Source organism: Sphaerisporangium album (genome assembly GCF_003323745.1).
Lineage (GTDB): Bacteria > Actinomycetota > Actinomycetes > Streptosporangiales > Streptosporangiaceae > Sphaerisporangium > Sphaerisporangium album.
The window spans coordinates 53,621-108,806 of sequence record NZ_QOIL01000003.1; the positions used below are offsets into that span (position 1 = coordinate 53,621).

At 69.5% G+C, this 55,186-nt stretch carries 65 protein-coding genes and 1 tRNA gene (2 of these 66 cut by a window edge); 50 read left to right on the forward strand and 16 right to left on the reverse strand.

The window, feature by feature from the left end:
* The 15 genes from DQ384_RS05380 to DQ384_RS05450 form a co-directional block, all read left to right on the forward strand.
* Positions 1-385: the end of an ADP-ribosyltransferase gene (locus tag DQ384_RS05380; RefSeq protein WP_114027592.1), read on the forward strand. 389 nt of this gene lie to the left of the window's left edge; only the last 385 of its 774 coding nucleotides appear in the window; its start codon lies off the left edge, out of view; the stop codon is at positions 383-385.
* A gap of 308 nt (positions 386-693) precedes the next feature.
* The gene (locus tag DQ384_RS41005) at positions 694-4,044 is read left to right on the forward strand and encodes a hypothetical protein (RefSeq protein WP_181871043.1); all 3,351 of its coding nucleotides are present in this window, start codon (positions 694-696) and stop codon (positions 4,042-4,044) included.
* 22 nt (positions 4,045-4,066) lie between these two features.
* Positions 4,067-4,411, forward strand: a complete 345-nt coding sequence (locus DQ384_RS05390) for a DUF2190 family protein (RefSeq protein ID WP_114027593.1) — start codon at positions 4,067-4,069, stop codon at positions 4,409-4,411.
* 106 nt (positions 4,412-4,517) lie between these two features.
* Positions 4,518-5,672 (forward strand): phage major capsid protein, encoded by a 1,155-nt coding sequence (locus DQ384_RS05395; protein ID WP_114027594.1) that lies wholly within the window; start codon positions 4,518-4,520, stop codon positions 5,670-5,672.
* Positions 5,673-5,675: 3 nt separating this feature from the next.
* Positions 5,676-6,011: a hypothetical protein gene (locus tag DQ384_RS05400; RefSeq protein WP_114027595.1), complete on the forward strand. Its 336-nt coding sequence runs from the start codon at positions 5,676-5,678 to the stop codon at positions 6,009-6,011.
* Positions 5,998-6,309 carry a hypothetical protein gene (locus tag DQ384_RS05405; protein ID WP_114027596.1) on the forward strand — a complete coding sequence of 104 codons (312 nt, stop codon included), beginning with the start codon at positions 5,998-6,000 and terminating at the stop codon, positions 6,307-6,309. Before DQ384_RS05400 ends, DQ384_RS05405 begins: the two co-directional genes overlap by 14 nt.
* A gap of 13 nt (positions 6,310-6,322) precedes the next feature.
* Positions 6,323-6,688, forward strand: coding sequence for a hypothetical protein (locus DQ384_RS05410; RefSeq protein ID WP_114027597.1), 366 nt, complete (start codon positions 6,323-6,325; stop codon positions 6,686-6,688).
* Positions 6,689-6,706: 18 nt separating this feature from the next.
* Complete coding sequence (locus tag DQ384_RS05415; RefSeq protein ID WP_147268654.1) at positions 6,707-7,144, forward strand: DUF6093 family protein; 438 nt, start codon at positions 6,707-6,709, stop codon at positions 7,142-7,144.
* On the forward strand, positions 7,144-7,575 hold the full coding sequence (locus DQ384_RS05420; protein WP_114027599.1) for an HK97 gp10 family phage protein: 432 nt from the start codon (positions 7,144-7,146) through the stop codon (positions 7,573-7,575). Before DQ384_RS05415 ends, DQ384_RS05420 begins: the two co-directional genes overlap by 1 nt.
* Positions 7,575-8,015 (forward strand): hypothetical protein, encoded by a 441-nt coding sequence (locus tag DQ384_RS05425; RefSeq protein ID WP_114027600.1) that lies wholly within the window; start codon positions 7,575-7,577, stop codon positions 8,013-8,015. The genes DQ384_RS05420 and DQ384_RS05425 overlap by 1 nt, the downstream gene beginning before the upstream one ends.
* A 69-nt stretch (positions 8,016-8,084) precedes the next feature.
* The gene (locus DQ384_RS05430) at positions 8,085-8,414 is read left to right on the forward strand and encodes a hypothetical protein (protein WP_147268655.1); all 330 of its coding nucleotides are present in this window, start codon (positions 8,085-8,087) and stop codon (positions 8,412-8,414) included.
* On the forward strand, positions 8,414-8,650 hold the full coding sequence (locus DQ384_RS05435) for a hypothetical protein (protein WP_114027602.1): 237 nt from the start codon (positions 8,414-8,416) through the stop codon (positions 8,648-8,650). Before DQ384_RS05430 ends, DQ384_RS05435 begins: the two co-directional genes overlap by 1 nt.
* 2 nt (positions 8,651-8,652) lie before the next feature.
* Complete coding sequence (locus DQ384_RS05440; protein WP_114027603.1) at positions 8,653-9,144, forward strand: phage tail tube protein; 492 nt, start codon at positions 8,653-8,655, stop codon at positions 9,142-9,144.
* A complete protein-coding gene (locus DQ384_RS05445; RefSeq protein ID WP_114027604.1) occupies positions 9,144-9,680 on the forward strand; it encodes a hypothetical protein in 537 nt (178 codons plus the stop codon). Before DQ384_RS05440 ends, DQ384_RS05445 begins: the two co-directional genes overlap by 1 nt.
* A gap of 104 nt (positions 9,681-9,784) precedes the next feature.
* Positions 9,785-10,051: a hypothetical protein gene (locus DQ384_RS05450; RefSeq protein WP_114027605.1), complete on the forward strand. Its 267-nt coding sequence runs from the start codon at positions 9,785-9,787 to the stop codon at positions 10,049-10,051.
* Here DQ384_RS05450 and DQ384_RS05455 read toward each other — a convergent pair.
* Positions 10,044-10,232: a hypothetical protein gene (locus tag DQ384_RS05455; RefSeq protein WP_114027606.1), complete on the reverse strand. Its 189-nt coding sequence runs from the start codon at positions 10,230-10,232 to the stop codon at positions 10,044-10,046. The two genes, DQ384_RS05450 and DQ384_RS05455, sit on opposite strands and share 8 nt — an antisense overlap.
* A 526-nt stretch (positions 10,233-10,758) precedes the next feature.
* On the opposite strand from DQ384_RS05455, the gene DQ384_RS05460 reads away from it, so the two are divergent.
* From DQ384_RS05460 to DQ384_RS40280, 16 genes are all read left to right on the forward strand, one after another.
* Positions 10,759-15,942 carry a hypothetical protein gene (locus DQ384_RS05460; RefSeq protein WP_147268656.1) on the forward strand — a complete coding sequence of 1,728 codons (5,184 nt, stop codon included), beginning with the start codon at positions 10,759-10,761 and terminating at the stop codon, positions 15,940-15,942.
* 57 nt (positions 15,943-15,999) lie between these two features.
* Complete coding sequence (locus DQ384_RS05465) at positions 16,000-16,185, forward strand: hypothetical protein (RefSeq protein ID WP_114027608.1); 186 nt, start codon at positions 16,000-16,002, stop codon at positions 16,183-16,185.
* A 12-nt stretch (positions 16,186-16,197) separates the two neighbouring features.
* Positions 16,198-16,665, forward strand: coding sequence for a hypothetical protein (locus DQ384_RS05470; protein ID WP_114027609.1), 468 nt, complete (start codon positions 16,198-16,200; stop codon positions 16,663-16,665).
* A gap of 65 nt (positions 16,666-16,730) precedes the next feature.
* Positions 16,731-17,204 (forward strand): hypothetical protein, encoded by a 474-nt coding sequence (locus tag DQ384_RS05475; RefSeq protein ID WP_114027610.1) that lies wholly within the window; start codon positions 16,731-16,733, stop codon positions 17,202-17,204.
* 4 nt (positions 17,205-17,208) lie between these two features.
* Positions 17,209-17,877 (forward strand): hypothetical protein, encoded by a 669-nt coding sequence (locus tag DQ384_RS05480; RefSeq protein WP_114027611.1) that lies wholly within the window; start codon positions 17,209-17,211, stop codon positions 17,875-17,877.
* Positions 17,878-17,888: 11 nt separating this feature from the next.
* Complete coding sequence (locus tag DQ384_RS05485) at positions 17,889-18,881, forward strand: phage tail family protein (RefSeq protein ID WP_114027612.1); 993 nt, start codon at positions 17,889-17,891, stop codon at positions 18,879-18,881.
* A 36-nt stretch (positions 18,882-18,917) separates the two neighbouring features.
* Positions 18,918-20,069, forward strand: a complete 1,152-nt coding sequence (locus DQ384_RS05490; RefSeq protein ID WP_114027613.1) for a hypothetical protein — start codon at positions 18,918-18,920, stop codon at positions 20,067-20,069.
* Positions 20,059-20,793: a hypothetical protein gene (locus DQ384_RS05495; protein ID WP_147268657.1), complete on the forward strand. Its 735-nt coding sequence runs from the start codon at positions 20,059-20,061 to the stop codon at positions 20,791-20,793. Before DQ384_RS05490 ends, DQ384_RS05495 begins: the two co-directional genes overlap by 11 nt.
* A 10-nt stretch (positions 20,794-20,803) precedes the next feature.
* Entirely contained in the window at positions 20,804-21,514 is a 711-nt protein-coding gene (locus tag DQ384_RS05500) for a hypothetical protein (RefSeq protein ID WP_114027615.1), read from the forward strand.
* Between the two features lie 184 nt (positions 21,515-21,698).
* Entirely contained in the window at positions 21,699-22,043 is a 345-nt protein-coding gene (locus DQ384_RS05505) for a hypothetical protein (protein ID WP_114027616.1), read from the forward strand.
* Positions 22,033-22,236, forward strand: coding sequence for a DUF7620 family protein (locus DQ384_RS05510; RefSeq protein WP_114027617.1), 204 nt, complete (start codon positions 22,033-22,035; stop codon positions 22,234-22,236). Before DQ384_RS05505 ends, DQ384_RS05510 begins: the two co-directional genes overlap by 11 nt.
* Positions 22,229-22,555, forward strand: a complete 327-nt coding sequence (locus DQ384_RS05515) for a putative phage holin (RefSeq protein ID WP_147268658.1) — start codon at positions 22,229-22,231, stop codon at positions 22,553-22,555. Before DQ384_RS05510 ends, DQ384_RS05515 begins: the two co-directional genes overlap by 8 nt.
* Positions 22,545-23,390 (forward strand): peptidoglycan recognition protein family protein, encoded by an 846-nt coding sequence (locus DQ384_RS05520; RefSeq protein WP_114027619.1) that lies wholly within the window; start codon positions 22,545-22,547, stop codon positions 23,388-23,390. Before DQ384_RS05515 ends, DQ384_RS05520 begins: the two co-directional genes overlap by 11 nt.
* Positions 23,391-23,742: 352 nt before the next feature.
* The gene (locus tag DQ384_RS05525) at positions 23,743-24,084 is read left to right on the forward strand and encodes a hypothetical protein (protein WP_245966264.1); all 342 of its coding nucleotides are present in this window, start codon (positions 23,743-23,745) and stop codon (positions 24,082-24,084) included.
* Between the two features lie 462 nt (positions 24,085-24,546).
* A tRNA-Asn gene (locus DQ384_RS05530) sits at positions 24,547-24,620 on the forward strand.
* Between the two features lie 498 nt (positions 24,621-25,118).
* Positions 25,119-25,544, forward strand: a complete 426-nt coding sequence (locus DQ384_RS40280) for a hypothetical protein (protein ID WP_147268659.1) — start codon at positions 25,119-25,121, stop codon at positions 25,542-25,544.
* Between the two features lie 179 nt (positions 25,545-25,723).
* Here DQ384_RS40280 and DQ384_RS05535 read toward each other — a convergent pair whose 3' ends face one another.
* Positions 25,724-25,903 (reverse strand): hypothetical protein, encoded by a 180-nt coding sequence (locus tag DQ384_RS05535; RefSeq protein ID WP_114027620.1) that lies wholly within the window; start codon positions 25,901-25,903, stop codon positions 25,724-25,726.
* 332 nt (positions 25,904-26,235) lie between these two features.
* Entirely contained in the window at positions 26,236-26,421 is a 186-nt protein-coding gene (locus DQ384_RS05540) for a transposase (RefSeq protein WP_114027621.1), read from the reverse strand.
* Positions 26,422-26,500: 79 nt separating this feature from the next.
* Between DQ384_RS05540 and DQ384_RS05545 the strand changes: the two genes are divergently transcribed.
* From DQ384_RS05545 to DQ384_RS05555, 3 genes are all read left to right on the forward strand, one after another.
* Positions 26,501-27,166 carry an HNH endonuclease family protein gene (locus DQ384_RS05545; RefSeq protein ID WP_114027622.1) on the forward strand — a complete coding sequence of 222 codons (666 nt, stop codon included), beginning with the start codon at positions 26,501-26,503 and terminating at the stop codon, positions 27,164-27,166.
* Positions 27,167-27,210: 44 nt separating this feature from the next.
* A complete protein-coding gene (locus DQ384_RS05550) occupies positions 27,211-27,438 on the forward strand; it encodes a hypothetical protein (RefSeq protein WP_181871044.1) in 228 nt (75 codons plus the stop codon).
* Between the two features lie 353 nt (positions 27,439-27,791).
* Positions 27,792-28,319, forward strand: coding sequence for a hypothetical protein (locus DQ384_RS05555; protein WP_147268660.1), 528 nt, complete (start codon positions 27,792-27,794; stop codon positions 28,317-28,319).
* 57 nt (positions 28,320-28,376) lie between these two features.
* Here DQ384_RS05555 and DQ384_RS05560 read toward each other — a convergent pair whose 3' ends face one another.
* Positions 28,377-28,907 carry a hypothetical protein gene (locus DQ384_RS05560; RefSeq protein WP_114027625.1) on the reverse strand — a complete coding sequence of 177 codons (531 nt, stop codon included), beginning with the start codon at positions 28,905-28,907 and terminating at the stop codon, positions 28,377-28,379.
* 153 nt (positions 28,908-29,060) lie between these two features.
* On the opposite strand from DQ384_RS05560, the gene DQ384_RS05565 reads away from it, so the two are divergent.
* From DQ384_RS05565 to DQ384_RS41010, 7 genes are all read left to right on the forward strand, one after another.
* Positions 29,061-29,276: a hypothetical protein gene (locus DQ384_RS05565; RefSeq protein ID WP_114027626.1), complete on the forward strand. Its 216-nt coding sequence runs from the start codon at positions 29,061-29,063 to the stop codon at positions 29,274-29,276.
* On the forward strand, positions 29,260-29,781 hold the full coding sequence (locus DQ384_RS05570; protein WP_114027627.1) for a DUF6879 family protein: 522 nt from the start codon (positions 29,260-29,262) through the stop codon (positions 29,779-29,781). Before DQ384_RS05565 ends, DQ384_RS05570 begins: the two co-directional genes overlap by 17 nt.
* Before the next feature lie 15 nt (positions 29,782-29,796).
* On the forward strand, positions 29,797-30,633 hold the full coding sequence (locus DQ384_RS05575; protein ID WP_281274010.1) for a helix-turn-helix domain-containing protein: 837 nt from the start codon (positions 29,797-29,799) through the stop codon (positions 30,631-30,633).
* Positions 30,634-30,761: 128 nt separating this feature from the next.
* Positions 30,762-31,091, forward strand: a complete 330-nt coding sequence (locus DQ384_RS05580) for a hypothetical protein (protein WP_147268661.1) — start codon at positions 30,762-30,764, stop codon at positions 31,089-31,091.
* On the forward strand, positions 31,088-31,372 hold the full coding sequence (locus DQ384_RS05585; protein ID WP_147268662.1) for a hypothetical protein: 285 nt from the start codon (positions 31,088-31,090) through the stop codon (positions 31,370-31,372). Before DQ384_RS05580 ends, DQ384_RS05585 begins: the two co-directional genes overlap by 4 nt.
* Before the next feature lie 59 nt (positions 31,373-31,431).
* Positions 31,432-31,746, forward strand: a complete 315-nt coding sequence (locus DQ384_RS05590; RefSeq protein ID WP_114027630.1) for a hypothetical protein — start codon at positions 31,432-31,434, stop codon at positions 31,744-31,746.
* 248 nt (positions 31,747-31,994) lie between these two features.
* Positions 31,995-32,159, forward strand: a complete 165-nt coding sequence (locus tag DQ384_RS41010) for a hypothetical protein (RefSeq protein ID WP_181871045.1) — start codon at positions 31,995-31,997, stop codon at positions 32,157-32,159.
* Positions 32,160-32,371: 212 nt separating this feature from the next.
* Here DQ384_RS41010 and DQ384_RS05595 read toward each other — a convergent pair whose 3' ends face one another.
* The 8 genes from DQ384_RS05595 to DQ384_RS05630 all read right to left on the reverse strand — a co-directional run bounded on the left by DQ384_RS05595 (position 32,372) and on the right by DQ384_RS05630 (position 41,288).
* Positions 32,372-34,603 carry a DNA translocase FtsK gene (locus DQ384_RS05595; protein WP_342769368.1) on the reverse strand — a complete coding sequence of 744 codons (2,232 nt, stop codon included), beginning with the start codon at positions 34,601-34,603 and terminating at the stop codon, positions 32,372-32,374.
* A 145-nt stretch (positions 34,604-34,748) separates the two neighbouring features.
* Positions 34,749-34,991, reverse strand: a complete 243-nt coding sequence (locus tag DQ384_RS05600; protein ID WP_114027632.1) for a hypothetical protein — start codon at positions 34,989-34,991, stop codon at positions 34,749-34,751.
* Between the two features lie 208 nt (positions 34,992-35,199).
* Positions 35,200-37,500: a sulfite exporter TauE/SafE family protein gene (locus DQ384_RS05605; RefSeq protein ID WP_114027633.1), complete on the reverse strand. Its 2,301-nt coding sequence runs from the start codon at positions 37,498-37,500 to the stop codon at positions 35,200-35,202.
* Entirely contained in the window at positions 37,500-37,886 is a 387-nt protein-coding gene (locus tag DQ384_RS05610; RefSeq protein ID WP_114027634.1) for a hypothetical protein, read from the reverse strand. Before DQ384_RS05610 ends, DQ384_RS05605 begins: the two co-directional genes overlap by 1 nt.
* 4 nt (positions 37,887-37,890) lie before the next feature.
* Positions 37,891-38,313 carry a hypothetical protein gene (locus tag DQ384_RS05615; protein ID WP_114027635.1) on the reverse strand — a complete coding sequence of 141 codons (423 nt, stop codon included), beginning with the start codon at positions 38,311-38,313 and terminating at the stop codon, positions 37,891-37,893.
* Between the two features lie 3 nt (positions 38,314-38,316).
* Positions 38,317-40,185 carry a hypothetical protein gene (locus DQ384_RS41015; protein ID WP_181871046.1) on the reverse strand — a complete coding sequence of 623 codons (1,869 nt, stop codon included), beginning with the start codon at positions 40,183-40,185 and terminating at the stop codon, positions 38,317-38,319.
* Between the two features lie 129 nt (positions 40,186-40,314).
* Positions 40,315-40,593, reverse strand: a complete 279-nt coding sequence (locus tag DQ384_RS05625; RefSeq protein ID WP_114027636.1) for a hypothetical protein — start codon at positions 40,591-40,593, stop codon at positions 40,315-40,317.
* Positions 40,594-40,859: 266 nt separating this feature from the next.
* Positions 40,860-41,288, reverse strand: a complete 429-nt coding sequence (locus DQ384_RS05630) for an ATP-binding protein (protein ID WP_114027637.1) — start codon at positions 41,286-41,288, stop codon at positions 40,860-40,862.
* A gap of 255 nt (positions 41,289-41,543) precedes the next feature.
* On the opposite strand from DQ384_RS05630, the gene DQ384_RS05635 reads away from it, so the two are divergent.
* Positions 41,544-41,819 carry a GntR family transcriptional regulator gene (locus DQ384_RS05635; RefSeq protein WP_114027638.1) on the forward strand — a complete coding sequence of 92 codons (276 nt, stop codon included), beginning with the start codon at positions 41,544-41,546 and terminating at the stop codon, positions 41,817-41,819.
* A 2-nt stretch (positions 41,820-41,821) separates the two neighbouring features.
* On the opposite strand, the gene DQ384_RS05640 is transcribed toward DQ384_RS05635, so the two are convergent.
* Positions 41,822-42,004, reverse strand: a complete 183-nt coding sequence (locus tag DQ384_RS05640; protein WP_147268663.1) for a hypothetical protein — start codon at positions 42,002-42,004, stop codon at positions 41,822-41,824.
* Between the two features lie 170 nt (positions 42,005-42,174).
* Between DQ384_RS05640 and DQ384_RS05645 the strand changes: the two genes are divergently transcribed.
* A complete protein-coding gene (locus DQ384_RS05645; RefSeq protein ID WP_114027640.1) occupies positions 42,175-43,008 on the forward strand; it encodes a helix-turn-helix domain-containing protein in 834 nt (277 codons plus the stop codon).
* Positions 43,009-43,020: 12 nt separating this feature from the next.
* Positions 43,021-43,218: a DUF397 domain-containing protein gene (locus tag DQ384_RS05650; protein ID WP_114027641.1), complete on the forward strand. Its 198-nt coding sequence runs from the start codon at positions 43,021-43,023 to the stop codon at positions 43,216-43,218.
* A gap of 531 nt (positions 43,219-43,749) precedes the next feature.
* Here DQ384_RS05650 and DQ384_RS05655 read toward each other — a convergent pair.
* A complete protein-coding gene (locus tag DQ384_RS05655; RefSeq protein WP_220182793.1) occupies positions 43,750-44,565 on the reverse strand; it encodes an MFS transporter in 816 nt (271 codons plus the stop codon).
* A 160-nt stretch (positions 44,566-44,725) separates the two neighbouring features.
* Complete coding sequence (locus DQ384_RS05660; RefSeq protein ID WP_245966265.1) at positions 44,726-47,050, reverse strand: amylo-alpha-1,6-glucosidase; 2,325 nt, start codon at positions 47,048-47,050, stop codon at positions 44,726-44,728.
* Positions 47,051-47,211: 161 nt separating this feature from the next.
* Between DQ384_RS05660 and DQ384_RS05665 the strand changes: the two genes are divergently transcribed.
* The 4 genes from DQ384_RS05665 (at position 47,212) to DQ384_RS05680 (ending at position 51,670) form a co-directional block, all read left to right on the forward strand.
* Complete coding sequence (locus DQ384_RS05665) at positions 47,212-48,330, forward strand: substrate-binding domain-containing protein (protein WP_114027642.1); 1,119 nt, start codon at positions 47,212-47,214, stop codon at positions 48,328-48,330.
* A gap of 49 nt (positions 48,331-48,379) precedes the next feature.
* The gene (locus tag DQ384_RS05670) at positions 48,380-49,633 is read left to right on the forward strand and encodes a sugar ABC transporter substrate-binding protein (protein WP_245966266.1); all 1,254 of its coding nucleotides are present in this window, start codon (positions 48,380-48,382) and stop codon (positions 49,631-49,633) included.
* Between the two features lie 83 nt (positions 49,634-49,716).
* Complete coding sequence (locus DQ384_RS05675) at positions 49,717-50,796, forward strand: carbohydrate ABC transporter permease (protein ID WP_245966267.1); 1,080 nt, start codon at positions 49,717-49,719, stop codon at positions 50,794-50,796.
* Position 50,797: 1 nt separating this feature from the next.
* A complete protein-coding gene (locus tag DQ384_RS05680) occupies positions 50,798-51,670 on the forward strand; it encodes a carbohydrate ABC transporter permease (RefSeq protein ID WP_114027643.1) in 873 nt (290 codons plus the stop codon).
* A gap of 87 nt (positions 51,671-51,757) precedes the next feature.
* On the opposite strand, the gene DQ384_RS05685 is transcribed toward DQ384_RS05680, so the two are convergent.
* A complete protein-coding gene (locus tag DQ384_RS05685) occupies positions 51,758-53,197 on the reverse strand; it encodes a WGR domain-containing protein (protein ID WP_114027644.1) in 1,440 nt (479 codons plus the stop codon).
* A gap of 211 nt (positions 53,198-53,408) precedes the next feature.
* Between DQ384_RS05685 and DQ384_RS05690 the strand changes: the two genes are divergently transcribed.
* Complete coding sequence (locus tag DQ384_RS05690) at positions 53,409-53,981, forward strand: hemerythrin domain-containing protein (RefSeq protein WP_181871047.1); 573 nt, start codon at positions 53,409-53,411, stop codon at positions 53,979-53,981.
* Between the two features lie 472 nt (positions 53,982-54,453).
* Positions 54,454-55,186, forward strand: the 5' portion of a protein-coding gene (locus DQ384_RS05700; protein WP_114027646.1) for a LysR substrate-binding domain-containing protein. Its footprint extends 218 nt past the window's final position; 733 of the gene's 951 nt are visible here — the first part of the coding sequence; the start codon lies at positions 54,454-54,456; its stop codon lies beyond the right edge, outside the window.

The window sequence follows — 55,186 nt, forward strand, 5'->3', positions numbered from 1 at the left end:
CAAGGCCGACGTCTCCTTCACCGACGCCGATCTCGAACGGGCACGGAAAGCCTCCACCGCGCTGAAGTCAGCGATCAAGAAGGCGCCGCCGCTGGTCGAGCCGATGACGGTGTATCGGGGGTTCGGCGCCAACCAGTTCGGCGACCTCGAGCCGGGCCAGGTGCTGTCGGACAAGGGCTTCGTGAGCACGAGCATCACCCCCGACGTCGGCGCCGTCGGCAAGGCCACCAAGCAGGCGACAGCCGAGATCACGCTGCCCGAGGGGACCAAGGCCGCCGCTGGGTCCGCGCGGGAGCTGGTGCTGCCGCCCGGCAGCAAGTTCCGCGTCCTCGACGTCTCCGACCGCAGCGGCGTCCCTCATGTCCGGATGGAGCTGATCTTGTGAGTGACAGATTCGTCTGGCAGGCGGACGAACTTCTCCCCGCCGGCGGGGAGAAGGTGAACGAAGCCGGGTCGCAGGCGCTCGGCCGCCAGCTGCTGACGGAGGCCACGGCCAGCCTCGGTGAGATCCGGGAGAGCCAGGCCGCCAAGGGCCGGTTCCGGGCCGTGCTCATCCGCGAGGGCTGGGGAAGCTCCGGGTACTACAGCGCGGCCCTGCTCAAGCGGGACGGGCCCCGGGTATGGGGCGCCGGCACGCAGATGTTTCTAGATCACCCCTCGCTCACCGAGGCCGAGGACCGGCCCGAGCGGTCGGTGCGCGACCTGGCCTCGGTCACCGTGACCGACCCCGTGTGGGACGAGCGCCTCAAGGGCCTGGTGGCCGAAGTCCAGGTCTTCCCCCAGTGGCGTGATTTGCTGAACGAAGAGTTCGCACGCTCGATCGGTCTGTCGATCCGGGCCACGGGCACGGTCGAGTACGGCGAGGCCGAAGGCCGCCAGGGGCCCCTGGTGACGACCCTGGAAGAGGGCCTCGCGGTCGACTGGGTGACCAAGGCCGGGGCCGGCGGCCGGGTGCTGGAGCTGATCGAGTCGGCGCGCGGCGCGCTCACCGAGGGCCGCCACTCGGCGCCGAACTGGGATGAGGACAAGCATCCGCGGGCGTCCGACGGGCGGTTCGGGCACACGGCGGGCGACCACTCCGGTGGAGGCGACTCCGGCGGTGGGCACGCGCGTGGTGGCTCCTCCGGGGGGAGCGCCGGAGGGCATCAGGGGTCCAGAAGCGGGACGAGCAGTTCGGGCTCCACGGGGGGCCGCTCAAGCGGCGATGGTTCGTCGACCGACAGCAGGACCAGCGACCGCAAGACCGGGACACGCACCTCTGAGATCAAGGCCAAGGGCGGCCGAGTCAAGGTCGCCTACAACGAAGAGGACGGCAGTGCCACTGTTGACCTTGCAGGGTCTACAGCGCACTTCGATAACGCGGAATTCCGTTCATTCGCCCAGTCGATTGGGGCGCTCGAATACACCCCGCACGTTCCGAACTCTGACAACAGATTCCCGGTGGGCACCGACCGGCCCATATTGCCGTTCGGCATGGGGGATCAGCCTCCGCTGGGCATGGTGACACGGACCAGTAAGACGGGTTTCGAGGTCCGCCTCCGCCCTCGCCCCAGCGCATCTGCCGATGAGTACTCCTCGCAGCCTCGTTTCTCCCTGGACAGCAAAGAGGCGACGGACATCGCCGCCGCCTTGAGTAAGCCGGAGAAAGACATTGAAGCGGAGAGGAAGCAGGCTGCTGCTGCCAAGCGGGCTGAGAACATTCGCGCGGGGCGCACCGATCCAGAAGCTGCCAAGCGCCGCGCTACTGGAAAGCAGCCCTCGGTCGGCGACTCCGACGAGCACAGCATGCCCCACACGATCGCCTCCCGGGCATTCAAATCTCCCGGAGGGAAAATCACCGTCCACCGCGAGGAGGGCGACGATTACACCCATGTCTCCGCCGAGGGCGGGCGCTCCGTCGCTTTCACCGCCGATGAGTTACGGGCGCTGAACGTAGCTGTCGGTACCGAGGAAGACGATAGCGAAGGTGGTGTCCTCGTCGACGAGCGCGGATTCCTCTTCGGCCGCGTCACCCCGGCAGGACGGAATCGCTACAACGTCGAAATTGACGGACAACCGGCGTTCACGCTGAGTGGCGGTGATGCTGAGCGTATCGACGACAACGCCCATCTTCTGTCCCAGGCGAGGCGGTTCGACACTACCGCCGGGAAGATCGACCTCTACCCGGTGGGAGACAACAAAGTCGGCGTCCGGCACTTAGGCAATGACGGCCGTCCTGTCGAGAAGGTCTTCAACGAACGCTCACAGCGCAACATCGCTCACGGGCTGAATGCCCTCAACGAGGGCTTCGACGATGAGGATCCTGACCCGAACGCCCCAATGGAGGGTCTCACCCGGACCGTCGCCAAGACGAACAACGGCGACGTCGAGCTTGAGCTCAAGGGCCCCTGGGGCGAGAAGGACAGCCGCCTGTGGATGCTCCCTACCAAGGGCGATGACTGGGGCCTGGTCATCGACGGACCGCTCATGGACGACTTCGTGAGGTCTTGGAGTTCTGTGGTCAACGAGGCTCACATGATGCCTCGCCGTGCCGGGCTCGCGTCCCTGCAGGAGGGGGTCTCCGACAAAGCGTGGTCGGAGTTCTCACAGGCGGACTACACGATCGAGCAGTGGCGCAAGGCGTGCCTGATCGGCCCCGGCGAAGCCTCTGACAGCAAGGGCGACTATTCGCTGCCGGTCCGGGAGCCGGACGGCACGCTGAACCGGGCGGCCGCCCACGCGGCGGCCGGGCGGATCGGCCAGGTCAAGACCTCCCCGGAGGCTAAGAAGACCGCCGCGAAGAAGCTGGTCTCCCTGTACAAGGAGCTGGAGGAGGACCCGCCCGAGTCCCTGGCCACCCTGGCCGGCGACGAGAGTGATGGGGACGGCGGGAAGCCGGCGTTCCTGAAGGCCAAGGAAGCAGCGTCCGGGGCGACCATCGGCGCCTACCTGGAATCCCAGCTGCACCTGGCGTTCACCCAGCTCACCGACGGGATGTACGGGGATGGCCGTCTCACCCGGGACGAGCGCATCGCCCTGTCGTCCGCGATCGGCGATGCGCTGAAGGCGTTCACCGCTCGGGTGGAGGCCGACGCCCCGCAGGTGTTCAAGCGCGGCCGGTACGACCCGCCCAGCGACGTCGCCGCCACCGCCATGTCCGAGGCCGACGGCATGACCGCCGGTGACCTCGCCCAGGCCCTCACCAAGGCCGTGAAGTCCGCCTACGGCGGCAAGGACATCTGGGTCTGGGTGCGCGACAACACCGACGAGTGGGTCGTGTTCTCCGTCGAGCCCGAGGGCAGCGATTCCGGGCTGTACCAGCAGACCTACACCGTCGACCCCGCAGCCCACGCAGTCACGCTCACCGGCGACCCGACCGAGGTGACCGCCACGACGACCTACACGGCCGTCCCCAACCCCACCGCGCCGCCGCCCAAGGCGGTCGTGGAAACCGCTCCGGGCACCGAGCCCACCCCCACCAAGAAGATCAAGGAGAGCGAGATGCCCGAGCTCACCGATGAGCAGGCGCAGCAGCTGGCCGAAGCCGCCACTCTGAGCACCAAGCTGGAAGAGGCCATGGGCCTGCTCGGCACGGCCACCACCCAGATCCAGTCCCTGAACGGGCAGGTCCAGTCCCTCACCGAGCGGGCCGACGCCGCGGACGCGCGCGCGGACGCCTCCGACGCCGAGGCCCGGCGGCTGCGGAACGACAAGGCGGCGCGCGCTGCGGTGGCCGAGGCGCTGAAGGAGAGCACGCTGCCGGCGCGGTCCCACGCCCGGGTCACTGAGGCGGTGTGCCGCACCCTTCCCACGCTCGAGGGCGGCGAGCTGGACACTGCGGCGCTGGCCGAGTCCATCACCGCGGCGACCGACGCCGAAGGCAGCTACGCGGCGGGGCTGCTGGAGGACAGCGGCGCCGGCCGGGTCTGGGGCCTGGGCGAGTCCCGCGAGCCCGAGCCTGTCTCGCAGATCGCCCCGGCGCAGCTCGACAAGCTGACGGCGCTCTACGAGGCGCGCGGCCTGACCCCCGAAGCGGCCCGCCTCGCAGCGGCCGGCCGCCCCTGAGCTCTGAAAGGAAACCACCTCGATGGCGACCAACATTCTGTTCGAGCAGGGCGACCAGCTCGATGTCGTCTGCTCCGCGCCGGCCACCCCCGAGTCCGGCCAGCCGGTCCTGGTGGGCCAGCTCCCCGGCGTCGCGCTCACCGACGAGCGCGCGGACGGCAAGACCACGGTCAAGTTCAACGGGGTCGCCGAGCTCGACGTCAAGGGCGAGACGACCACCAACGCCGCCGTCAGCGCCGGCGACATCCTCTACTACGACTCGGGTGTGATCAACCGCGACAGCACCAACGGCGTGCGGTTCGGCTACGCCCTGGCCCCTGTCAACAGCGGCGCCACCAACAAGATCCCCGTGAAGATCGGCTATTGACCTCGCCGTTGATCAGCTAAGGCTGAGCACATTTCGGATTATCGCGCTGCATCAAGCGCATTTCCTACCCGCCTGAGGCGGGGTTCTCCACGTTCAAGGAGATTTGATGACCGCTACCCTGTTCGAATCCGGCGTCACTCGACTGGACGCCGAGAACGCCGCCATCCAGGAGATGTTCGGGGGGATGCGACGGGTTTCCACCGGTGCCCGGCGCAACACCGATCAGTTCACCGAGCGTCTGGTGCAGTTCGAGACGTTCATGGACGGTATCCGGACCGGCCGTCGCCGGCTGGCGCACTTCGCCGAGGCGATGTCCAGCTCGGACTTCCCGCTGCTGTTCGACGTCTCCCTCGACCGCCAGCTCTACGCCGCGTACGCGGCGATCACGCCGACCTGGCAGAACTACGCCCGGGCCTCGACCGTGAACAACTTCCTGAAGGTCCAGCGGTACGCGACCAGCGGTATCCGCGGCCTGCTGCAGAAGGTCGGCGAGCTCGCCGAGTTCGAGCGACGCTCCCAGACCGAGACCATGTACGAGTACAGCGTGCACAAGTACGAGGCCGGGTTCGCGGTCTCGTGGGAAACCATGATGAACGACGACCTGGGGGCGTTCCTGCGGCTGCCCCAGGACCTGGCGCAGTCCGCCGTCGACAGCGAAGAGGCGTTCGTCACCCAGTTGTTCTGCGACGCCAGCGGCCCGCACGCCTCGCACTACACCGTCGGCAACGCCAACATCATCACCGGGAACCCCGGGCTGGACCGCGACAGCCTGCAGGCGGCCATCACCCAGCTGATGCAGCGGAAGGACGAGAGGGGTAACCCGATCGTCGTCAAGGGCGTGCGCCTGGTCGTGGGCACCGGCCTGGCGCTGACCGCGCAGGAGATCATCAACACGACCGAGTACCGCGTGGTGGACGCGAATGGCAACGTCCGGGTGATCCAGGGCAACGGCGTCGCGTCGAACCTCGGCATCGACGTCAACTACTGGATCGACAGCATCGCTACCACGGCCAACGCCAGCACCTCCTGGTGGATCTTCGCCGACCCCAACGGTGTGCGGCCAGCGCTGGAGTTCGGCCGGCTCAGGGGCCACGAGGCGCCGGCCTTGTACGAGAAGATCCCGGACATGCGGCGCATCGGCGGCGGCGAGGAGCCCTACAGCTTCGACACCGAGTCGGCGGAAAAGAAGGTCAGGCACGTTTACGGCGGAACTTTCGTCGACGCGCGCATGACCCTGGCGAGCAACGGCACGGGCTCCTGACCGGTGGCTCTCCCTCCGGATCTCGACCTCGACGGACGCGACAAACCGATCCAGCGCGAGCAGAGGCTCATGGCGGCCATGTGCCGCATGCTCGGCGAGATCGGCGACCAGCTCACCCTGATCCTGGACCGGCTCCCGGCGGCCCCTCAGCAGCCGGGAGCCGACTGCCGCGCGGTGGAGCTCCGGGAGCCGGTCATTCCGCCAGCCGCCCCCGCCCCCGCTCCGACGGCGGCCGCCGAGCCGCAGCCCGCGGCCAGGGCACGGCCGCGTAAGACCCCCGCCAAGGCCACCCGCGCCCGGGCGGCCGTCAAGAAGGAGGAGCCCGATGCCAACGGGTAGGAGGAGGGCCGCCTACTACGGCGACAAGCCTCAGGAGATCACCATCCTGACCGGCACCGCGACACTCGATTTCCCCTCCATCGCCGCTGGGACCACCGCCGAGCTGACCATCACGGTGACCGGCGCCGTGGTGGGCAACCCGGTGGCGCTCGCCCCGCCGGCGACGCTCACCGCCGGGCTGATCGCCTCGGGCCGAGTGACCGCCGCCAACACCGTGACCGTGCGGATGGCCAACGTCACCTCCGGCGCGATCGACCCCGCCTCGGCCACGTGGGGCGCCGCAGTCATCCAGACCTGACCCGGGGCCCGCCATGGCGATCGATTTCGAGACCGACGTCGGCGCCGTCCGGCTGCTCATCCCCGACGTCGACACCGAGAACATGTTCTTCATCGACCCGGCGATCGAGGCGTTCCTCCGGATGAGCGGCGGCAACGTCCGCCTGGCCACCGCCCAAGCCCTGGACGTCATCGCCTCATCCGAGGCGATGATCTCCAAGAAGCTCACGATCGACGGCCGCTCCACCGATGGCCCGGCCGTGGCCGCCGAACTGCGCGCCCGCGCGACCGAGCTGCGCCGCCAGGTCGACGCCGGCGAGGGCGACGACACGATCGGGTTCGACGTGCTCGACTTCGACCCCTGGCGTGGCTACCGCGGCTACAACCCCGATCTGTTCTAGCCGGGGGAGGTGGCCCAGGTGCCGCTCGGAGGGCACACCCCGATCCATCCCCGCTGGTCGCAGCACCACCGGCCGGTGGCCATCGGCACTCAGACCGGACGGTGCCGTATCACTCGGCGCACCGGCAGCACCGGCACCCTGGACGATAACCTGGTCTGGCACCCCGGGACGACCCGCATCACGATCTACGCCGGGACCTGCCACATCGCGCCGCCCGCACCCGTCACGTACACGACCCCCGGCGAGCGCCGCACCGGCACCACCGACTACCAGGTTGCGATCGCCTGGGACGCCCCCGAGATCCTCGACGGCGACGACGTCGAGGTCCTGGACGCCGAAGACCCCGAACTGGTCGGCCGGCACCTGCGGGTGACCGGCCCGCTCGGCGACGGCGGCACCCAGCAGTGGGAGCGGCTGCTGACCTGCGTGCAGGACACAACCAGCCGGGAGCGGTGATGGCGGAGTTCGAGTACGACGAGGTCATCCTCCACATCAAGCGGATCGAGAAGGCCACCGCCGAGGTGCTGGTCAAGAGCCACCTGACCGTGGAGAAGACCGGGCACAACACCGTCGCCTACGCCCAGAACCTGGCGCCCGTCGACACCGGCAACCTACGCGCCTCGATCGGCGTGGACTTCGACGACGACGGCCTGGGGTTCGAGGCCGGCCCGACAGCCGAGTACGGCGATACGGTCGAGTACGGCGGGCGGCCGCACGTGATCAGGCCCCGGGAGAAGAAGGCCTTGTCCTGGCCGGATGCCGAGCACCCGGTGAAGAAGGTCAACCACCCGGGGACGGCGCCGCAGCCGTACATGCGGCCCGGGTTCGACCGAGCGACGCGCGAGTTCGACACGGCGATCGACGCGATCGTGCGGGACGCGTTCTGATGGCGGTCAGCGCCGCGGCGCCGGCCGCGCCGCACACCGCTGCCTTCACTACCGCGCTGGTCGCCGAGGATCTCGCCGTCGACGTCGGCGTCGCCCCTGAGGGGGCTGGCTGGCAGGGCGAGCCCGGCCAATCGGCCTTCGTGCCGTACATCGTCCTGTTTCCCTCGCCGGGCAGCACCGACGGCGACCTCGGCGACCCCAACGCCTATCTCGACTATGAGACGCAGGCCACGGTCGTCGGTGCGACCGCCGGCCAGGTCGAGCAGGTCATGGACAAGGTCAAGGCCGCGCTGGTCGGCCGACAGCTCGCGGTGGCCGGCCGCAATTCCTACCGCGTGCAGCTCGGCGAGGGCGGCCGGCCGATCACGCGCGACGACACCGTGCAGCCGCCGGAGTACTACGCCAGCGCGCTGTTCAGGCTGCGCACCGGCCCCGCCTGATCCCCAACCTCTACTCAGCCCGGCACCCGTTCGTGCACGGGCTCTGACGCATGCCTGGAGGAGCCCCTCGTGGCGACATACGCCATCCAGAGTCCGAGCCCGAATGGAGTGGCGCTCAGCTTCCGCTCCGCGGCCTCGGGCGACAAGATCAGCGGCCTTCGCGCCAAGCCCGGCCGCATCCTCGTCAACAACGCCTCGGGCGGGTCGGTGAACCTCACCTTTTCGCCGCCCGGCAGCACCGGCTACGGCGTCACCAACCCGACCAAGGTCGTGCCCTGCGCCGCCGGCGCGATCACCGAGATCACGCTGCTGCTGGAGTACCGGGACGCCACCGACGGGTACAACATCGCGCTCGCCTGGTCGGCGACGAGCAGCGTGACCTGGGCGGCGGTCCGCTGATGGCGCGCCGCATGATCCCGGTCCGCAACAAGGAGACCGGCGTCACCGCGCTGGTGTCCGAGCGTGCCTGGCCGCTGTTCGCCGCATCCCACGAGCGGCTCGACCAGGACAACTCCGCCGACGCGGCCCCGGATGACCCCGGCGCGCCGCCGGCCTCGGAGGCGTCTTCGCCTGCTCCGCAGGCCACCACCCACAAGCCCCAGCGCCGCGGTGCGGCCTCTGACAGCAAGGAGTAGCCATGCCGGTCGGTGCAGACCTTCTCGGCGACGGCAACGTCAAGGTGACCTTCGTCCTGACGATCGCCGACATCGACAACCCCACCGCCGGTGAGCTGAACGCCGGTGTGGACCTGCAGGAGCACATCACCAAGCAGGGCCTGGACATCCAGCCCGACCAGGCGTCGGTGGACAACACCGCGCTCGCGTCGCGTACCGAGACCGAGGACGCCGGCACGGTGTCCTACAAGATCGAGGTCACCGCCAAGCGGAAGCAGGTCGCGCTCCAGGACATCGCCTGGAACACCCTGACCGACGGCCAGCTGGGTTACCTCGCGGTGCGACGGAATCTGCCGCACGAGACGGCCTGGGCCGCCGGGCAGGACGCCGAGGTGCACCCGGTGCGCTGCGGCCGCCCGAACATGCAGCCGCCTGAGCTGAACACCGCCCAGCAGTTCAAGAGCAAGCTGTTCAACCACTCAGAGTCCGCGCCGGCGGCTGTGGTGGCAGCCTGATGGAACTGAAGATCGACGACATTCTCGGGCAGATTCAGCTGCCGCAGAAGTCCGTTCCCTTGTGCCTGCGCGCCGACCTGCAGGCCCGTTTCGACAGCCTCGAGCGGGAGCTGCGCGCGGCCCAGCGCGCTCCTGAGCAGGACTCCCTGGCCGGTATGGGCGCGGCCGCGCGGGAGATCGCCACCCAGATCGAGGCGACCCGCGCGGAGATGCAGCGGCACACCGTGGAGTTCCGGCTCCAGGCTCTGCCGCAGAAGCAGTGGTCGGACCTGCTGAAGAAGCACCCGCCGCGTAAGGGCAACAAGGACGACGACATGGCCGATTACAACGTCGGGACCTTTCCGGTCGCGGCGCTGGCGGCGTGCTCGGTGTCGCCCGAGATGACCGAGGAGGACGCCGGGCGGCTGGTTGACGCGATCACCAACGGCCAGTGGGCCCGGCTGAACATGGCGCTCGGCGAGCTGAACAACGGCGGTGCGGAGGTCCCTTTCTCCGCCGCCGCATCCGCGCTGGCGGGCGGCACGCAGACGAGTTAGCGCTGGCTGCCTACTACCGGGTCCCGCGCTCGCGGCTGCTGGGCCGGGAGCCGGTAGAGACGACTACCTATCACTACGACCGGAGCGGGCGTCTCACCCACACGGTGACCGTCCGCGAGCCGGAGTGGCTGGAGGACGACCTGGCCTGGGCCCTGGCTTGGAAGCATGAGCAGGACTGCAAGTGCCCCGGGTGCAAGCTGCCGCTGGATGAGACGACCGACCCGGCCAACAACGGCCTGTATGAGGTTCCGCTGCCAGTGCGGTGCTTCGCGTGCACGCCGCTGGCCAAGGCGCACGCCGACTATGCCGAGTCCGACCCGGGGCTGCTGCTCCATGCCGAGCGCGTCGACGATGACCCGCCCGTTATCTGATCTTCCACTCCATGGGGTCGCCGTCGTCCACCAGGTAGGTGACCGAGGTGGGGCGGGTGCCCTTGCGTACCTCGTAGGGGATCCATCCGCGGACGCACTGGCCGGGCCGGACGCGCCGGTCTCGCGGGTAGAGGGGGACGGAGAAGTGGTCGGCGGACCAGGAGGTCGCTGACTCGACCACGGTGCCGTTTTTGTAGGTGAGCGTCCAGGGGCCCCATCCGATGCTGATGGGGGTGGCTGTGACGATGGTCTTAAAGCAGCGGCGGACTTCAAGGCCGGCGTACTCGTAGCCCGCCCGGTCCGGTGGTACGAGTGCGGGAAGTGGCTGTTTGAATGCGAGGGCTGCGGCTGTGCCGGTGGAATCGGCGTCGGAGGCGTCGAGGTTTTTCCCGATGGTCGAGGGTGCGCTGCCGTTGGCTTGTGCTGCTTTTTCAGCAGGGGCGGTAACTGTGACGGTGACCGTCGGGGTTGCCTGTTTCGCTGCGCTACCACAGCCCGCCACCAGGCAGAGCGCGCCTGCTAACACCACGAGTCCAGACGTACGCATTCGAGCTCCTATACGGTGATCGGCCCCCGATCCACAGGCGATGATGGCACGCATCACCTGCGGCCGGTCGGTGAATAGTTCCAATCCGTTATGACCCGGCTAGGTCTGTTGATCTTGATGTTTCGGGCTCAAGTGATTTGGCCGTGAGGGGTGACCCTCGTTGGCTGATCGCACATTGACGACCAGGCTTCGTCTGGACGTAAGCCAGTTCGTTGCCGGCGAGTCGAAGGCCAAGGGGTCTCTTAATGATCTGAACAGGCAGTTCGCGCAGACGGCCGGTGCGGCGGAGGGCTTTCGTAAGAGGTTGGAAGGGGCGTTCAAGCGCCTTCCGGACATCAAGATCAACGCCGATTCACTGCCGGCCGAGGTCAAGATCGCCGAGCTGCGGGGCAAGCTCCAGGCCCTCGCCGATCAGAAGATCGGCGTCGACGTCGACCCGAGCGCGGCCTTGGTGCAGATGGCCGCCATCCAGGCCGAGCTGGAGTCCATCCAGAACGACACCTCCTTCGAGATCCGCGCCGATATCGGCAAGGCCTTGGCGGACCTGGAGTCGGTGGTCCGCGAGGCCCAGCGCCTGGACGAGACCGTCGTGCAGGTGCCGGTGGAGGTCGAGGTCCGGGGTGGGGCGTTCGCCGAGCGGCTGCGGGCTCAGGTCGATGCGGCCGCCCGGTCTCTGCCGAAGATTCCACTGAATGCCGACTCCAGCGCGGCGCAGCGGCAGATCGCCGATCTGCGGGTGCGATTGGAGACGCTGGGTAGCAAGCGGGTCGGCATCGATATCGACGCGGCCGGCGCGCTGGCGGAGGTGCGCGCCATCCAGGCCGAGCTCGGCCGGGTCGACGGCGAGTCGGCGACCATCGACATCCGTGCGGACGCCGCTGCGGCCGCGGCCGCCCTGGCGGCGGTCAGCGCCGAGGTGTCGCGGCTTGACGGACGGACCGCCAACGCGCGGGTGAACGTGGACGTCGCCGGCGCGCTGGCGAGCTTGCGGATGGTGGCCGCCGCGATCGCCGGCCTGGCCGCGGTACCTGCGCTGTCATCGCTGGCGTTCGGTGCGGCCGGTCTGGGTGCCGCGTTCGGTGCGGCCGGTGCGGGAGCCGCCGGGTTCGCCGCTGTTGCGGTGCCGAGCCTGGGCCGGGTCAACGAGGCCCTGACGGAGCAGGAGAACGCCTCCCGCTCGGCCGGCGGGGCAGGCAAGAGCCTGGCCGCCTCGCAAGCCGAGGCCGCGGCGCGGGCGCTGCAGCTGGCCGAGGCCCAGAACCGGGTCCGCGACGCGGCCACCGCGGTCGCGCAGGCCAAGCGCGCTCTGAAGGGGGCGATCGACGACGTCACGCGCGCCCAGGAAGACGAGGCGCGCGCTGCCGACGACCTGGCTCGCACGGCTGAGGACGGGGCTCGCCGTCACGCCGAGGCGTTGCGGCAGGTCCAGGATGCAGAGCGCGCGGTCGGTGATGCCCAGCGTGACGTCCTGCGCGCCCAGCAAGATCTCAATGAGGCGCGCCGTCAAGCGGTCCGCGATGCCGAGGACCTGTCCAACAGGTTGACCGACACCCAGCTCGATCAGCGTCAGGCGGTCCTGGACCTGGAGCAGGCGCAGGCCCAGCTGAACGCGACCCTGAGGGATCCGCGTGCGACGGCTCGTGACAAGGAGCGGGCCCAGCTTGGTTACGACCGGGCGGTGCAGCGGCTCAAGGAGCTCGAGCTTCAGCTGCAACGGGTCCAGGCCGAGCAGGCCGAGTCAGACACGAAGGGCGTCGAGGGCAGCGGCAGGGTACAGAACGCAAAAGACGCCCTTGAGGTGGCAAACCGCCGCCTTGAGCAGTCAGAGCGCAATCTGGCTGATGCGCGGGCAAACGTCGCACGGGTGGATGAAGAGAACGCCCGGCGGGTCGGGGACGCCCAGCGGCAGGTCGCCGACGCACATCGCCGCGTCGCCGACGCCCAGGCCAAGGTCGTCGACGCCCAGGAACGGCTGGTCAAGAGCCACCGCGAAGCCGAGATGGCGGCCCGCCGCCTGAAACTGGAGCAGTTGCAGGCCAAGGCCGCCATGGAGCAGAGCGGCGGCGCCGCCGGTGGGGCCATCACCAAAATGTCCCAGCTGTCCAAGGCCGAGCGCGACCTGGCCAAGGACATCACCGCTTTCAAGAAGAGCTACGAAGAGTGGCAGAAGAGCCTGCAGCCGGACGTCTTCCCGGTGATCTCCAAGGGGCTCGACCTGGTCGGCTCGGCCCTGCCCAAGCTCGACCCCCTGGTCCGAGGCGCGGCGACCGGGTTCAGCCTCCTGGAATACCACGCAGAAACCGCGCTGGCCAACCCGTTCTGGGACAGGTTCATCGCCCGGCTCTCCTTGGAGATTCCCGGCGCGATCGACGATTTCGGCGTCGCAGCCCTCAACGTAGGTCAAGGCGCGGCCGGCATGATCCAGGCATTCCTCCCCTACGCCGGAGACCTGCGTGACTGGGTCGTCGACATCACCCGGCGATTCGCCGACTGGGGCACCAACCTGGAGAACAGCCCCGGTTTCAAGGCGTTCATCGCCTACGCCCAAGAGAACCTTCCCAAGGTCCAGACGATCTTCGAGAACATCGGCATCGCCGTCGGTAAGATCCTCCAGGCGGCGGCCGCGCCCGGGCAGGGGGCGCTCGACTTCCTCGTCGGCCTGAGCGACAAGCTGGCCGCCATGTCGCCGGAACAGATTCAGGCGATCGCTGGCGGGGTCGGCGCGATCTTCGCGGCGGCCAAGCTCGGTACGACGATCAAGCTCGGCGGATTCCTGCTCCTCGCGGACCTTCTGTCCAAGATGTCGCCCGGCCAGATCCAGGCCGCCGCGCTGGCCATCGCCGGTGTCATGCTCGCGGTCAAGGGCTATCAGACCGTCACCGGGGTGATCGGCTTCTTCCAGGGCTTGCGCGGCGAAGTCGGCAAGGCCGGCGACGCGGCGGGCACGGCCCGTGGAAAGTTCTCCGGCCTCGGGGATGTCCTCAAGGGCGCCGGCATGGCGACAGCGATCACCGGGCTAGCTCTCGGTGTGGGCATGCTGGACAGCGAGCTGTCCGGGCTGAACGTGAACTTGCCCAACTTCACTCGGCACTTGGGGGACTTCGTCAACGGGGGCAAGCCCGCCGCCGACGTCGTAGACCAGTTGCAGGGGAAATTCAGTCTCCTCGATGGGCGAGGACTTGAGGGCATCGGCGACGTCGTCCAGCGGATGTCCTCGGAGCACTGGTGGGACGAGCTCGACACCCAGATCGGCGGATTCGCCAACAGGCTGGGCGGCGAGGTCGGAGTATCCCTCGACCACGGCGCGAAGCGGGTCGAGAACCTCGACCAGGCCCTGGCGAACATGGTGGCGTCCGGCCAGTCACAGGAGGCCGCGAAGCTTTTCGCCGGGATCACCAAGCAGGCGCAGGACGCCGGGACACCCCTGTCCAAACTGCGTGATCTTTTCCCGCAGTACACCGACGTCGTGAGTAAGTCCGTGCAGCCCACCGACGCTGCTGCTGGCGCCATCGATGGCGCGAATAAGAAGCTCAGCGATTTCTCCACCTCGCTGGGGCTCTTCTCTCAGAACACCGATGCAGCGCGCGCTCTGCAAGAGCTGAAGGGGGACTACGACCAGGTCAAGGAGGCGATCGACCGCGCCAACGGGAAACTCGACCTGAACAAGGCCAAGACCGACGCCGAGCGGGACGCGATCATCCGGGCGCGCGATCAGTTCTCCGGGTACATCGGCAAGGTCGACGAAGCAGCGCGCAAGCAGGCCGATCTCGCGAGAAACACCGGCGACGCGGCGGGGGCGGCTGACCGGTCGAAGGAAGCCATCCTGCGTCAGCTGCCGAAACTCTTCGAGTTGGCCGGCAAGTCCAAGGACGCCAAGGACCAGGTCTACAACCTGGCCAAGCAGTACGGAATCAGCAAGGAGCAGGCCGACAAGGCGACCAAGTCCGCCAAGGACCTGCGGGACATGATCGCGCAGCTCAGATCCAAGGAACTCACGATCTTCGTGAAGACCGAGTACCAGGACGACCTGAGCAGGCAGGCCCTGCGCGACGCCAACAACGCCAACAAGACGGTCAAGAACAAGGCCGACGGCGGCATCGTCCGGTTCGGCGACGGCGGGGTCGCGCACTTCGCCGGCGGCGCGGAGAACCATGTCGCCGAGATCGCCCAACCCGGGACGATCCGCGTGTGGAATGAACCGGAAACGCAGGGCGAAGGCTACATTCCGCTCGCGCAGTCCAAGAGGCAGCGCAGCACCCAGATCCTCGGGGTGATCGCCGACGAGTTCGGCTACCAGCTGCTGCCGAAGAAGCTCGCGATCGTGGCGGCGGCCAACGGCCTGGTGGCCGGCGCGTCGACGCCGGTGATGTCCACCGGTTCGGCGACCGGCGGGCTGCGGGTGACCATCGACAACCTGGGCGCTATGACCGCGGGCCTGGACCAGGTGAGCAGCGGTCTCAACGAGAGGCTCGCCGGGGCGACGGGCCTGCTGTCGGCGACGATCGGGGAAACCGGCACGCTGACCCGGACGATCTCCTCGGCGGGGCAGGCCGCCGGAAAGGTCGCCACCGCCACCGGGCAAGCGGCCAGCACCACCACGTCCGGCACGGCCAAGCTCACCACGGCGATCAGCAGTCTCACCAAGGCGATCACCAGCCTGACCGCCGCAGTGTCCAAGGCCGGTTCGCTGGCCAGCAACGGCGGAGGGACGAGCATCAAGGCCCCCGCCAAGAAGACCACCACCACGACCACGAGGAAGACCACCAAGACCAGCACGAAGCCGCCGCCGCGCACCGACCCGAACGACGTCACCTACGACCGCGGGCCGAAGCCGAAGAAGCCCAGCAACACTGGCCACCTGTCCGCCGAGCTGAAACCCAAGCCCAAGCCCACCAACCAGATCGACGGGTACTCGGGCGGCGACTCGGGGTCGATCGTGGGTGCAGCCGCGTACGCCGGGGCGCTGGCCGGGGTGGGTGGCGCGGCGGGTCTGATCGGGCAGTCGGCCGGGCGGGCGTTCGGCTCGGTGGTCGCCGCGTCTGCGGCGCAGGTGTCTCGGTCGCTGCCTCTGAACGGCACGGGGTCGGGCGGCACCCAGCCGCGCCGGTCAGCGCAGCGGTCGGCGCCGCAGATGGGCGGCGGCGGGGCGTACTACTCCGGCGTGGCCGCGGCCCCGGCCGGGTCGGAGATGGGCCCCCGCGGCGCCAACCTGGCACGTGATGCTGCCGGCGCGAGCGCGCCGCAGCAGGGTCCGGCGCTGCTCGTGGAGAACTACTTCGAGTCGCCTCGCGGCTCGGTGCGGGAGACAGCTGAGGAGCTGTCCTATCTGGGTCGCCGCGGGTGAGCTGCGGTGGCCCAGCCGCGTTCCGCCATCTCACTGCTCACGGAGGCATGCATTCGAATGTCCGAAATCGATCTCGACGAGACCGCCTGGGATGAGTCGTGCGGGCTGACCTACGCCGAGTGGCTGCAGGCCAAGAACGTGCGGCCGATCCGTCACGGCCAGTCGATCAGCGAGACCACCCCGCAGGGCCACGTGATCACCCGGCACGCCGACGGCCGCCAGGACGTCACCGTCAATCTCTGATGAGGAGGCCTGGTGGCTGGTCTTGACCGCGATGGCACGTTCGTCGACACCGTCTTGAAGGGGTGGAACGGTGGCCACGTCCTGAATCTGGCTGGGGTGTCGCTCCGGCTCGCCCTCTACACCAGCGCCCTAAGCGCGAACTTCTCGCAGGTCAACCCCGTCTACAACGTCGCGCCTCTCAATGTCGGCGAGGTCGTGGGGCCGGGATATGACCCGGGTGGGAAACCGCTGACGCAGGTGATCGCCGAGTCCGGCACCGCCCCGGGGACGATCAAGTTCACCGCGTCGCCGCTTGCGTGGCCGTCGGCTTCGTTCATCGCGCGCGGCTATCTGATCTACATCTCCAGCATGGCGAACAAGGCGTTCCAGGTGCGCTGCTTCGGGGTTGACCTGCCCGTTCAGGACGGGACGTTCACGCTCAACTTCCACGTCAACGGCATCTGGTCCGTGCCTTTGGTCGGGCCCGTCGTGGCGCTTTGACCTCCGTCCCAGCACCGTCCCGCCCTCGGCATCCTGCCGGGGGTTTCGCATGTAGAGGGGGCCTCGTGGCCAAGTCGGGCTACAGCATCACCACCGGCAGCACGGTCAGCCTGACCGCTCTTACGCCGCGCAGCGTGCTGGGCGTCAAGGCGGGCGCCCAGTTCGGCGCGGACTTGAAGAAGTTCCGGATCGGCTTCGAGGGCACCCTGCCGACGGCGGCCGTGGTGCTGGTCGAGGTGTGCGCCGCGACGTTCATCACCAACGCGCCGAGCTCTGCTTCCACCACGGTCAATGTCAACCAGGCGTACGGCCGGCTGCCGGGTACCGGGTTCTCGGCCGCCAAGGCGTGGACGAGCGAGCCGACCATACTTACGCCACTGGAGGAGTATCCGATCACCCCGTTCGCAGGGCTGCTGCCGTACGACTTTCCGCTCGGTGACACCCCCGACTCTGCACTCGGTGAGGGGTTCGTCATCCGGGTCACCTCCCCAGCAGGGCCCCTGAACTGCCGCGCCTCGGCCTGGTTCGAGCGGTGCTAGGCAAGTGACCACCCTCCGTAATTCCTTCGACGGAGGCGTCGATGGCTCGGTGATCACTGTGGCGGGGTCGGGAGGGGCCAGCGGGGACCCGCTCGGCTACGTCAGCGGGTCCGTCGTCTACTCCTCCACTCACGCCCACTCCGGGACGCTGAGCGCCAAGCTCCCGGCCGCCGGGTTCCGGTCGGTGGGGCATGAGCTCCCGGCGCCGGCCTTCTGGATCCGGTTCTATGCCTGGTTGCAGGGGCACTACACCGGGTCGCTGGTGCGGCTGTGGACCGGTCTGGACGCCTCGGGGACCTACAGCGGCGGCATCAATACCCGAGCGGACGGCACCCTGGACCTGATCTGCGGTGGCGCCACAGTCAATCTCTCCGGGACGGTCCCGCTGAACGCGTGGGTGCGCCTGGAGGGCTTCTGGTCGACCACCGGCGGGGCTGAGTTGCGCCGCTACAACAGTCCCGAGAGTCTCACCGTTTCGGGCTCCGTGACCACGGCGGCCAACCTGGCGGGATCTGTCTCCACGCAGGAGGTGGTCCGGGTTTCGGTCGCCACGGACGCGTACCTGGACGACTTCGATGTGAGCTCGGACGGGTGGATCGGGCCCACGAACATCGACATGCCGCCACGTCCCGTGTTTCTGCGGTCTGCCGTCCACAGGGCGGCGTCCTGGTAGGGAGGTAGCTGGTGGCTCGTCTCGGCCGCGGCATCCCGGTCCGGCAGGTCGTCCGCCGGCCGCCGCTCGTCAGCTACGACGCTGAGGCTGCTCTCCCGCCGTTCGAGACACCGTTTCGGTATCCGCGTGACCAGCAGTTCACCAGCGGGCCGTTCGTCACGCCGTTCATCTATCCACCGATGCAGGTCAGCGCGCCGCACATCCCCGGGTCGCTGATCACGAGAGACGGCGAGATCGAGTGGAACGGCATGCTGTGGTCGCCGTCCAACCAGTACCGCCCATCGCCGAAGCTGACCGGCTGGGACAGCATCAAGCTCAGCAACGGCAACGTGGAGCGCGGCTCGCGGCATGGCGCGTGGCCTGGGCGCAAGCTCGCCGGCCAGCGCATCGTCAACGCCACCGTCCAGCTCAACGACGACTCGCCGACGTTCCAGGACTCGCTGGACGCGATGATCAACTCGTGGGCGCCGCCGGACGGTGCCGAGGAGTACCCGCTTGCGATCCGGACCCGTGGCAAGGTGCTGATCGCCTTCGGCGCGATCATCCAGGCCGACGCGCCACCGGACCTGTTCGGTATCGGCGTCTCCAACATCCTCATCCAGTGGGCCTGCAGCGACCCCAGGCGGTTCGGCACCGACTTCAACGCCGTACGCCTGGACCTTGCCGGTGGCACGCTGACCAACCCCGGCAACGCCCCCGCGAGCCCGCGGTTCCGCTTCCACGGCCCCGTCACCACCCCGCGCATCCAGCTCGCTGACCGGATCCTGGCGTTCAACGTCGCGATCGGCACCGGCGAGCGGCTCGACGTCGACACCGCCAACGGCGACCTGGGCGTGTACAACACTCCCGGCACGGTGCAGCTCGCCGACTACGTCCGCCTCGACGCCTTCAGCGTCCCCGTCGAGCGGCTCACCCTCCCTGGTGGCACCTGGCCGATCCAGTACATCCCCGACGCCGGCGGGGCCGGCGGGTTCGACGTCTTCTGGCGCAGCACGTGGTGGTAGTCCGCCCCGGCTTGGACTGGGAGACGGGGGCGAGGCGTGGCCGTCCCCTACCGGTACCTGATCTGCGACTTGCTGACCGACCGCGAGGTCGCCGACGTCGAGTTCGACAACGTCACCTACGACCATCGGATCAACATGCCGGGTGTTTTCACCGGCAAACTGGAGCTCGCGGACCTGCGGCTGTCGAAGTTGTGGAACCGCGTCATGCCGCGGGACACCGGCGACCGGTCCAGCGGCGTCGGCCGGCACATCATCCACGTCATCCGCGGCGATGACCTGTGGGGGTCGTACTGGCTGTGGTACGGCAAAGTGTCTCAACAGGGCGGCCAGGCCCCCGTGGCCGACGTCAAGGGCATGAGCCTGGACGGGTTCATGCAACAGGTCGAGATCCAGGCGGACCTGTCCTACATCGGCCTGGATCAAATCGAGATCGCCCGCCAGCTCGTCGGGCACATGCAATCCGACCCGCGAGCGGACCTGGGCATCCTGCTCCCGGCCGGGGACACCGGCGTGTTGCAGGACCTGATCATCGCCGCCACCGACAACGCCCGCTACGGGCAGAAGCTGCAGGAACTCGCCAACGCGCAGAACGGCTTCCAGTACCGGATCAACACCCGCATCGCCGGACGCGCGCGCGTGCGGGAGCTGGTGTACGGCTACCCGACGCTCGGGAAGGTCAACACACGCCACGATTACTCCCAGCCGGGCAACGTGCTGTCCTGGTCTGAAGAGGTGGACGCGACCCGGGGCGGTACCCGGTGGCGCGCCCAGGGCGCCTCGACGTCCAACGATCTGTCGCTTGCATCGGGGCCGCTGGTATCGCAGGTCGCCGAGGCGACCGAGCACCTGAACGACGGCTGGCCCCGGATCGACCGCACAGCGTCCTACCCCGACGTCCGTGACCTGCCCACCCTCAACGCGTTCGCGCAGTTCTGGGCCGCGACCGCGCCCGGGGTGACCCGGGTCTACACCACCACGGTGCAACTGCCGGACAACCCGACACTCACCCCGCACGATCTCGGCGACACTGCCGCCTTGCGTCTGGTCAACGAACGCTATCCCGAGGTCGACGGCGTGGCCTCGTTCGTCCGTGACTGGCCGGTCGTCGGGCTCGAGGTGCGCCCACCGCGGCGCGACAACGATGTCGAGGAGGCCACGCTGATCTACGGGGGCAGCAATGGCGGTTAGCTACCCGATGGACTTGCCCGACCGGGTGCAGGTGCTGGAACGGATGCTGCAGCTGCTGATGGCGGCCGCACAGACCCGCCCGGCGCTGGATCAGATCAGCGGAGGCAAGCTTCAGATCGGCGCCGATGGCGGTCCGCGGATCGTCCTGGCCATCGGCGAGGACGGTCTCCCGGAGCTGCGGTTCTACCCCGACAGCGGGACCAGCTACGCGCGGATCGTCGCAGGCAGCGACGGTGGGGCGACCGGGATCGGCATGATCGGCGAAGCGGGGACGGCAGGCAACAAGTTCCAAGTGCTGCACCGGGCCGACACCTACCAGGTACTGCACATGGGTGCGGTCGCTGACCAGGCTGACGGCGGCATGCTGCAGCTCGGCGTCGACTTCGCCGCCTCAGGGTACTTCGGCACGGCCGACCAGTTTCAGAACTACTGGTACCACCAGGCCGACAGAACATCGCTCGTGGGCCGGTTCGCGAACAACAGCGCGAACTCGTACTGGGGCATGATCGTCGGTGGTGTGACGGTCGGCTCGGGCGGGTCCGGCGGGATCGTCACCTACGGGCCGACGATGGCGAGCACGATGCGGCCGGTGGCTTGCGTCCGCGACGGCGCCGCCACCCCCAACTTCACCTGGTGCGTCACCGCCAGCTCGACGACCGGGTTCACTGTGAGCTGGAGCAACAGCACCGGCAAAGAGATCGATTACTGCAGCTTCCGCACATGAGGAGGTGGCAGTGGCCGAGGAGTGGACCATCGCCGAGGTACGGCTTAGCCCTGCCACGCAGTACGAGGTCGGGCCCGACCGCACGCTCCAGGAGGTCGCGGCGGACCGGTGGGACATCGACCTGGACACTCCGCAGGGCCGGATCACTCATTTCTTGCCGGTGTCCACCGTGGCGTGGCGGATCGCCGAGTACGGCCTGGACCCGGCCGACCCTCAGCATGTGGCGCAGGCGCTCGACATGGCGTTGCACGAGCCGCACATCCCCCCGCCCGACCAACCGCCTCCGCAGGCCTCGGCAGTGGTGGTGTGGACGCCCCAGGGCGTGGTGGAACAGCCGACGCCGGCCGCGCAGCCGCAGGCGACGGCGACCGCGGCCGGGAACGCGGAGATGACGCTGATGACCGCAGCGTCGCTCGATGACGCCCGCCAGGCGCATCTGGCCAGGATCGAGGCGGCCAAGGAGCGGGTGCGGGTGGTGTCGCCCGTCCCGCGGGCGTCTACGGCCCGTGCTGGGCTGCGACGAACTGCGCCGGCCGCGCCGTGTCCGCTGGAGTGGATGCGAGGCCACGCGGCGTCCTGTCTCGATGTCGAGGACGTCGAGGCGAAGCGGAAGCTGGTCGAGCAGGCACGGGCCGCGTACGCGGCGCACCACGCTGCTCCCAGCGCGCCATCTGATCAGCCGTCGGCTGTGGACGAAGTCCCGGTTCTGAGAGACGGCTGAGTGTGGGCCTGGCGATCGGCTCGTCGGCACTCGATCGGGTGGTGAGCCGGGCTTCGCGGTCGGCGGGGCCGTGCCGACCGTACCGCCTGGCTGGCATGGCGTCCCGCAAGCAGGCATTTCGCATCGACGTGCCGCTGCGCGGGCTCCGCCTGGCGGGTGGCACCTGACCTGGAAAGTAGGCCGAGTGGACCTGGCGACCATCCCGTGGGCTCAGGGATCGTTGGTCGGCATCACCTTGGCGGTGATCTTCGCCACCGTCGGCCTGGTCCTCAAGGGCGTCCTGGTCCACCGGTCGGTCGTGGACGATGTCCGCGCAGACCGGGACGCCCGGATCGCCGAGGCCAACGAGGACGCCGAGGAGTGGCGCCGGTTATGGGAAGCGGAGCGGGAGGCCCACGAGGTGACCCGACGCGCCCACGACGAAGAGCGCCGCGCCGAGCTGCGCGCCGCGGCCGAGGGCACGCAGCTCGCCGCGGCGCTCCTGCAGACGATTCAGACACGCCAGATCGAGGCGGGCCATGACACGTGACGAGCAGCGGCCAGACCTGGACCAGGCGGCGCGTCTGGTCGCTGAATCCCGGCGCCGCGCCGAACAGGACGCTCGCGAAGCACGCGAGCGGGCCCGTAGCAAGTACTCGCTGGCCGCGATGTTGCGCCGCCTGCGTGAAGAGAACGGGTTCGAAGCGATCATGAACGACGCGTTCGGGGGTAGGCGTGACTGACGCGATGTACGCCGTGGGCACCGTGCTGGTGGTGCTGTCGGCGGTTCTGGCCGATGCCTGCGTGGCCGCGCAGATGCTGCTGGCCCGCTGGTGGCGGACATCCCAGGGGATCCACGTGTTCGTCTTCCAGGCGGCGCTCGGGCTGTGCCTGTCGCTGTGGGCGCTACGCCTGATCGTCCCCGACGGCGATTGGTTCCTGTTCGCTCGCACCGCCTCGTTCGCCGCGATCCCCGTGGTGCTCGCCTGGCGGCTGAGCATCATCATCCGCACCTGGCGGCAGGCGCGCCGGCAGCGAAAGGACGCCCAATATGGCCATTGATCTGGTGACCCGCAAGGAATGGGGCGCCCGTGCGCCACGCGGGTCGTACTCGACGGTGCGATCCACCCGCGGGGTGAAGGTCCACTACACCGGCGGCCGGGTCGACCCGCGCCTAGCCGAGGACCACGACCGGTGCGTCGCCGCGGTGAAGGCCGTCCAGAACATGCACATGGATGGCAACGGCTGGCTGGACATCGCCTACTCGATGGTGGCCTGCCCGCACCGCAAGGTGTTCGTCGGACGCGGCCCGGGTCATCTGACCGCCGCCAACGGCCCCGGCCTGAACACCGGCCATTACTCGGTGCTGGGCCTGGTCGGTAACTCCGGGCTGGTCGTGCCCTCCGACGGGATGCTGCACGGCATCCTCGACGCGATCGAGTACCTGCGCGATGAGGGCGGCGCCGGCCGGGAGATCAAGGGCCACCGCGACGGCTACGCCACCGACTGCCCTGGCGGGCAGCTGTACTCCTGGGTGCGCAAGGGCGCGCCGCGGCCGGGCGCCAACAGCACGCCGGCGAAGTCCAAGCCCGAGCCGGCCCCGAAGCCGATCGAGATCGTGTGGGAGGGGGACGTGCCGCGCTGGCCGGGGCGGGTCCTGACCTACACCAAGGGCAAGCCCTACATGCAAGGCGAGGACGTCCGCGTCTGGCAGGCCAAACTGCAGAAGCGCGGCTGGTCGATCGACGTCGACGGCCTGTTCGGCGAGGAGTCGACCGCGGTGTGCCGCAACTACCAGCAGGCCACCGGGCTGATGAAGAGCGGCTCGGGCCAGGTCGACGAGGACACCTGGAACATGTCGTGGTCCTGGCGGCCGCCGACCCCGGCGAAAAGCTGAGCTCGTCAACTTCCGTCAGCATCCGTCAACCCTCGACCAGCCCAACGCGGCTGGTTCTTCTGCTTTCCGACCCAGATCAGGAGAACAATGTCTCAGCCCACCACCCGCGCCAAGTTCCGCTGCCAGAGCGTCGAGCGGTTCACCCCCGAGCACACCCAGGGCACGCGCACCTACCGGTTCACCGCCCAGTACGACCCCAGCATGCCGGAGGACCAGCGGTACGCCCGGTACACCCGTCCGGCGAGATGCGAATCGCGGTCGACAACCCCAGCGTGTTCTTCGAGCCCGGCAAGGACTACTACTTCGACATCACGCCGGTGCTTGCCGAGACCCCGGTGCCCGTCGAGACCTGATGGACCCGCTGCTCGACCTGACGCGGCTGCTGATGGTGCGCCGCGCGGAGCTCCTGCAGGAGCAAGAACCCGATCATCCCGCCGTGGCGGCGGGCGTCCCCAAGGAGGGGCACATGAGTGACGCCAACAAGAAGGCCATCCGCACCGCCATCCAGACCGGTATCGGTGTCGCCGCGGCGCTGCCGATGATCGTCGCCGCTTCAGGGGTCCCCGCGGCGCTGCCGTGGGTCGCGGGTGCTCTCGCGGTCGCGGGTGGTGTGGCCCGGGTGATGGCGCTGCCGGTGGTTCAGGCGCTGCTGCCGTCGTGGCTGCGCACGGACTCCAGCGCCTCTCGGCGATAGGACAGCTCGCGCAGACGGCCCGCGTTCTCTTCGTCCAGGGAGGGAGCGCGGGCCGTCTCGCGCGTAGCCTGGGCTTCGTCCAGGCTCAACGGCGCTCTGTCGCCCAACCCGGAACTCCGGATCGAGCACTACGCGGAGGCTCCTCGCCCGGCTCAGTGAGCCTCCAGAGTCTGAGCAGTCTCTCGGAAGACGAATTGAACTGCTCAAACTCCGCCACGCGAGGCGTCTCGCTGTACGCTCGGGAACGTCCCCAGATACGGGGATGCCGCCCGCAACTGAGCCATCGAGGGGTCTGGGATGGCTCAGCGGCGGGCACCACGGCGCTTAACCCGTCCTCTGGCGGGAGAGGTGCCAGACCGCCGCACTCCGGTGCGGCTCGAAGTGCCCGCTGTTCCCCTGGAATGCGGGCCTCAGCGGCAAGAGGTCCAGGGGATCTCTTCCAGGAGACTGGATAGCTGGGGCGCTTTCGTCGTCTAGTGGCCTGAGGACGCCGCCCAGTTGAGGCGGAAACGCCGGTTCGAATCCGGTCGAAAGCGCAACGAAGGGGACCTGATCCCCTGCTCGTACGGGGCCGAGTCGCCTTCGGGCCGCTCGGCCCCGCTTCAACTCTTTCCGAATTGGAAACAGTTGACCCTGACCTGCGGCGATGATGGTTACTCGAAACCAGCTTGAAAGAAATCCTTTCGGGTTGCCCGGAGAACAAACCCTTCATAACTCGCCATACCGGGAGGAAGTGAGCGACCACGTGGCGGCGCCTGGTCGGCGTGGGCTGCTCGTGAGCGAGGGACGCATGCGAGCGGCGCAGTGGGTCGCCGCCCGACGCGGCGAGATCGGCTTGACCCAGCAGCGACCAGCGCCCCCGTCCGCCTCCCCCGTCGTGGTGGAACGACTGAAACTTCCTCTCCCCGGGGATACGAGAGCGCCCTCCGCCCTTTGGTCTTCGGACCCAGGGCGGAGGGCGCTTCTTTGTGTTCACGGCAAAGCTCTCGCGATCCGGGGCGGCCGCCGTAGCCAGGGCCACTACTGTCCGCGCCATGGAGACTGAGAACGTGCCCCTGTGGTCGGAGAAGCGGCTGGAAACGGCCCGGTGGCGCCTTGTGACCATCCATGCTGACCCGCGGGACGGTCCGCATCGAGCCGGCGCCGAGCCTGCGATCCGCGAAGCTCTTGTACAAGCCGCCGCAGAGGGCCTGCACACGGTGCTGGCCCTCGACCCCGGGGGGCCTATCACGGCGTACACGGTGGGGGATGCAGCCGAACTGGTGGCGATGCTCGACGAAGCCGGCGGCCCGTTCGCCTACTCGATGGAGCGGCAAGCGATGGTGGCTTGTGATCGCGGCGGGCTGGTTGCGCCGCCAGTCGTAGCGCACATCACGATCGATTTGGCTTCGGCGGGCCCTGATGTTCCAGGGCTTCTGCCTCCTGATGGAGCGTCCAGATCAGCAGCAGTTCAAGGGTGAGGTCCGGGTCCAACTGGTCGTCGCGCATGGTGGTGCCTCCTGATAGGGGACGCACCGAACAGGCGTTAGGTTGCAGCTGTCCTGGCATGGTCCGGCCCTGAAGCACGGCGCCCGCCTCCTGTGCGCAGGCAGGGGGCGGGCGCCGTGGTGTTGCTATGCCTTGGCGACCTGGGTGCGGCTCAGATGGACAGGAAGTCAAGGAGAGCGGGGATGGAGCCGATCACCACCGCCATGGCCAGCACGACCCCGACGATCCGCGTTGGGGCGGCGATGGAGGTGCGGCGGATGGCGTAGGCGGTGGCTGCGAGCGCGGCGATGATGACACCGGCCCCGCAGAGTGCAAGGGACAGGTTGGACATGGTGGACTCCGGATGGTTGAACGTTGTGGCCGAGCATGGTCCGATTCCGCCCGAATTACTACGGATAGTAGTGGTCCGTAAGCGGACGGCTATCGGCAGATGAACTCTAACGGCTGCCCAACCCGCGCGCAGCCGTCACTAGCGAGATGGTCATCTCGCAATCATGACGCCGGGTTTCAACTACCTACGGAGAGTGTTGGCGTAGACGCGCTAGGGTCACATGTCAGCAGGGGACTCGTGGCCGAGCCAACTGCGTGGGCAGGGGCCCCGGGGTAGTAGCCAGGACCCCTGCCCTATCGTTTGGGCCCGCCGCGTGAGGGCGCTTCGTCCGCTCACATCTTCCGCGCCGGCAGCGAAACGACCTCCACCAAGTCCGCCAGGTCCACGTGCCGAGCGACGTCGGCCACCGACCGGGCGTAGGCCACCAGGAACCCGTACTGCCGGATCCGCAGCACCTGCCGGCCGTTCAGTACAATCCGATCGATCGTGAAATGCCCCGATCCGACCCACACTGACACGCAGCAAGGGTAAGTATCCGCAGGTCAAGGGATAGCAAAGCGCCAGTAGATCCCGCGCGCGACACTGTACCGATGGGGCATGCCTTTCACACCCCCGCGGCGTACCGCCGCCCTGCTGTACCTCACCGTCGTCCTCTTGGCCGGCTCGGCCGCCGCGCCGGCGTCCGCATCCCCGCCCTCCCTGCCGGAGCCGTCCCCGGCCGCGACCGCGCAAGTAGAGCTCGCCGAACTGGCCGTAGACGAACCGCACGCGATGACCGGGTACTCCCGGGCGAAGTTCCCGCACTGGGCCGAGCAGGGCGGGGCGTGCTCCACCCGCGAGGTTGTCCTCGAGCGCGACGGCGCCGGCGTCCAGCGCGACGCCGAATGCCGGGCGGTCTCCGGGACCTGGCACAGCGAGTACGACGGCAAGACGCTCACCGCCGCTGCCCAGGTCGACATCGACCACATGGTGCCGCTTGCGAACGCCTGGCGCTCCGGCGCCGACGCCTGGTCCACGGCCAAACGCCGCGACTTCGCCAACGACCTGACCAACCCGCAACTCATCGCCGTATCCGCCGCGAGCAACCGAGCCAAAGGCGACCAGAACCCGGCCGACTGGAAGCCGCCGCTGCGCTCCTACTGGTGCACATACGCCCGCGCCTGGACAGACGTGAAGTACCGCTACGGCCTAGCCGTCACCGCCGCGGAGAAGACCGCGCTCGACCAGATGCTCGACACCTGCCCCGGCCGCCAGCACCCATGAGCGACCGGCGCGAGACACCAGTCGTCGCCGGCCCGGGCGGAGTGATGACCGACGAGGTCGGCGTCATCACCGGCGACCTCGTCGTGGCCACCGACACCGAAGGCGACCGGGCCACCATCACCGTCCAGTACGCCAGCGCGGAAGAGTGGTACACCGTCACCGGCAGCCCGCTGACGGTCGTCGGCCGCGACGGGCAATGGGTGCATGCCGCCGTGGTGCGCGCCGCCGCCGCGGGTCTGCCCGCGGGGCTCGAGGAGATGGACGTGGAGTAGAGCCAGAGATTGGAAACGGCGCCCCGCACCTCCCCCTCCGAGGGCGGGGCGCCGTCGTCATGCGCGGGCGCGCCCGAGGCTGCCTACGCAGCCGAGCTGGCGCGCCGTGGTGAGCGGCCTGAGCTACCTGCGACCTGAGGAAGGCATTCCGCAACGACGAATAGCCGGGGTTACCAACACGATGGCCGCGACCGCATGTGACTGATGGTCGAACGCGGTCAGGGACGGTGCGCCCGGCGGGCAGTGCCTCGCCATCATCGGCCGAGATGCAGCCACACGCGACGGCGGATAACCCCCGTCTCGGCGTGTTGGTGCCCTACGATCAACCCTCACCCGATCGCAGGGAGTTCCGCATGCCAACAGCAGATACCGCCCCGTCCTGGACAGATTCCTTATCGGCCCTCGCTACCGGGGCAGCGTTCCTGGTCGCAGCCGCCGCCTTGGTGGTGGCGATCTACGGCATCAGACTACAGCGCGCCGCGCTCGCAGCGGCGAACAAAGCCGTCGAGGAGGCACGGCGATCGGCCGAGGCTTCCGAGGAATCCGCGCAAGCCGCCCAGCGTTCGGCGCTGGCCGCCGAACAGCTCACGGAGATCGAGGCCATGCGGGATATGCAACCCACCATCGCCTGGCGGCTGGAGCGGTTGTCCAAAGAGCGGGTCCTCCTGCGCAACATTGGCGCCGAGACGGCCACAGGGGTCTCCGTCGCCCAGGTGGAGAACTTCCTCATCGACCCGCCGCACAATGCCACGATCGTGCCACAAGGCTCGGTGAAGTTCGGTTACGTGGTCGGAGGGCTTATGTGCGAGCCGGACGCGCTGTCGGTGACGTGTAACGAACTGGCCGGCCCCGTGCTCGTCGAGGTGCCGCATTGGCCGTAGCCCGGTCTTGCTGCGATGCCAGCGCCTACCACTTCGCGGGGACGACGGCGCACGGGCTCAGACGTCCTCGCCCTGTGGCCGCATCTGCTCCTCGGACGCGGTCTCGTTCCGCTGCAGCCTGCGTATGAGGGCGGCCCGGAAGGCATCCTGTTTCTCCTGCTCTGTCGGCGCCGCTCCAAGCTTCCGTATCCACCAGTCCGCGTCATGACGCGAGTCGTTACGGGCGAGATCAGCAATGCGCCAGAGGAGGTCCTTGTTCGCGCTCACCCTGCCCAGGGTCTCGGCCTCACTGGTGAGTTCGCGGAGTATCACTCGCCGCGTATCCTCGGGTGCGTCATCCCCAGCGAGCTGCTCTTCAAGGGCATCCACACGCTGACGCTGCTCCTTCTCGCGAGCGTCCAACTTCGACTCGGCCAAAGCGATCTCCCCGCCCGCGAAAGAGAGCGACGTGACCCGATCGATCAGCCGCTCGAACGCGTCGCGGTGCCGGCGCATGATGAGCCATACCGCGAGTACGACTGCGATCGGCCATGCGACCGCGCCCACGAGTCCGGCAATCGCCTCGATCAGCTTCGCCCAGTCCGCCATGCCCGCATCCTCGCAGAAGCTGCGAACGCCTGAACTGCCCGAGCGATACCGCCTGTCGCAGACGCGGAATCGCGACCTTGACAGCGCCGTTCAACAGACCGACGATGCGCCTGCCGAGAAATCTCGGGAAACTCTCAGGAGAGGGAAAGATCAATGCGCCTACAGTTCCTTGGCAAGGAAACGGACGGCGGTAACTCCCCTACGCTGTGGGACACCGACGGTGACGAGTACGTCATCCAGGGCTTCACCGTGACCGACGCCGAGGCCCTCGCGGACATCGGCGCCGTCCCTGACGGGGAGCTGATCATCCGCGTTCCCAAGCGCCTGATGGACCACCTGCCGAAGGAGACACATGGATCTGCTGACTAGGGAGGAGTTTCAGCAGCACTTCCGTACGGCCACGCGGGCCTTCCACCTTGAGCTGAAGGACAGCTACAACGTCGCCCACGAGGACGAGCCGTTCCGTAAGTGGCAGGCTGGCGAGCACGACGACCATGCGTGGCGGCGTCCGTGGCAGGCATTCATCCGGGAGGTGACAGGCGCCGGCTGCGTGATGCAGCGGGTCAGAGTCGTCACCGTGCCACACACTCCCTACACACGATGGCTACTCGACATCGCCGGCGACAACGTCAAAGCCGGCGAAGACATCCGGTATCTGCCCAGGCACCTCGCCGCGGACGTCGACTTCCCACCAGAGGACTGCTGGCTGTTCGATGACGAGCGGCTGGTGCTCAGCGTGTTCCCCGGGGATGGCCGGGCCGGTGCGTTCGTCACCGAGACCGACGCCGCCTTGATCCACAGATACCGCGTTGCCCGTGACACGTTGTGGGAACGCTCAATCCCGCACGCCGACTACGTCCAGCGCGTCGTCTGATCTGCTGCTCCGACCGTGTCCCAGCCAACCGACCAGGCCCGCCAGGCGCTAGGTTCCCGCCTCCGCGAGATGCGCCAAGACGCGGGACTCACGGGCCGGGAACTTGCCATGCGGGCCGGTTGGCGGCCTCCCAAGGTGTCGAAGCTGGAGCACGGCCAGCAGAACCCCAGTGAGGACGACATCCGCACCTGGTGCCGGGTGTGCGATGCAGAGGACCAGATACCGGAGCTGATCGCCACGGTACGCGCCATCGAGGCGCAGTATCTCGAATGGCGCAGACAGATGCGGGGAGGCCAGCGCCGGGTCCAGAGCGTGCTGCGCACCGAGGATCTCTCCACCCGCCTGTATCGCATCTTCGAGCCGTTCCACATCCCCGGCTTCCTGCAGACCCGCGAGTACGCCCGGGTCATCATGGCGCGTTCCGCCCAGTTCTACGACGCACCCAACGACCTGGAAGCGGCTGTAGCGGCCCGTCTGGGGCGTCAGACCATTCTCCGGATGGGTGACCGCCGGTTTCACATCGTCGTGGCCGAACAGGCCCTGTACACGCGGGTGGGCGGCTCTGAGGTCATGCACGGCCAGCTCGTCCACCTCCTCAACGAGATCGCCGCGCTGTCCAGGCTGCGCTTCGGCGTGGTCCCGCGCCCGGCGGACTACGAGCTCGGGCCCCACGCTGGTTACTGGATCTTCGATGCGCGGCTCGTCATGACCGAGACGGTCACCGCTGGCCTGAACATCACGCAGCCGCGAGAGGTCGCCATGTACGAGCGGCATTTCGACGGAATCGCCGAGCTTGCCGTGTATGGGCAGGCGGCCGTTGACCTGATCAGGACAGCCACCGAAGATCTTTAAGAAATCTCAGGAAATGTCGTTGAGCATCGCACGTGTGGCTGCTGAGTATCGGACCCAGACGAAGGCGGGTCCGCCTGGCGCTCAGAACGACCAGACGGACCCTTGATCGGATGGAGGTCCGATCCGCGATGAAGCTTAGAGGCCCGCGTATACGCCCGCGCACCCGCGCACAGGACCCCGTAGGACGTCACCGGCAGGGCGCCCCGCGCCAGCAGGTGTCGCCGCGGCGCTGGGACCTGGCTAAGACGGCCACCGCCGCGCAGCTCGACCAGGTCGAGCCCGGCTGGCACATCTACTACAGCGTCGGCTTGCGCCGCTTCGTGGCCATCGCGACCTGGCGCGCCGACTCCCCGCTCCAGGTCCGCGCGGCCACCGTCGAGGAGCTGCGCGAGCAGATGCGCGACGCCGAGCTCGGCGCGATGGTGTCCCTCGGCGGGCAGTGGGCGTGGGTGGCGTGACCGCCATCACGCGACGCGCCCATCGGACCGTCCAGGTCCGCCCTGCCGATCTCGGCCAGGACTACCCGGCCTGGCGGATCACGCAGATGACGCGCTCGGACGGCGGCGACGGCGGGTGGTGGGCGTTTCGCCACGCCTGCCTGACCACCGAGGAGCGCATCATGGGGCTGCTCCCCTCGATCGCCCGGCGCACTCTGGTGGACCTGGTGAGCGAGGTCGCCGTCCAGGACGACATCGCCGCGGCGCTCAGGCACCCGAAGAGGGTGTGCGCGCATGCCTGATGTCCAGTTCGGTGTGGTCGCCAGGCGGGCTCCGCTGCACCCGCCGCACCGGAGCCGGCATGGGTGAGGCCATGAAGGCGGCCGAGGGGTACATCGACCACGGGCCGCACGTCCACCACCTGGCCGGCAGGCCCGCCGAGCGGCTGCGCTGGATGCCGTACTGGCCGCACACCGACCGGCCGCGGGTACTGCGCTGGACATGTGAGTGCCGCCTAGTCGTCTACTACCTGGTCGTCGGCGGCGGACGGGCATGGATACGCCGCGAGGCCCGCCAGTCCCCCGCGCGGACCCCGACGATCAGCTCGACCGGACCGATGCGGTACGCCGGCGCCGAAAGGCTGTGGGAACGCCTCCTCCTTGGGCGGGTCCGGTAGGAACTCCCGTCCGGTCGTGTCCGTGGGGGAACGGCCAGGCGGGGCTGGTGTGCGGCGGCCCGCGCGAACCTCGGCGCGGCAGCACACGGCTCCCAGTCGTCCGCCGCACACCAGCGGCAACACTGTGCGACTCCCGTCGGCCGCGTCCGGAAGGAAGGCCAGCGGATATGGCGCGGCGGCGTGCACCTCTCCCTCGCCGGGTGTCGGGGCGCGCCGCCGCGCTTCCATCCCCATCAGAACGGAGACACATGCCTAAGGTCAGCCTGGAGGACATCGCGATGGTGCTGCTCTCGTGGGTGCCGATCGGGCTCGGCTGGTGGTACGACTCCGGGCACATGACGGCGTGGTTGAAGGAGCGCAACCGGCGCAGGGGCCGCGCGGCCGCGCGACGAGTGCGCCGCGCCCGGTGGTAGAGACTCCCGCCTGGCCGCGTTGGTGGTCGGGCGGGTCAGGGGCGGCGCACGGTTGTGTGGGGATCCGCCCAGGGAACCGTGCGCCGTCCCGCCCAAGCTGGCGCGCGACTCGTATGGAGGACGACGAGAATATGGCAGGCCAGCCTCCGCGACAGTAGCTCTCTGTCTGACAACGAAATCTGCCTTCTCGCCGAACTCTTCCTTTTCTGCCGCTACTTCTCTCCTTTGAGATGGGCGAGTAATTCGGGCAGTTGGTCGGGTTTCGCCCGGACCTCGCGCGCCTTGGAGCCCTCGCTCGGGCCCACGACGCCTCGGCTCTCCAGCAGGTCCATCAGGCGGCCGGCCTTGGCGAAGCCGACGCGCAGCTTGCGCTGGAGCATCGAGGTGGAGCCGAACTGCGTGGTGACGATGAGCTCGGCGGCCTGGACCAGCAGGTCGAGGTCGTCGCCGATCTCCTCGTCGATCTCGCGCTTGGCGGTCGCGGTCGCGGCGACGTCGTCGCGGTACTCCACCTGCATCTGCGCCTTGCAGTGCGCGACGACGTCGTGGATCTCCTTCTCGGAGACGAACGCGTTCTGCAGCCGCATCGGCTTGCTGGCGCCCATGGGCAGGAACAGCGCGTCGCCCTGGCCGACGAGCTTCTCGGCGCCCGGCTGGTCCAGGATGACCCGGGAGTCGGCGAGCGAGGACGTCGCGAACGCCAGCCGGGACGGCACGTTGGCCTTGATCAGGCCGGTGACGACGTCCACCGAGGGGCGCTGGGTGGCGATGACCAGGTGGATGCCGGCGGCGCGGGCGAGCTGGGTGATGCGGACGATCGAGTCCTCGACGTCGCGGGGGGCGACCATCATCAGGTCGGCCAGCTCGTCGATGATCACGAGCAGGTAGGAGTGCGGCGTGCGGTCACCGAGCCTGCCCGCGCGCACCGCGGCGTTGTACTCGTCGATGTGGCGGACACCGGCCGCAGCGAGGTCGTCGTAGCGGCGGTCCATCTCACCGACGACCCAGGCCAGGGCCTCGGCGGCCTTCTTGGGCTGGGTGACGATCGGGACTAGCAGGTGCGGGACACCGGCGTAGGCGGCGAGCTCGACGCGTTTGGGGTCGATGAGGATCATGCGGACCTGCTCGGGGGTGGCGCGGGACAGCACCGAGCAGATCAGCCCGTTGACGCACACCGACTTGCCGGCGCTGGTCGCTCCGGCGATGAGCAGGTGGGGCATCTTGGCCAGGTTGGCGATGACCGAAGCGCCCTCGACGTCCTTGCCGAGCGCGACGACCAGGGGGTGGCGGGCGGCGGCCGCCACCTGCGAGCGCAGAACGTCGCCCAGGAGCACCCGGTCGCGGTCGGTGTTGGGGATCTCCACGCCGATGGCGGCCTTGCCGGGGATCGGGGAAATGATCCGCACGTCGCCGGACTTGACGGCCAGGGCGATGTTCTTGGTGATCGCGGTGATCTTCTCGACCTTGACGGCGGGGCCGAGCTCGATCTCGTAGCGGGTGACCGTGGGGCCGCGGGTGAAGCCGGTGACCGCGGCGTCGATCGCGAACTCCTCCAGCACGGTGCTGAGCGCGTTGACGACCATGGTGTTGGCGGCGGTCTGCGGCCGGGGCGCCGCGCCTCTGCGGAGGGTGCTGAGGGCCGGGACGGCGTAGCGGGGACCCGGAGGTGGCGTGCCGGGCCTTGCGGGGCTGGTGGGGCTCCTGGGGTCGTCCTGAGGGGGGTCCTGCGGGTGCTCGGCGGGGGCCGCGGCCGTGTTCAGGTCGCCGCGGCCGGTGGGTGCCGGCTCCTCGACGACGCGGGTTTCGCCGGGCTCGTGCCCGGCCTCGTCGACGGGGCCCGGGTCGGGGTCGAGGTGCGGCATGTGCGGGGTGGCCGTGGGGCGGGCGGCGCGCCGGGGAGCCTCCGGCGCGGGTGGGGCGTCGGCCGGTGGGTCGGCGGGCTGGGGGCGGATCATGCGTACGCCGTAGACGCCGAGCGCGATCGCCAGCACCGCGGTGAGGATCGGCGAGATGTACGGGGCGGGCCAGGAGATGACCAGGCCGAGCAGCCCGCCGGCGTCGGCCAGGTCCCGCCAGGACCTCGCGCTGCCGTCGGGGACTCCGCCGACGCCGTGGAGGAGGTTGGCCAGGCCGAGGATGGCGATCGTCAGGGCGGTCAGGCCGATGCCGCGGCGCAGGGTGGCCTGGTGCTGGTCGGGGCGGCGCCACAGCCGCAGCGCGGTCCAGGCCAGCAGCAGCGCGGCCAGCGGGGGCCAGCCGGTGAGGATCTGCAGGCCGGTGGCCAGCAGGCGCAGCGGGGCGATGTCGTGGCCGTCGCCCAGGGCGCAGATGGCGGCGGCCGCGGCGGCCAGGGCGAGCGCGGCACCGTCGCGGCGGTGGGCGGGGTCGACGTGCTCGGGGCCGCCGGTGGCGGCGCGGACGGTGTGCCCGATGCCGCCGGGCACGGCGTAAAAGATCTTGATCGCGGCGCGCCTGGCTCCTCCCCCGGCCGATCGCGACCGGCGCGCGGCGGCCGGCCGCGGCGCCGACGCCCGCCGGGACTGGGCCGGGCGGGCAGGGCGCGCAGCCCGGGCGCCACGGGCGGGGGGCTTACGGGCGGGCATTGCCGCTCCCCCAGGACAGGAAGACCGCGAAGAGGATCAGCAGCACCAGGAGCACCGCGGCCCCGAGGCGCAGCTGCCAGGGCGGGGCGAATAACACCGCGCCGGCCAGCGCCATGGCCGCGGCCACGAACAGGACGCGGGGCCGGCGGGGCGGGCGCGCCGGGGAGTGGGACCGGGGCGGGCGACGAGGGCCGAGCGGCCGCATCTTGCGGGGGTTCAGGGGGAGCATCGGATCTCCATTCGTGATCATCCGTGGTTACGGTCCGTGCGCGGCCGCCGAGCCGTGCACGGCGCCGGGCGGACCGTGACGCCGACTGTGACGTTCGGGGTGTGCGGCCTGGTGTCTTTAAGGGGGAGGGGCCGTCACAGCCGTCTGCGGTCAGCGGAACTGTGACGTGATCTTGTGTCACAGTTCCGCGTCACAGGCGGCCCGACGGTCACTGTGCGTGGTCTTCGTGGTCGCCGCGGCGCGTGCTGAGCACCTGGTACTGGCCGTGGCCTTCGGTGTCCTGGATGCACCCCCACTGGGTGAGGGTCTTCATGCACTTGCGGACCCAGGAGTCGCCGCGGCGGGCCCGCCGTTCCAGGGCGTCGTACAGGTCCGCGGGCCGGAAGGTGTTGCCCTCGCCGATGTCGGTGGACAGGACGTCCAGCAGGATGTCCAGCGCCTCATCCCGACTCACGATCGGCGTGAAGTGCTCTTCATCCGGATCGTCGGGGAACGCCACATCGTCGGCCCGGGGGACGCCCAGCTGCGGCGCGGGATCGGTGTCCAGTTGCTCGATGCCGTCGACGGCCTGGTCGAGGATCTCGCGAGCCTGAGGGTCATCGCCCAGGGCCTTGGCCATCTCGCCGACCACCTCCTCGGCTGCCTGCTCCAGCTCGGCGCGCGCCTCTTCAGGGGTGACCTCGGGCTGCTCCTCCGGCGGGTCCGGCTGGAGCATCTCCTCGGCCGGTTCGGTCGTGTGAGCAGGCCGGGGCGCAGGGACGACGGCGGACGCCGACCCCACCGGCGTGCTCGGGCACTCATCGAGTAGCACGGCACCGGCCAGGACATGGGTCTTGGGACGGCGGCCGCGCTGGGCTTCGACCTTGGCCCGGTACTGCTGGTAGGGCTCGCCCCAGGTCTTGGCGGTCCACGGGTCGCACGGGCCGGCCAGGTGCATGTACTCGCGCAGCGCGGCCTCGACGTCGGAGCCGTCGGAGGCGTGCCGGTCGAACCGCAGCGGGGTCGCCTGCCGGGCGAGTGTGAACTCGGGGAACACGGCCAGGCAGGTCCCGGGCTGTTTGTTCTGCCAGACGCCGGGATTGACGCCGAGCTCGATCAGCTCTGCGGGCAAGACCAAGGCGGCATCGTCGAAGTTGAACGTGCCGAACACGAGCATGGCGGCCATGTTGGAACGCGCGTTGGTGTCGACCCGGTCGTGGATGGCCTTCTGGACCTCGACGATGATCTCGATGCCGACCGAGGCGGCCCGTTCGGTGAGCTTGGTCATGTCGGTGTTGCCGAACAGCGCGGCCGCCTCGTACACGTGCACCGCCACCCAGGACAGGCCACACCCGGGCTCCCACTCCCTGCACCGCTTCCCCAGCAGGTTGCGGGTGGGGTCGCCCAGGACGGCGGCCCGGGTCGGGATCGTGGCGGTCACCAAGCGGTGGAAGAACGCGCGGATCTGCGGCGCGGTGTCCAGCACGTAGTCGGCGCCCTCGGCGATGGGGCCGGTCTGCTGGTCGGCCTTGACCGCGTCGCAGACCACCAGGATGGCGTCTTTGCGGGTGGCGATGTTGACGTCCAGGAGCTCACCGGCGGCGCCTTTGCCTGCCCGGCTCATGCCGTATATGCCCAGGTGACTCTGCATCTTGGGGTTCTCGTCCGGCGCGCGAGGCGCCCGGTAGGGCAGGGTGAGGCTGAGCTCGGCCAGGTCCTTGTAGCGAGCGATCCCCTCGATCGGCTCCAGCATGCTGCCGCCGGGCGCGTTGGGGCCCTGCCACGGCCGTGGCTTCTTCAGCGGGTCACGGCGCGCGACCCGCACCAGCACCTGGTCGAGCCTGTCGCCCACCAGCAGCGAGGCGCCCCCGGCGATCCCATCGGCGAAGCGCGTGATGCGCTCCAGCAGCGGCCCGACATCGGAGGGTACTCCGCCCTCGCCGAGGTCCAGACCGACGGCCAGCTCGTCATCGTCGTCCCTCATCACCGTGATGCGGGCGTCGATGAGCGAGGGAGCGTGCTCTTGCGCGAACTCCCGCCATCGCTGCGGCACCGTGCCGGCGCCCCCGCCCGCCGTGCGCTCCAGCTCGCGCAGCGCGGTGGAGGTGTGCCGCCGATTCCAGATGATCGCCGAGCCGACGCCGAAGATCCCGGCCCAGATGAACACGAACCGGTTCGGCCCCCAGGCGACGGTGTAGGCGATGACCGCGATGGGGGCTGCGAAGTTGAACAGCTCGTGGGCGCGGCTCAGCGTCATACGGCCGCGGGTGAGGTGCAGCGACACCGCGATCAGGATGATGCCGACGACCGCGATGCAGATCGCGGTGAACACCTGGGCGTCGGCCAGCTGGGCGAGAAACCACGCCAGCGGAGCACCGCCCAGCGCAGTGGCGAGCAGCGCCCAGGGGGCGAGCGCACGCCAGGCCTGCGACAGCTCACCGCCCAGGCCGCCGAGCTGGCCGCGCAGCCGCTTTTCCGCGCGGGCCGCGCGAGCCGCCTCGCGCAGGGACTTGTTGCTGAGCGTGGCCATCACACGTCCATCGGATCTTCGGGCGACCGCCACTTACCTCGGCCGTACTTCAGGTCCCGCAGCCCATCGAGCTCGACGCCGGCCAGCTTCTCCAGCATGGGGTAGACGCCACGGACGGCATGCCGGGCGACCCGCACCGCCAGCGCCGCGGTGATCAGCCCCATGGTGATCCGCATGGACCGCAGCCACTTGTCGCTGCCGCTGCCGATGCCCTTCTTGTGGGCGTGCTTGAGCAGGGCGAATATCTTCTTGGCGAGCTCGCGGCGGCGGCACTCGAATTCGGTGGCGAGGTCGCCCAGGACCTCATCAGCGGTGCGGCAGTAGTTCCTGACCTGCTCAGGACTGCCGGTAGGGATTTTGACCAGGTCCGCCGCGCGGCGTGCCATTGGGTTAGACCTCCAGGTTCAGAGGGTTGGTGTCGCACCCGGCGTTGTGCGTGAAGGGCGCCGGGCCAGGGCAGATGCCGGGCAAGGGGGTGGTCGGCTCGGGCAGGTCCAGGTCGGTGCGCTCGATGGGCAGGATCCGCGGAGCGATGGCGCGGGCTGCGAGCCGCAGCAGGTACCACAGGCCCGCCAGGAGTGCCGCCGCCAGCGCGGCGGCCGCCAGGATCCCGGCCAGGCCGAAGAGCACGACGACCGACCCGACCAGCAGGCCGGCGCCAAGGACGGCCGCCACGAGCCGCGCGACGATGTGCCGCCTCCGGCGGTACATGCGCTGTTCGCGCCACCAGATGACCGGGCGGACGCCGTCGTACTGCGAGCGGCGCCGCCCGGCCAGGACCGCCCCGATGATGAGGACGACGGTGGTGATCACAGGTCAGCTCTCCGTGCTGCCGCTGGGCGCGTCGTCGGCCGTCTGCGGCCGAGCGGGCGGATGGACGGTGCCGTCCTCCTCGAAGCGGTAGCCCTGCTCGCGCATCCGCCTCTGGACGGCCTTCACCCTCAGGCCGCCCCATCCGGCGCTGCGGCCGTACCTGGTGCCCACCGCAGCGTGCGTGGGCCTACGGCCGGCGCGGCACCGCCCGCGGATCCACTCCTCGGCCGTGCGGTTGAGCTCCCGGTCGACCTTGCCGCCCTCCTCCTCGGCCTCCTCCTCGTTCTCCGTCTGGCCGTCCTCACCCTCGCCCTGGGTCTTCTGCTCACGGTTCTGCTCACCGCCGTCCCCGCTCGCCGGTGGAGGTTCGGTGGGCGGGGTGGTGTGCGAGGTCGTGAGGGCGTCGTCATGGATGGGCTGCGCCTGACCGGGCACCGGAGTGCTCACGGCGTCGCTCACTGGCCGATCGGCCCGACCGGCGGTGCCTAAGGCGGCCGTGGGCTCGGACGACGTGGGCGCTGGGCCATCCGCGGACGGCCCGCCGATGCTCACACTCCCAGTTACGGTTTCCGTGTGATTCGCCTGCTCACCGCCGGTGCCGCCTTGCCGGTGCTCCGCACGCTCGCGCTCACCGATCTGCGCAGCACTCGGCCCCTCACCCGTGCGCGTCTCTGTGTGCCTGGATGTGTCCGAGATGATGAGCACGTCCCCATCAATCAGGGGCCAGTCCTCCACAGGCAGGACGTTCACAGGCTCGCGCACGAGCGGCGGGTCCAGTAGCGCGGTCGCGGGGCCGCCGTTCGTGCGCGGCGGCGTGTGCGAGTGACCGTTGACCGGCCGCGCTGTGGTGCTCACGATCGTGCTCACCGGTTCACGCACCGCGCTGGATCGCGGCGTGCGCGACGCCGGGACCAGGAACGGCAGGATCTTCGTCCTCCCCGCCTGGCGGTACTTGTTGACCGCCTCGTCTCCTTCGGCCACCACGTCGTCGGGCATCTCCGGCTCGGCCGGCAGCGCGGGGTGCTGGCGGCGGCTCCACACCGGGGCGGCGCGCAGCTCGGCGAGCGCCTCGCTGCCGAAGAGCGTGCCGGTCTCATCCAGCAGGGCCTCCTGCTGCTCGGGGTTCTGGGCGAAGTCCGTGTGCTCGATCAGCTCTTCCAGCCGCCGGTCCAGCCGGGCCACTGCCTTGCGCAGCTTCCGGTCGGAGGCCTCGACGCCGCGGAGTACCCGCAGGCGCTTGGCGGCCAGCGCCACTCGGAAGCGGCGGCGGCGGGTGTCGACCTCGCTGACCGTGCGGCCGCGGGCCTCGGCCAGGCCGAGGCGGACCAGCAGCTGCTCGGGCGTCCACCGCCAGTTGATGCTCTTCAGCCCGGTGCGCCGGTGCCGCTCGATGGCCATGCCGCGCTCCCACAGCCACGCGGCGACCAGCGGGGCGGCGAGCCGGAAGATGGCCTCGGCGAGGCTGCGAGCGTCCAGGCTGGACAGCACCGCGGACAGGCCGGTGAGCACCCACACCGCCATGCCGTCGATGCCGGCCGAGTAGTTCTCGCGGGAGTTGCGGCGGGCGCGCACTGCGCTGGTGATCACCGCGACCTCGATGAAGGCGAACAGCAGGACCTGCAGCACGCCGTCGAAGCCGAGGACGTCGCCAGAGAACCGCCACATGCCCTGGGCGGACACGCCGGTCGCGATGGACGCGGCGACGATGGTGAGGATGTCCTCGCCGGGCCGGTCGATCGACCGGGCGCGCCGCGCGAGGAGCATGACGCCTCGCTTCGCGCCGCGGGCGACGAAGACGGTGGCGGTGACCGTGGCGGTCACGATGATGAGCATCCAGATCCACGTGGGTACGGCGGCCAACTTCGCTACCACCCACGCGTAGATGTCGGTTACGGTCTGCAATTGAATCGGGCCTCTCACGGAAGGGGTCCGGTTGTTGGAGGACCCCCGCCGGCGTTGGCCCGCCGGTGGGGGTTTTCTGCGTCTAGCGGGCGGGAGACGTCAGACGACGAATCGCGGGTGCGTGCTGTAGTGCAGGACGATGCCGTCCCGCAGCGGCTCGGGCACCAACCGGCCGCGGACCAACTCGAAGAGCTCCATGGACGGCATCCCGGTCTGGACCGAAATGTCGTTGGAGATGGTCTCGATGACCGTCTTGGTGACCTTCTCGTCCCCGAGGTCGACCGCCACCTGCGCCTGGATCGTGATGACGTAGAACAGCTCGACGGTCGGCTGGGCAAGCGGCGGCGCCGAGGACAGGGAACTGGCGGGGGTGGTCATATAGGCCTCCTGGTGCCTGGGGGCTCGTAAACGGATGGGCTCCCAGTGGGCGAGTGCCGCGTGGGAACCGTTCGGGGCCCGGCCGGGAGCTGCCTCCCGGAGGTGGTGGAAAGGAGGCGCACCCCCGGCCGGACGCTGACGCCGGCCCGAGGATGGGAGGAATCCCCGGGCCGGTGGCGGGAATCTCCCGCCGGTTTGTGGAGGGTGACCCCACCCTGAACCCCGACAGTCCAAGGGGGGCCACCCAGCGGCTTGTCCCTCCCCTGCTATGTGGACAAACCGCAGATCATGGGGGTGTGTGCCACGTGGCCGTCGTGGCTGTGCACCAGGCGAAACCACACCGATTTCCCGCCGACCTGGAGGGGCCGGACGCCCCACGTGGTGGCGAGCGTCTCGACTATTTGCAGTCCGCGGCCGCTTTCCTCGCTGAGGCCGACCTGGCGCCGGCGGGGCACGAAGAACTCGCCGGTGTCGATGATCTCGCCGGAGATCTCCTCGCCGGTGAAGTACAGGAGCACGCTGACCGGGGCACTGCCGTGGCGGAAGGCGTTGGCGCACAGTTCGTCGAAGATGAGGACGGCGTCGTCGACGCTCTCGGGCCGTGCGCCCCAGCTGGTGAGCGTGTCGCAGACGAGCTCGCGGACCTTCGGCACGGCGCCGAGGTCGGCGGGTAAGTCCCAGCGGTGGTGTCGCATGTGTCGCTCCGTGGGCGATCCCCGGGCACCCGCCCGGGGGAGAGGTGTGCCCGGGATCGCGCGGGCTCCTGCGGTAGGGCACCGTGCGCCGCAGGAGGGATAGACGGTCGCGGCCGGTGTACTCCGGCGACGGGGTGCCTGGGTTCCGCCCTGCCAGTGGAAGGCTCTGGTAGGCACCGGGGGGCACCCGGGGGTACCGGGGGGCTCCAGGGGACGGAGTAGGGGGCACGGGGGTGCCCCTCTACCGTCTGCTTCATGATCGAATGGGACCGCGGGGAGCCCGTCTGGGCCGAAGACTCGGCGAAGTGGAAGCAGCTCGCCCAAGAACTCCGCGAGCGGATCGAAAGCGGTCGATACCGCTCCAGGAAACGCATCCCCAGCCAGAGGCAGCTCGAGCAGGAGTTCGGCGTCTCCCGGGACGTGATCCGCCAGGCGGTCGGCCACCTGGTCGCGATGGGAATGCTCAAGATCGACCCAGGAGTCGGCACGTCGGTGTTGCCACCGGAGAACTGGCGCCTGCCGGAGGAGTAGGTTCACGCCGCCACCAACGGATGACAGGCGCCCTGCTGAGCCAGCAGAACGGTCAAGCCGCCGAGGTCGTCTGCGTCGAGGCTCGCGACGCAGACGCACGCGTTCCGAGTCAGGTGCGCATGGTCGGCGCGTCGATTGATCGCCCACCACCTGCCGCCGGCGGTCTGGAAGATGTTCCAGTCCACGTAGGCCTCCCGCAGGCTTGCGGCGGGGTCTGCGGCGGGTGACATACTGATCGACCTCACTAGACGTGGCTCTTGGGCATACCCATAGTGACGCGCGGCGCGTATAATTTCAATAGTGAAGTTTGCATATTAGAAATGTCTGGTTTGTCCGTTATCCAGGAAGGGCGGCCATGAGCTCCGTCCAACTACGCCGACTCAGCCAAGAGCTCGTCCGCCTGCGCAAAGAACGCAAGCTCACGGTGGCGGATGTCACCGAAGCGATGGAGTGGTCGGCTGGCCGCCTGACCTACTACGAGCTGGCCAAGTGGAAGAAAGCCGACATCGGCACCGTGACCAGGCTCCTGGACTACTACGGCGTGCACGAAGATGATCGGGAAGCCCTCCTCCACCTGGCCCGAGAAACCAAGGCCAAGGGCTGGTGGGCCGCCTACAAGGACATCTTCCCGGCGTCATACCCCGCCTTCGAGGACGCCGCCACGCTCATCCGGGCCTACGAGAGCAACGTCATGCCCGGGCTGCTGCAAACACCGGACTACGTGAAAGCCATCATGCTCGGCGCAGAGCCTGACAGCCCCGGAATCATCGAACGCAAGATCGAAGCACGGCTTGCCCGCCAGCAGATCCTGCGGCGCGCCGACGCGCCCGAATTCTGGTGCGTCATCGACGAAGCCGCCTTCCACCGCATGGTGGGCGGGCCCGAGGTGATGCGGGCCCAGATCCGCCACCTGATCGAGATGGCCGCCTGGCCGCGGATCACCATCCAACTCTTGCCCAACACCGTGGGGGCGCACGCGGCAATAGCCGGCGCGTTCTGCATACTGGACTTCGCCTCACAGACAGACCCTCCGTTGGTCTACCTTGAGGCTGCGGTCAGCTCCTTATTTCTCGAGAACCCCGCCGATGTGCAGAAGTACACGATCATATTCAGCAGGATCATCGAGTCGGCGCTGACCAGCGAAGAGAGTCTCAGCCGCATGGCCGAGCTGCAGGATCAACTGAAGTAGGAAGGCGAGGAAATGGGTCCACGCAACCAGCTCGCCTGGCGCAAGAGCACGTTCAGCACGAACGGCGAAAATTGCGTCGAGGTGGCCAAGCTGCCCGATGGCGGCAAGGCAGTCCGGGACTCCAAGGTCCCGACCGGTCCGGTGCTGAGCTTCACCCCCGGCGGGTGGGAGCAGTTCACGGCCGGCGTCAGGCGCGGCGAGCTTTCCTGAGCCGCGGTCTCACATGGCGACAGCCCCCGGCGGCACGCTGGGGGCTGTCGTTTTGTCCACGCAGGGCTGATCGTAGGTCGGTTCTGCGGGCGAGTCGAGACTGTACCCAAGACGGTATTGCGTCACGCCAAAATGCTTTCGGACAGACACATAGCGCAATCAGGCTGGCACAGCCCCAGTCCAGCACTTTTCGCCTCGTTTGGGCCCTAACAATGCGATAATGGCATCAGGAGAGTTACTCTCCGTTCTCACGGCTGCGCGACCACGCATCCCAATCGCACACGTCTGGGACCACCAGCGCAGTCGAGGGGGCGTGGCCCGGCATCCCCTGCAAGCGGGCCACGCCCCCAGGGCCGCCGCATATGCCGAGGATCCCCTCCCGACAGGGGACGGCGTATGCGGCGGTCCGTATCAGGAGATATTGCAGGTCCCATCACTGGTTGACAATGCAATTTGTCGGAACGACTTAACGAAGTCGCCGATTTTTTCACTCGTTCCAACGCTTCTGCCAGCGCACCCTCTGCTACCTGCCTAAACGTCAACTTGCGGTACAGAGAGTTTTTTGGTCAGGTAGGTGGTGTAGGTGTAGTACGCCACCGTGCCGCCCATCGTCAGCGCCATGACCAGGGCGAACTCGCGCTTGTGCTCCAGCAGCAGCCGGATCGTCCCGCGCCGCCCCTCCCCGCTCTCCTCCTCGTACGCCTCGGTCTCCAGCAGGCCGCGCCGGATGTAGAAGACGACGGCGGCCCCGGCCGCGCCGACGACGAACGGGACGCGCCAGCCCCACGAGTGCAGCGCGTCGTCGCTCAGCGTGCGCTGGAGGACCATCAGCAGGCCGAGGCCGATGAGCTGGCCGATGGTCATGGAGACGTACTGGAAGCTGGAGGAGAACCCGCGCCTGCGCGGGTGGGACGCCTCGGTGAGGTAGGTCGCGCTCGCCGCGTACTCACCGCCCACCGACAGGCCCTGGAGCATCCGCGCGACGAGCAGCACGACGGCCCCGAAGTACCCCACCTGCGCGTACGTCGGGGCGACGGCGATGAGCAGCGCGCTCACCGACATGAGCGTGACGGTGAGCGCGAGCGCGGCCTTGCGTCCCTTGCGGTCGGCGTACCGCCCGAGCAGCCATCCGCCGACCGGCCGCATGAAGAACCCGACCGCGAAGATGCCCGCCGTGTTCAGCAACTGCGCCGTGGCGTTCCCGTCGGGAAAGAACGCGGCCGCGAAGTACGTGGCGAAGCTCGCGTACGCGAACCAGTCGTACCACTCGACCATGTTCCCGATGGACCCGCCGACCACCGCCTTCCATGGCGTACGCGGCACGGGGACGCCAGGGGCGACGGCCATGGGGCCCTCCTCACCGGGAGACGACCAGCTCACCGCCGGCACCTCTACCCAGGACGGCCGCCCCGCAACAGCCGGCTCGCCGGCTTTCTCACCGGCGAACCCGACTCTTCGCCAAGATCGATGTCACCACTGTCCACTTATATCGGGGTATTTCGCACCACTACCCCGCGGGGAGAAGGTCGTCGGGGTTCTGGTGGAGGGGGCGCGCCGTCGTGGTGAGGGTGGGTGGGAGGTTGGTGAGGGTGGCGTGGCCTGTCCTGTCGACTTCGGCGGTGATCTCGGTGCCGGCCACCCTGAAGCCTCGGGCGGTGAGGGCGCCGAGGGGCGCGCCTGCCAAGGGCCGTAGGGAGACGGTGCCGGCGGGGACGTCGGGGTGGAGGCCGAGGGCCGCGTGGACGATCGTGACGGCGGCGGCGGCCGACCACGCCTGCGGGCGGCAGGCGGCGGGGTAGGGGACGGGACGGACCACGGCGTCACGGGCGTCGCCGGAGAACAGCTCGGGGAGCCGGTAGTCGAAGGACTCGGCGGCGGCGAGCAGGCCCTCCGCCAGGCGGGCGGCCTCGGCGCCGAACCCGGCGCGGGCGAGGCCCGCGATCACGATGGCCGTGTCGTGCGCCCAGATCGAGCCGCAGTGGTAGGACAGCGGGCTGAAGCCGCCATCGCCCGAGGACATCGTGCGCACGCCGAAGCCCTCGGCCATCGCGGGCGAGCCCAGCAGGGCGGCGACGGCGGCCGACTCCTGCGCCGACAGCAGCCCGGTGCCGAGCAGGTGGCCGATGTTGCTGGTCAGCGCGTCGACCGGACGCTTGTCGCGGTCGAGGGCCAGGGCCGGGTGTGCGCCGTGCGGGCCGTCGACCCAGAAGCGCGCACGGAACCGCTCGGCGAGCCCCTGGGCGTACTCGCGCCAACGATCCGTGCCGGGCCGCCCGAAGGCCGAGAGCAGCGCCGCCGCGTTCACGGCCGCCTCGTACGCGTACCCCTGCACCTCGGCCAGCGCGATCGGGGCCTCGGCGCGGCGGCCGTCGCGGAAGCGGACGGAGTCGCCGGAGTCCTTCCACCCCTGGTTGGCGAGGCCGTGCCCGTTCGTGTCGATGTACTCCAGAAAGCCGTCGCGGTCGGCGTCGGCGTCGCCCGCGAGCCATTCGAGGGCGGCCTCCATGGCCGGGAGCAGCGCGGCGACCTCGTCCTCGGGCATGCCCCAGCGCCAGGCGTCGTGCAGGAGGCTGATCCACAGCGGGGTGGCGTCGATGGTGCCGTAGTAGGCGGCGGGGAGGCGCAGGCCGTTCCCGGACAGGACGACATCGTGCCGCCGCAGCTCGTGCATGATCTTGCCGGGGTCCTCGCCGGACCCGGGGTCGCTGCGGACGCCCTGGCGGCGGGCGAGGACGCGCAGCGTGCCGGCGGCGAGGTCGGTGCCGAGGGGAAGCAGCATGCGGGCGGCCCAGATGCTGTCCCGGCCGAACAACGTGAGGAACCAGGGGACGCCCGCGCCGAGGAAGGTGTCGCGCGGGGCGCCGGTCTCGGCCAGGCGCAGCGAGCGCAGGTCGTCCAGCGACCGGTCGAACAGGCGGGTCAGGCGGTGGTCGTCGGCGGTGACCCGCGCGGCGCCCCACTCGACGGGGCGGGCAGGGGTGGTGACGACGGCCCTGGGGTCGTCGACCTCGACCTGCCAGCGCAGGGTGGTCCGGCCGCGCGGGGGGAGGGTGATCTCCCAGCGCAGGCGGGGGGCGCGGATGTCGGCGTGGGCGTCGTCGCCGGTCGCGGTGACGCGGACGTCGTCCTCGGACTCCCACGCGAGGCAGCCGGGGCGGTCAGTCCAGGCCGGGAACGGGGAGGCGCCGCCGCCGGACTTCACCGTCTCGATCGGCGCGAAGTCGCAGCGCAGGTCGAGGGTGACGGTCGTGGTCACGGGGGTGTCGGCGGACGAGACGATGTCGATGGTCTCGGTCATGCCCTCGGCCGTGACGTGGCGGGAGCGGTCCACGCGCACCGTGGGGTCGGGGCCGGGGTCGCCGAGCCAGCGGGGCAGGACGACGAACCGGGCGCCGCCGGGGCCGGTGAGGGCGTGGCCGATCGGCTCGGGTTCGCGGCCGTCCAGCAGGAGCGTGGCCTCGGACAGCACGCGGACGTCGGCGTGGAACAGTCCCTGCACGCCGCCGGGGCGGATCTGACCGTCGGCGCCGCTCAGCGCGCTGGTGGGGGCGAGCACGGCGACGACCAGATCGTGCAGCAGGGGCTGGTAGCGGCGCGGGGCCTCGTCGGCGCCGGGGACGACGTCGGAGGCGGCGCCACGCGAGGTCTCGGCGCCGGTGTCGTGGGCGGCCTCGGAGGCGGTGTCACCCAGGGGGCCGGGAGCGGTTCCGGGCATGGGCGCCCGGCCCTCGCGGTGCCCGTCCGGGACGGCGGGGGCGGGGAGAGGAGACTCGGAGGCGGACGAGAGGTCTGCCACGCCGGCGGGTTCGGGGGTCACTGCGTCGTCGAACACCGATGGGCCTCCGGGGGAGAACAGTGGGGGTACGTGGGGGACGTCATTGCGATACGGCCGGTGACATGACCGTCGCGTGCGGCTCGCGAAACATGCTCTTTACTTGAACGATCCAATCGTGCCATAGTCCGTCTTGAACGATCAAATCTTGAAAGGTGCCCATGGCCGAGAAGGTCACGATCGCCGATGTCGCGCGGTACGCCAACGTCTCGCGGCAGACGGTGTCGAACGTGCTGAACTCCCCGGAGGTGGTCCGCGAGGAGACCCGCCGCCGCGTCCGGGAGGCCGTCAGGGTGCTCGGATACCGCGCGAGCCAGGCGGCCCGCCAGATGCGCACCGGGCGTTCGCGCCTGATCGCGGCGCGCATCGAGCCCGCGCAGCAGGACGGCATCAACGGCTCGGTCTTCGACCGGTTCCTGCACGGCCTCACCGAGTCGGCCGCCAGGGCCGGGTACCGGGTGCTGCTGTACACGGCGGACGACCATGACGCCGAGCTCGCGACGTTCGACGACCTGCTCGGCGTGTACGTGCCGGACGCCTTCGTCCTGACCAGCACCGACTACGGCGACCCGCGCGCGGCCTGGCTCCTGGAGCAGCGCATCCCGTTCGTCACGTTCGGCCGGCCGTGGGGCGTGCCGCCCGACCAGAAGTACCCGTGGGTCGACGTGGACGGCGCCGCCGGCACGGCCACGGCGACCCGCCACCTGCTCGCGGCCGGGCACCGGCGCATCGCCTTCCTCGGCTGGCCAGAGGGCTCCGGTGTCGGCGACGACCGCAGGTCGGGCTGGGCACGTACCCTCGCCGAGGCGGGGATCGGCCCGGACGAGCTGTCGGAGCTGGACCACCGCACCGAGGACGGCGTACCGGAAGGGGCGGCGGCGGTCACGGCGCTGCTGGCCGCCGGGCGGCCGGTGACCGCGGTGGTCTGCGTCAGCGACTCGCTGGCGATCGGCGCGCTCCAGGCCGGGGGCGACGTCGCGGTGATCGGCTTCGACGACACGCCCGTGGCGCGGGCGGTCGGGCTGACGAGCGTCAGCCAGCCGCTGGGCGAGGCGGCCGCGCGCTGCGTCGCCCTGCTCACCGACATGCTCGACGGTGACGCCGCCCGCCGCCGATCCCACGGCGACGCGGCCCCGCCGGACGACGACACCGGCGCGCCGGCGAACACCTCAGTGAACCAGGGTGCCGGGGCTCGGGGACCCTCGCGCACCACCACCTCGGGCGACTCACCCGCACACGTCCTGCTGGAACCCACGCTGGTCCACCGGAGGTCGGCGTGAGCGCCCCGAGGTTCTCCCCCATCACCATCGCGAAGATCAGGAAAGCACGATGATGCGCGGTTACCTCCGGACGGCGGCGCTGGCAGCGGCCGCCTGCGGCACCCTTCTCACCTCGGCCGCCTGCGGCAGCGGGTTCGACGACAGCGCCGGCCAGAGCGCCTCCGCCCCGCAGAGCAGCGGGCCGGCGTCCTTGCAGATCCTCATCGGCTCGTCCGGTGACGCCGAGACCACGGCCGTGCGCGACGCGGCGGCCGCGTGGTCCACGGCCAGCGGCAACACCGCCACCGTCACGCCCGCGCAGGACCTCACCCAGCAGCTCGGCCAGGCGTTCGCCGGGAGCAACCCGCCCGACGTGTTCTACGTGGACGCCTCGCGCTTCGCCGACTACGCGAGCGTCGGCGCGCTGGAGCCGTACGGCGACAAGATCTCGCAGCCGACGGACTTCTACGAGTCGCTGCGGACCGCGTTCACCCGCGACGGCAAGTTCTACTGCGTGCCGAAGGACTTCTCCACGCTGGCACTGATCGTCAACGACGACCTGTGGAAGAAGGCGGGCCTCGGCGAGGCGGACGTGCCGACGACCTGGGACCAGCTCACCGAGGTGTCCAAGAAGATCAAGGCCAAGGGCCTGGTGCCGCTGGCTCTCGGGGACACCCGTGACCGCATGGGCGCCTTCATGGTCGAGGCCGGCGGCTGGATCACCAGCCCCGACGGCAAGCAGGCCACCGCCGACAGCCCCGAGAACGTCCAGGCCCTCGAATACGTGAAGTCCCTGCTCAAGGAGGGCCTGGCCAAGACCCCCAAGCAGCTCGACGCGGGCTGGGGCGGCGAGGCGTTCGGCAAGGCGAAGGCCGCCATGACCATCGAGGGCAACTGGATCAAGGGCGCCATCAAGGCCGACTATCCGGACGTGAAGTACACCGCGCACGAGCTGCCCGCGGGCCCGAAGGGCAAGGGCACCCTCTCCTTCACCAACTGCTGGGGCATCGCGGCCAAGAGCAAGCACAAGGAGCAGGCGATCTCCTTCGTCGAGGCGATGACGAAGGCCGACCAGCAGATGGCGTTCGCCCGCGCGTTCGGCGTGATGCCGTCCCGGCAGTCGGCCAAGGAGGCCTTCGCCCAGGCGTTCCCCGAGGACGTCCCGTTCGTGGACGGCGCCGCCTACGCGCAGGGCCCGGTGAACGCCCCCAAGATGGACAGCGTCCTGGCGGACTTCGACGCCGGCCTGCAGAACCTGACGACCACGGACCCGAAGACGCTCCTGGCGCGTCTGCAGAAGAACACCGAGAGCGCCCTCGGCTGAGGCCCGCACCGCGCGCCCGTCCCCGCCGGCCCGGCGAGGCGGGGACGGGGCGCGGGCACGCCCATCGGAAGGAGGGAGCGAAGGTGCTGGGTACCACGTCCGGCGGCGAGCGGCGTCTCGGGCGGACGTCCGCGACCAGGGAGGACCTCGCGGGCTGGCTGTTTTTGGCCCCCGTCGTCATCATCCTCGGCCTGTTCATGCTGCTGCCGATCCTCATGGCGCTGTGGGTCAGCCTGACCTCCTGGAACGGGCAGGGCAGCCCGTTCACCGGGAAGGTGCCGTTCGTCGGCGCCGACAACTACACGCGCCTGTTCACCCGGGACGACCTGGCCCGCCAGGACTTCATGACGAGCATCCGCAACACGATCTACTACGTGCTGATCGTCGTGCCGGCGCAGACGACGCTCGCGCTCGGGCTGGCGCTGATCGTGAACAACCGCGTGCTGAAGGGCAAGACGTTCTTCCGCAGCGCGTTCTTCTTCCCGTCGGTCACCAGCTCGGTGGCGATCAGCGTGGTGTTCCTGTTCATCTTCGCCAACTCCGGCGCGGTGAACGGCCTGCTGGCCATGTTCGGGATCGGCGGGCCGGAGTGGTTCTCCGACTCGCGCGGCCTGCTGCACCTGCTGCTCGGCGGGCTCGGCCTGGTCGATCCGGACGCGCCGCCCGCGGCGTTGACCGGCGGCGGCCTGTTCGGACTGTCGTGGTGGGACTGGCTGTCGGGGCCGAGCGTGGCCATGTCGACGATCATCATGCTGGTCGTGTGGACGACCTCCGGCACGTTCATGCTGATGTTCCTGGCCGCGTTGCAGGACATCCCGGTGACACTGGAGGAGGCGAGCCTGCTGGACGGCGCGGGCCGCTGGCAGCGGTTCCGGTACGTGACGCTGCCCATGCTCAAGCCCACGATGTTCCTGGTGCTCACGCTCGGGCTGATCTCCACCTGGCAGGTGTTCGACCAGGTGTACGTGATGAGCCAGGGCAATCCCGCCAAGACCACGCTCACCCCCGCGTACCTGTCGTACCGGACGGCGTTCCGCGACTTCGACTACGGGACGGGGACGGCGATCTCGTTCGTCCTCTTCCTGGTCATCGTCGTGCTCACGCTCGTCCAGCGCTGGGTGATGCGGGACCGGACGCCGGCGATCCGGCCGGGGAGGTCGTGACATGACCACGCGCACGCGCGACATCCCGCGCCGGCCGGGAGAGGGACGGCGGCTGGCGTCCACCTTCGGCGGGTACGCGGTCCTGGTCTTCTTCGCGCTGGTGTTCCTGTACCCGTTCGTCATCCAGACCGCGAACTCGCTGAAGACCGAGCCGGACGCGGCGGCCCATCCCCTGTCCCCCATCCCCGGCCCGCTGTCGTTCGGCGCCTACGACCGGGTCTTCTTCCAGACCGACCTGCCGCTGTGGCTGGGCAACTCGCTGCTCGTGACGATCATCATCACGGTCGGGCGGGTCTTCCTGGACTCGATGGCCGGGTACGCCCTGGCGCGGCTGCGGTTCCGGGGGCGGCGCGGGGTGTTCGGCGCGATCGTCGCCGTCATCGCCGTGCCGGGAGTGGTGCTGTTCATCCCGAAGTTCCTGGTGCTGAACCAGCTCGGCATGTACGACAGCTACGCCGCGCTGATCCTGCCGATCATCGCGGACGCGGCCGGGGTCTTCATCATGAAGCAGTTCTTCGAGTCGATCCCGGTCAGCGTGGAGGAGGCGGCGCGGATCGACGGCGCCGGGGTGTTCCGCACGTTCTGGTCGGTGGTGCTGCCCATGGCGAGGCCCGCCCTCATCACGCTGACGATCATCTCGTTCCAGAGCAGCTGGAACGAGTTCCCGCACACGCTGGTGGCCGTGCAGGACCCTCAGCTGTTCACGCTGCCGCGCGGGCTGGCCGACCTGGTCAGCGGGTCGCTCGGCGTCGGCACGCAGTACCCGCTCAAGCTCGGCGCCGCCGTCCTCGCGACGATCCCGGTGGCGATCATCTTCGTGGTGTTCCAGCGGTACTTCGTCCGGGGCGCCAACGAGGGGGCCGACAAGGGCTGACAGCCGCCGGCAGGGCCGACAACGGCTGACGAGGGCTGACGGCCCGTGCGCCGGGCCTGGACGCGCGTCCGGCCCGGCGCACGGGTCTCAGAGCAGGCGCCTGATGTCGCCGTACGCGCGGTAGAAGCCGCCGCGCTCGGACGAGCGGACGCCCTGCACCAGGTAGCGCGCGCCCGCCTCGCGCACGCCCTTGGGGAACTGCACGTTCCACAGCGGCTCGTAGCCCGGGCTCACCACGTGGACGCGCAGGCGGTCGCCCTCACGGACGCACTCGACCACGATGCCGTCCCCGTCGGGCAGCGCGGCCGCGGAGACGCTCTCCAGCACGACGGACGGCTGCACGACCGCCAGGCCGGCCGCCGCCTTGACGTCCAGCGGCTCGGGGACGCTGCCCTCCTGGGCGGCCCTGATCGCCTGCTCGCTCGCGTCGACGCAGGCCAGCGTGCCGTTGGTGGTCACGATGTAGAGGCGGTCGTCCAGGAACTGCATGGAGAACGCCGAGCCGCAGCCGGTGCCGAGCTTCCACAGCCGCTCGCCGCTCCGGTCGAAGCAGTAGATGGACGAGTGGTTGTCGCCCGCGAAGACGAAGCGCCCGTCCGGGGCGGAGGCGCAGGAGTACACGACCCCGTCGCAGTCGTAGACCGCGCCGATCACGCCGTTGCGCTTGTTCAGGCGGTACACCTTGTTGTTGTGCGTGCCGGCGTAGACGACGTCGCGCTCCTGCCAGCCGAACAGCACCTGGCCGTTGAGGGACGTCTGCCAGACGGGCGTGCCGTCGGCGGTGTCGTAGCGGGCGACGCCGTCCGAGTGCCCGTGGTACACCGCGTCGTCGTCGCAGCGGACCATCCACCCGGCGCTTCCCGCGCCCTTCCTGGCCCACTGGAACTCGTCCTCGTGGTCGATCGTGGTGATCCGCCCGGCGCGGTCGGACACGCCGAGCACGCCGTCGTGGATGTCGAGCCAGTAGATGTCGACGTCCTCGGCGATCTCGTACGCCACGCGCGGGACCTTGCCGCTCAGGTCGTACACGTTGCCGTCGTCGGCCCCCGCGTAGATCCAGAAGTCGTCGGCCACGATGCACTTCACGCCGTCGGGCAGCAGGAAGTGGCCGGTCACCGTGCCGTCGTGGCCGACGGTGTAGACGTCGCCGTTCTGGTTGCCGACCCAGCAGCGCTCCTCGTCCACGAAGATGCCGAAGGCGGCGGCCCCGCTGGCGAAGCGCCACAGCACGGGGGCCTGGCGGGCGGTCGAGCGGGTGCTGGCGATCTCGCGACGGGTCACCGTGCGCCGCTGCCGCACCCCGCGCACCGCGGGCGCGTACCCCTTGCGGACCTTCTCGGCGATCTTCTTCGCCGCCGCGGCCTCGGCCTTCTCGGCGCTCGTGAAGGCGGACACCTTGGTCTGGCCCTGTTCGCCGATCCTGCCGTAGGTGATCGCCACCTGGGCACCGGTGACGACCACTTCATAGAACTTGTGCGCGCTCCCGGTGTCCTCGGACAGCTCCAGATACGTGCTTCGCGGCGACATCGACGTCCCTTCCTTGATCGATTGCCCGGAGCGTACGGGAAGCGGCCGACATTTCATGCGATATCCAGGACATCACCGCGTACGCCCGCCCCCACCCGCGCGCGCGACCCGTCCCGAAGATCGCGGACCCGATCGGAAACCCATGTTTACCTGCGGCGATGCGGGCAACGCCCAAAGGAGGGAACTGCGCCACCGGCACGGGAGGCAAGCCATGGCGAACGCGTTCGAAGTCCTGGAACGGGACCACGAGATGGTCAAGCGCCTGATGCTAGAGCTGGAGTCCGGGCCGCCGCTGACGGGGAGCGCCGAGCGTGAGAGCATGCTCGACCGCAGGCGGCAGGTCGACCGGCTCATCACCGAGGAGTCCAAGCACGAGGCCGTCGAGGAGGAGTACTTCTGGCCGGTGGTCCGCGAGCTGGTCCCGGGCGGGAACGAACTGGCCGACCACGCCATCGCCCAGGAGCAGCGGGGCAAGTTCGCCCTCGACGCGCTCATCGACTACCGGCCGGGCGACACCCGGTCCGAGGACACGCTGATGGGCTTCATCAGCGAGGCGCGCGAGCACATCGCGTTCGAGGAGGAACAGGTCTGGCCCGAGCTTCGCCTGGTCATCAGCCCCGAGCGGTCCGCGGAGCTGGGCGCGAAGATGGAGCGGGCCAAGAGGATGGCCCCCACCCGCCCGCACCCGCACACGCCGCCCAAGCCGGGCCTGCTCAAGGCCGCCAGCCCCTTCGTGGGCGCCGCCGACCGCCTCCGCGACCTCGTCACCGGCCGCAGTCGCTGAGGTTTCCCGGAAGCGCAGGTCCTCAGGCACTGCGGTCCCTGAGCAAGTGCCGAGGTTCGGGTGGTGCCGACGGTTCAGGGGGCGCCGAGGTTCTTCAGGAAGCGGGAGGCGATGGGGGCCGCGACGGCGGCTCCGGTGCCGGCGCCCTCGGCAATCACCGCGAACGCGAGGTCGCCCTTGTAGCCGATGAACCACGAGTGGGTCGGCGGGTTCTCGCCGACCCGTACTCGGCCGTCCCCGTCTTGCCTGCCGTGCCGGACGGGAAGGCGACCGCGCTCGCCGTGCCCTCGCTCACCACGGCGGGCATCAGCGTGCGCAGGGCAGCGGCACCAGCGCGGCCGCGATCACCGCTGTGCGCTTCATCTTCATTCCGATCCCCCTTCGGTCAGGAGAGGACAGCAGATGTGCGCGGTTCATGTCCAATACTGATATCTGGCCCCCTTTGATATGAGTTGCGATATCGTCCCAGGTGATGGACCTGATCCGGCACCTGCGCTACTTCGCCGTGGTCGCCGAAGAACTGCACTTCGGGAACGCGGCGGCACGGCTCGGCATGGCGCAGCCGCCGCTCAGCCAGCGCATCAAGCGGCTGGAGGACGAGCTCGGCGTGCGGCTGTTCGACCGCTCCAGCCGCCAGGTACGCCTCACAGAGCCGGGCAGGCTGCTGCTCGCCGAGGCCCGCGACCTCGTCGCGCGCGCCGACCGCATCCGCGAGCTCATGGCGCGCGCCGCGAGCGACGGCGTGGCCGGCCTGCGCATCGGCGTGCCGCCCGACCTGGGCGGGCCCGTCATCGCCGCCCTGCTCGCCGCGCTGCGCGAGGCCGACCCTCCCCTGCGGGCCGCGCTCACCGAGATGTCCACCGCCGACCAGGTCAGGGCGCTGATCGAAGGCAGCCTGGACGGCGGCGTGATCCGCCACCCGGCCGGGGCGACCGGGCTGGCGTACGGGCCGGTGCTGGTGCAGCATCCAGGGGTGCTGCTGCCCGCCGGCGACCCGCTCGCCGCGTTCTCGTCCGTCCACCTCGCCGACCTGGCGACTCGCCCGCTCGTGCTGTTCCCGCGCGAGAGCGAGCCGGGCCTGCACGAGGAGACGCTGAGCGAGTGCCGCCGCCACGGGTACGTGCCCGGCGAGGTGCACCCGGGGCTGCACCCGCAGTTCACGCTCGGCCTGGTCATGTCGGGGACGGCCGTCGCCTTCGGCCCGC

Coding starts and splice junctions, on each gene's coding strand:
- DQ384_RS05645 (WP_114027640.1), top strand. CDS start 42,175: ATGAGCTCCGTCCAACTACGCCGACTCAGCCAAGAGCTCGTCCGCCTG.
- DQ384_RS05440 (WP_114027603.1), top strand. CDS start 8,653: ATGCCGGTCGGTGCAGACCTTCTCGGCGACGGCAACGTCAAGGTGACC.
- DQ384_RS05630 (WP_114027637.1), bottom strand. CDS start 41,288: ATGCGACACCACCGCTGGGACTTACCCGCCGACCTCGGCGCCGTGCCG.
- DQ384_RS05405 (WP_114027596.1), top strand. CDS start 5,998: ATGCCAACGGGTAGGAGGAGGGCCGCCTACTACGGCGACAAGCCTCAG.
- DQ384_RS05590 (WP_114027630.1), top strand. CDS start 31,432: ATGGGTGAGGCCATGAAGGCGGCCGAGGGGTACATCGACCACGGGCCG.
- DQ384_RS05600 (WP_114027632.1), bottom strand. CDS start 34,991: ATGCTCCCCCTGAACCCCCGCAAGATGCGGCCGCTCGGCCCTCGTCGC.
- DQ384_RS05545 (WP_114027622.1), top strand. CDS start 26,501: ATGCCTTTCACACCCCCGCGGCGTACCGCCGCCCTGCTGTACCTCACC.
- DQ384_RS05395 (WP_114027594.1), top strand. CDS start 4,518: ATGACCGCTACCCTGTTCGAATCCGGCGTCACTCGACTGGACGCCGAG.
- DQ384_RS05670 (WP_245966266.1), top strand. CDS start 48,380: ATGATGCGCGGTTACCTCCGGACGGCGGCGCTGGCAGCGGCCGCCTGC.
- DQ384_RS05580 (WP_147268661.1), top strand. CDS start 30,762: ATGAAGCTTAGAGGCCCGCGTATACGCCCGCGCACCCGCGCACAGGAC.
- DQ384_RS05565 (WP_114027626.1), top strand. CDS start 29,061: ATGCGCCTACAGTTCCTTGGCAAGGAAACGGACGGCGGTAACTCCCCT.
- DQ384_RS05520 (WP_114027619.1), top strand. CDS start 22,545: ATGGCCATTGATCTGGTGACCCGCAAGGAATGGGGCGCCCGTGCGCCA.
- DQ384_RS05390 (WP_114027593.1), top strand. CDS start 4,067: ATGGCGACCAACATTCTGTTCGAGCAGGGCGACCAGCTCGATGTCGTC.
- DQ384_RS05435 (WP_114027602.1), top strand. CDS start 8,414: ATGGCGCGCCGCATGATCCCGGTCCGCAACAAGGAGACCGGCGTCACC.
- DQ384_RS05655 (WP_220182793.1), bottom strand. CDS start 44,565: ATGGCCGTCGCCCCTGGCGTCCCCGTGCCGCGTACGCCATGGAAGGCG.
- DQ384_RS05550 (WP_181871044.1), top strand. CDS start 27,211: ATGACCGACGAGGTCGGCGTCATCACCGGCGACCTCGTCGTGGCCACC.
- DQ384_RS05605 (WP_114027633.1), bottom strand. CDS start 37,500: ATGGCCACGCTCAGCAACAAGTCCCTGCGCGAGGCGGCTCGCGCGGCC.
- DQ384_RS05650 (WP_114027641.1), top strand. CDS start 43,021: ATGGGTCCACGCAACCAGCTCGCCTGGCGCAAGAGCACGTTCAGCACG.
- DQ384_RS05680 (WP_114027643.1), top strand. CDS start 50,798: ATGACCACGCGCACGCGCGACATCCCGCGCCGGCCGGGAGAGGGACGG.
- DQ384_RS05495 (WP_147268657.1), top strand. CDS start 20,059: ATGGCGGTTAGCTACCCGATGGACTTGCCCGACCGGGTGCAGGTGCTG.
- DQ384_RS41010 (WP_181871045.1), top strand. CDS start 31,995: ATGCCTAAGGTCAGCCTGGAGGACATCGCGATGGTGCTGCTCTCGTGG.
- DQ384_RS05560 (WP_114027625.1), bottom strand. CDS start 28,907: ATGGCGGACTGGGCGAAGCTGATCGAGGCGATTGCCGGACTCGTGGGC.
- DQ384_RS05665 (WP_114027642.1), top strand. CDS start 47,212: ATGGCCGAGAAGGTCACGATCGCCGATGTCGCGCGGTACGCCAACGTC.
- DQ384_RS05465 (WP_114027608.1), top strand. CDS start 16,000: ATGTCCGAAATCGATCTCGACGAGACCGCCTGGGATGAGTCGTGCGGG.
- DQ384_RS05525 (WP_245966264.1), top strand. CDS start 23,743: ATGGACCCGCTGCTCGACCTGACGCGGCTGCTGATGGTGCGCCGCGCG.
- DQ384_RS05610 (WP_114027634.1), bottom strand. CDS start 37,886: ATGGCACGCCGCGCGGCGGACCTGGTCAAAATCCCTACCGGCAGTCCT.
- DQ384_RS05445 (WP_114027604.1), top strand. CDS start 9,144: ATGGAACTGAAGATCGACGACATTCTCGGGCAGATTCAGCTGCCGCAG.
- DQ384_RS05690 (WP_181871047.1), top strand. CDS start 53,409: ATGGCGAACGCGTTCGAAGTCCTGGAACGGGACCACGAGATGGTCAAG.
- DQ384_RS05685 (WP_114027644.1), bottom strand. CDS start 53,197: ATGTCGCCGCGAAGCACGTATCTGGAGCTGTCCGAGGACACCGGGAGC.
- DQ384_RS05535 (WP_114027620.1), bottom strand. CDS start 25,903: ATGTCCAACCTGTCCCTTGCACTCTGCGGGGCCGGTGTCATCATCGCC.
- DQ384_RS05635 (WP_114027638.1), top strand. CDS start 41,544: ATGATCGAATGGGACCGCGGGGAGCCCGTCTGGGCCGAAGACTCGGCG.
- DQ384_RS05510 (WP_114027617.1), top strand. CDS start 22,033: ATGACACGTGACGAGCAGCGGCCAGACCTGGACCAGGCGGCGCGTCTG.
- DQ384_RS05570 (WP_114027627.1), top strand. CDS start 29,260: ATGGATCTGCTGACTAGGGAGGAGTTTCAGCAGCACTTCCGTACGGCC.
- DQ384_RS40280 (WP_147268659.1), top strand. CDS start 25,119: ATGGAGACTGAGAACGTGCCCCTGTGGTCGGAGAAGCGGCTGGAAACG.
- DQ384_RS05410 (WP_114027597.1), top strand. CDS start 6,323: ATGGCGATCGATTTCGAGACCGACGTCGGCGCCGTCCGGCTGCTCATC.
- DQ384_RS05420 (WP_114027599.1), top strand. CDS start 7,144: ATGGCGGAGTTCGAGTACGACGAGGTCATCCTCCACATCAAGCGGATC.
- DQ384_RS05625 (WP_114027636.1), bottom strand. CDS start 40,593: ATGACCACCCCCGCCAGTTCCCTGTCCTCGGCGCCGCCGCTTGCCCAG.
- DQ384_RS05555 (WP_147268660.1), top strand. CDS start 27,792: ATGCCAACAGCAGATACCGCCCCGTCCTGGACAGATTCCTTATCGGCC.
- DQ384_RS05425 (WP_114027600.1), top strand. CDS start 7,575: ATGGCGGTCAGCGCCGCGGCGCCGGCCGCGCCGCACACCGCTGCCTTC.